General features: G+C 56.1%; 61 protein-coding genes (1 of these 61 only partly in view). 25 read left to right on the forward strand and 36 right to left on the reverse strand.

What is annotated here, in order from left to right; all coding sequences use genetic code 11:
• Positions 1–190, reverse strand: a 190-nt coding sequence (locus H4684_RS20660) for a hypothetical protein (RefSeq protein ID WP_225940434.1), incomplete at its 3' end; no start/stop codon positions are given.
• Positions 191–515: 325 nt separating this feature from the next.
• Between H4684_RS20660 and H4684_RS13395 the strand changes: the two genes are divergently transcribed.
• The 7 genes from H4684_RS13395 (at position 516) to H4684_RS13425 (ending at position 9,799) form a co-directional block, all read left to right on the forward strand.
• Positions 516–1,832: an IS5 family transposase gene (locus H4684_RS13395; protein WP_192624116.1), complete on the forward strand. Its 1,317-nt coding sequence runs from the start codon at positions 516–518 to the stop codon at positions 1,830–1,832.
• A gap of 209 nt (positions 1,833–2,041) precedes the next feature.
• On the forward strand, positions 2,042–3,571 hold the full coding sequence (locus H4684_RS13400) for a class I SAM-dependent methyltransferase (protein ID WP_192624117.1): 1,530 nt from the start codon (positions 2,042–2,044) through the stop codon (positions 3,569–3,571).
• Positions 3,572–3,612: 41 nt separating this feature from the next.
• Positions 3,613–5,442, forward strand: coding sequence for a glycosyltransferase (locus H4684_RS13405; protein ID WP_192624118.1), 1,830 nt, complete (start codon positions 3,613–3,615; stop codon positions 5,440–5,442).
• Between the two features lie 260 nt (positions 5,443–5,702).
• Positions 5,703–6,344 (forward strand): methyltransferase domain-containing protein, encoded by a 642-nt coding sequence (locus tag H4684_RS13410; protein ID WP_192624119.1) that lies wholly within the window; start codon positions 5,703–5,705, stop codon positions 6,342–6,344.
• A 5-nt stretch (positions 6,345–6,349) separates the two neighbouring features.
• On the forward strand, positions 6,350–7,615 hold the full coding sequence (locus H4684_RS13415) for a glycosyltransferase (protein WP_192624120.1): 1,266 nt from the start codon (positions 6,350–6,352) through the stop codon (positions 7,613–7,615).
• Between the two features lie 28 nt (positions 7,616–7,643).
• Complete coding sequence (locus H4684_RS13420) at positions 7,644–8,768, forward strand: glycosyltransferase (RefSeq protein ID WP_192624121.1); 1,125 nt, start codon at positions 7,644–7,646, stop codon at positions 8,766–8,768.
• The gene (locus H4684_RS13425; protein ID WP_192624122.1) at positions 8,765–9,799 is read left to right on the forward strand and encodes a glycosyltransferase family protein; all 1,035 of its coding nucleotides are present in this window, start codon (positions 8,765–8,767) and stop codon (positions 9,797–9,799) included. The genes H4684_RS13420 and H4684_RS13425 overlap by 4 nt, the downstream gene beginning before the upstream one ends.
• 14 nt (positions 9,800–9,813) lie before the next feature.
• Here H4684_RS13425 and H4684_RS13430 read toward each other — a convergent pair whose 3' ends face one another.
• The 11 genes from H4684_RS13430 to H4684_RS13480 all read right to left on the reverse strand — a co-directional run bounded on the left by H4684_RS13430 (position 9,814) and on the right by H4684_RS13480 (position 21,403).
• On the reverse strand, positions 9,814–11,037 hold the full coding sequence (locus H4684_RS13430; RefSeq protein WP_143077938.1) for a glycosyltransferase family 2 protein: 1,224 nt from the start codon (positions 11,035–11,037) through the stop codon (positions 9,814–9,816).
• Between the two features lie 11 nt (positions 11,038–11,048).
• Entirely contained in the window at positions 11,049–11,774 is a 726-nt protein-coding gene (locus H4684_RS13435) for a glycosyltransferase family protein (RefSeq protein ID WP_192624123.1), read from the reverse strand.
• Entirely contained in the window at positions 11,771–12,955 is a 1,185-nt protein-coding gene (locus H4684_RS13440) for a CgeB family protein (RefSeq protein WP_192624124.1), read from the reverse strand. Before H4684_RS13440 ends, H4684_RS13435 begins: the two co-directional genes overlap by 4 nt.
• Entirely contained in the window at positions 12,952–13,944 is a 993-nt protein-coding gene (locus H4684_RS13445; protein WP_225940435.1) for a glycosyltransferase, read from the reverse strand. The genes H4684_RS13440 and H4684_RS13445 overlap by 4 nt, the downstream gene beginning before the upstream one ends.
• A gap of 345 nt (positions 13,945–14,289) precedes the next feature.
• Entirely contained in the window at positions 14,290–15,471 is a 1,182-nt protein-coding gene (locus H4684_RS13450) for an ATP-binding protein (RefSeq protein ID WP_192624125.1), read from the reverse strand.
• Between the two features lie 144 nt (positions 15,472–15,615).
• Positions 15,616–17,256: an AMP-binding protein gene (locus H4684_RS13455; protein WP_192624126.1), complete on the reverse strand. Its 1,641-nt coding sequence runs from the start codon at positions 17,254–17,256 to the stop codon at positions 15,616–15,618.
• A gap of 69 nt (positions 17,257–17,325) precedes the next feature.
• Entirely contained in the window at positions 17,326–17,886 is a 561-nt protein-coding gene (locus H4684_RS13460) for a helix-turn-helix domain-containing protein (protein WP_092193791.1), read from the reverse strand.
• A gap of 110 nt (positions 17,887–17,996) precedes the next feature.
• On the reverse strand, positions 17,997–18,305 hold the full coding sequence (locus H4684_RS13465) for an isoamylase early set domain-containing protein (protein WP_192624127.1): 309 nt from the start codon (positions 18,303–18,305) through the stop codon (positions 17,997–17,999).
• A complete protein-coding gene (gene glgA, locus H4684_RS13470; protein ID WP_092193789.1) occupies positions 18,302–19,783 on the reverse strand; it encodes a glycogen synthase GlgA in 1,482 nt (493 codons plus the stop codon). The genes H4684_RS13465 and glgA overlap by 4 nt, the downstream gene beginning before the upstream one ends.
• Positions 19,780–20,244, reverse strand: a complete 465-nt coding sequence (locus H4684_RS13475) for an NUDIX domain-containing protein (protein ID WP_092193788.1) — start codon at positions 20,242–20,244, stop codon at positions 19,780–19,782. Before H4684_RS13475 ends, glgA begins: the two co-directional genes overlap by 4 nt.
• Positions 20,245–20,788: 544 nt before the next feature.
• Positions 20,789–21,403 (reverse strand): L-threonylcarbamoyladenylate synthase, encoded by a 615-nt coding sequence (locus H4684_RS13480; protein WP_192624128.1) that lies wholly within the window; start codon positions 21,401–21,403, stop codon positions 20,789–20,791.
• A 193-nt stretch (positions 21,404–21,596) separates the two neighbouring features.
• Here H4684_RS13480 and H4684_RS13485 point away from each other — a divergent pair, with 193 nt between their 5' ends.
• Positions 21,597–22,055 carry a hypothetical protein gene (locus H4684_RS13485; RefSeq protein ID WP_092193786.1) on the forward strand — a complete coding sequence of 153 codons (459 nt, stop codon included), beginning with the start codon at positions 21,597–21,599 and terminating at the stop codon, positions 22,053–22,055.
• Positions 22,056–22,121: 66 nt separating this feature from the next.
• Here the strand turns inward: H4684_RS13485 and H4684_RS13490 are convergent, their stop codons facing one another.
• Complete coding sequence (locus H4684_RS13490; RefSeq protein WP_092193785.1) at positions 22,122–22,592, reverse strand: CinA family protein; 471 nt, start codon at positions 22,590–22,592, stop codon at positions 22,122–22,124.
• 240 nt (positions 22,593–22,832) lie between these two features.
• Between H4684_RS13490 and H4684_RS13495 the strand changes: the two genes are divergently transcribed.
• Complete coding sequence (locus tag H4684_RS13495) at positions 22,833–23,075, forward strand: DUF1653 domain-containing protein (protein ID WP_192624129.1); 243 nt, start codon at positions 22,833–22,835, stop codon at positions 23,073–23,075.
• 425 nt (positions 23,076–23,500) lie between these two features.
• Here H4684_RS13495 and H4684_RS13500 read toward each other — a convergent pair whose 3' ends face one another.
• From H4684_RS13500 to H4684_RS13515, 4 genes are all read right to left on the reverse strand, one after another.
• Entirely contained in the window at positions 23,501–25,684 is a 2,184-nt protein-coding gene (locus tag H4684_RS13500) for a DNA translocase FtsK (protein WP_192624130.1), read from the reverse strand.
• Between the two features lie 87 nt (positions 25,685–25,771).
• Positions 25,772–26,329, reverse strand: a complete 558-nt coding sequence (gene efp / locus H4684_RS13505) for an elongation factor P (RefSeq protein ID WP_092193783.1) — start codon at positions 26,327–26,329, stop codon at positions 25,772–25,774.
• 45 nt (positions 26,330–26,374) lie between these two features.
• Complete coding sequence (locus H4684_RS13510; protein WP_092193782.1) at positions 26,375–26,827, reverse strand: type II 3-dehydroquinate dehydratase; 453 nt, start codon at positions 26,825–26,827, stop codon at positions 26,375–26,377.
• A 3-nt stretch (positions 26,828–26,830) separates the two neighbouring features.
• The gene (locus tag H4684_RS13515; protein WP_192624131.1) at positions 26,831–27,643 is read right to left on the reverse strand and encodes a hypothetical protein; all 813 of its coding nucleotides are present in this window, start codon (positions 27,641–27,643) and stop codon (positions 26,831–26,833) included.
• A 104-nt stretch (positions 27,644–27,747) separates the two neighbouring features.
• Here H4684_RS13515 and yihA point away from each other — a divergent pair, with 104 nt between their 5' ends.
• From yihA to H4684_RS13560, 9 genes are all read left to right on the forward strand, one after another.
• The gene (gene yihA, locus H4684_RS13520; protein WP_092193780.1) at positions 27,748–28,344 is read left to right on the forward strand and encodes a ribosome biogenesis GTP-binding protein YihA/YsxC; all 597 of its coding nucleotides are present in this window, start codon (positions 27,748–27,750) and stop codon (positions 28,342–28,344) included.
• 183 nt (positions 28,345–28,527) lie between these two features.
• Entirely contained in the window at positions 28,528–31,323 is a 2,796-nt protein-coding gene (locus H4684_RS13525; protein WP_192624132.1) for a monovalent cation/H+ antiporter subunit A, read from the forward strand.
• Positions 31,323–31,652, forward strand: coding sequence for a Na+/H+ antiporter subunit C (locus tag H4684_RS13530; protein ID WP_192624133.1), 330 nt, complete (start codon positions 31,323–31,325; stop codon positions 31,650–31,652). The genes H4684_RS13525 and H4684_RS13530 overlap by 1 nt, the downstream gene beginning before the upstream one ends.
• Positions 31,649–33,145 carry a monovalent cation/H+ antiporter subunit D gene (locus tag H4684_RS13535; protein ID WP_192624134.1) on the forward strand — a complete coding sequence of 499 codons (1,497 nt, stop codon included), beginning with the start codon at positions 31,649–31,651 and terminating at the stop codon, positions 33,143–33,145. The genes H4684_RS13530 and H4684_RS13535 overlap by 4 nt, the downstream gene beginning before the upstream one ends.
• Entirely contained in the window at positions 33,142–33,630 is a 489-nt protein-coding gene (locus H4684_RS13540; RefSeq protein WP_192624135.1) for a Na+/H+ antiporter subunit E, read from the forward strand. Before H4684_RS13535 ends, H4684_RS13540 begins: the two co-directional genes overlap by 4 nt.
• On the forward strand, positions 33,624–33,893 hold the full coding sequence (locus H4684_RS13545) for a K+/H+ antiporter subunit F (RefSeq protein WP_092193775.1): 270 nt from the start codon (positions 33,624–33,626) through the stop codon (positions 33,891–33,893). The genes H4684_RS13540 and H4684_RS13545 overlap by 7 nt, the downstream gene beginning before the upstream one ends.
• Positions 33,894–33,905: 12 nt before the next feature.
• Complete coding sequence (locus H4684_RS13550) at positions 33,906–34,217, forward strand: Na+/H+ antiporter subunit G (RefSeq protein ID WP_192624136.1); 312 nt, start codon at positions 33,906–33,908, stop codon at positions 34,215–34,217.
• Positions 34,218–34,413: 196 nt separating this feature from the next.
• Positions 34,414–35,040: a uracil phosphoribosyltransferase gene (upp, locus tag H4684_RS13555; protein WP_092193773.1), complete on the forward strand. Its 627-nt coding sequence runs from the start codon at positions 34,414–34,416 to the stop codon at positions 35,038–35,040.
• A gap of 9 nt (positions 35,041–35,049) precedes the next feature.
• Positions 35,050–35,259 (forward strand): hypothetical protein, encoded by a 210-nt coding sequence (locus tag H4684_RS13560; RefSeq protein WP_192624137.1) that lies wholly within the window; start codon positions 35,050–35,052, stop codon positions 35,257–35,259.
• Positions 35,260–35,336: 77 nt separating this feature from the next.
• Here H4684_RS13560 and hisA read toward each other — a convergent pair whose 3' ends face one another.
• From hisA to H4684_RS13655, 19 genes are all read right to left on the reverse strand, one after another.
• The gene (hisA, locus tag H4684_RS13565) at positions 35,337–36,068 is read right to left on the reverse strand and encodes a 1-(5-phosphoribosyl)-5-[(5-phosphoribosylamino)methylideneamino]imidazole-4-carboxamide isomerase (RefSeq protein ID WP_192624138.1); all 732 of its coding nucleotides are present in this window, start codon (positions 36,066–36,068) and stop codon (positions 35,337–35,339) included.
• Entirely contained in the window at positions 36,065–36,688 is a 624-nt protein-coding gene (locus H4684_RS13570; RefSeq protein WP_192624139.1) for a hypothetical protein, read from the reverse strand. The genes hisA and H4684_RS13570 overlap by 4 nt, the downstream gene beginning before the upstream one ends.
• Complete coding sequence (gene hisB, locus H4684_RS13575) at positions 36,685–37,275, reverse strand: imidazoleglycerol-phosphate dehydratase HisB (RefSeq protein WP_092193770.1); 591 nt, start codon at positions 37,273–37,275, stop codon at positions 36,685–36,687. The genes H4684_RS13570 and hisB overlap by 4 nt, the downstream gene beginning before the upstream one ends.
• A 51-nt stretch (positions 37,276–37,326) precedes the next feature.
• Positions 37,327–38,079, reverse strand: a complete 753-nt coding sequence (gene tatC / locus H4684_RS13580) for a twin-arginine translocase subunit TatC (RefSeq protein WP_092193825.1) — start codon at positions 38,077–38,079, stop codon at positions 37,327–37,329.
• A 368-nt stretch (positions 38,080–38,447) separates the two neighbouring features.
• Entirely contained in the window at positions 38,448–38,771 is a 324-nt protein-coding gene (gene tatB / locus H4684_RS13585; protein ID WP_092193769.1) for a Sec-independent protein translocase protein TatB, read from the reverse strand.
• A gap of 34 nt (positions 38,772–38,805) precedes the next feature.
• On the reverse strand, positions 38,806–40,353 hold the full coding sequence (guaA, locus tag H4684_RS13590; protein WP_092193768.1) for a glutamine-hydrolyzing GMP synthase: 1,548 nt from the start codon (positions 40,351–40,353) through the stop codon (positions 38,806–38,808).
• A gap of 45 nt (positions 40,354–40,398) precedes the next feature.
• Positions 40,399–41,856: an IMP dehydrogenase gene (gene guaB / locus H4684_RS13595; protein WP_092193767.1), complete on the reverse strand. Its 1,458-nt coding sequence runs from the start codon at positions 41,854–41,856 to the stop codon at positions 40,399–40,401.
• Between the two features lie 50 nt (positions 41,857–41,906).
• Positions 41,907–42,611: an ABC transporter ATP-binding protein gene (locus H4684_RS13600; RefSeq protein ID WP_092193766.1), complete on the reverse strand. Its 705-nt coding sequence runs from the start codon at positions 42,609–42,611 to the stop codon at positions 41,907–41,909.
• Entirely contained in the window at positions 42,604–43,392 is a 789-nt protein-coding gene (locus H4684_RS13605) for an ABC transporter ATP-binding protein (RefSeq protein WP_192624140.1), read from the reverse strand. The genes H4684_RS13600 and H4684_RS13605 overlap by 8 nt, the downstream gene beginning before the upstream one ends.
• Positions 43,393–44,616, reverse strand: coding sequence for an ABC transporter permease subunit (locus H4684_RS13610; protein ID WP_192624141.1), 1,224 nt, complete (start codon positions 44,614–44,616; stop codon positions 43,393–43,395).
• Between the two features lie 37 nt (positions 44,617–44,653).
• A complete protein-coding gene (locus H4684_RS13615; protein WP_192624142.1) occupies positions 44,654–45,562 on the reverse strand; it encodes a branched-chain amino acid ABC transporter permease in 909 nt (302 codons plus the stop codon).
• A gap of 110 nt (positions 45,563–45,672) precedes the next feature.
• Entirely contained in the window at positions 45,673–46,785 is a 1,113-nt protein-coding gene (locus H4684_RS13620; RefSeq protein ID WP_192624143.1) for a branched-chain amino acid ABC transporter substrate-binding protein, read from the reverse strand.
• Positions 46,786–46,910: 125 nt separating this feature from the next.
• Positions 46,911–47,498: a tetratricopeptide repeat protein gene (locus H4684_RS13625; RefSeq protein WP_192624144.1), complete on the reverse strand. Its 588-nt coding sequence runs from the start codon at positions 47,496–47,498 to the stop codon at positions 46,911–46,913.
• Positions 47,485–47,616, reverse strand: coding sequence for a CcmD family protein (locus tag H4684_RS13630; protein ID WP_092193761.1), 132 nt, complete (start codon positions 47,614–47,616; stop codon positions 47,485–47,487). Before H4684_RS13630 ends, H4684_RS13625 begins: the two co-directional genes overlap by 14 nt.
• An 11-nt stretch (positions 47,617–47,627) precedes the next feature.
• Complete coding sequence (ccsA, locus tag H4684_RS13635) at positions 47,628–48,323, reverse strand: cytochrome c biogenesis protein CcsA (RefSeq protein WP_192624145.1); 696 nt, start codon at positions 48,321–48,323, stop codon at positions 47,628–47,630.
• Between the two features lie 10 nt (positions 48,324–48,333).
• Positions 48,334–49,008 carry a heme exporter protein CcmB gene (locus H4684_RS13640; protein WP_192624146.1) on the reverse strand — a complete coding sequence of 225 codons (675 nt, stop codon included), beginning with the start codon at positions 49,006–49,008 and terminating at the stop codon, positions 48,334–48,336.
• Positions 49,005–49,664 (reverse strand): heme ABC exporter ATP-binding protein CcmA, encoded by a 660-nt coding sequence (gene ccmA, locus H4684_RS13645; RefSeq protein ID WP_192624147.1) that lies wholly within the window; start codon positions 49,662–49,664, stop codon positions 49,005–49,007. Before ccmA ends, H4684_RS13640 begins: the two co-directional genes overlap by 4 nt.
• Positions 49,661–51,544 (reverse strand): heme lyase CcmF/NrfE family subunit, encoded by a 1,884-nt coding sequence (locus H4684_RS13650; protein WP_192624148.1) that lies wholly within the window; start codon positions 51,542–51,544, stop codon positions 49,661–49,663. Before H4684_RS13650 ends, ccmA begins: the two co-directional genes overlap by 4 nt.
• 56 nt (positions 51,545–51,600) lie before the next feature.
• Positions 51,601–52,044 (reverse strand): cytochrome c maturation protein CcmE, encoded by a 444-nt coding sequence (locus tag H4684_RS13655; protein ID WP_192624149.1) that lies wholly within the window; start codon positions 52,042–52,044, stop codon positions 51,601–51,603.
• 247 nt (positions 52,045–52,291) lie between these two features.
• On the opposite strand from H4684_RS13655, the gene H4684_RS13660 reads away from it, so the two are divergent.
• The 7 genes from H4684_RS13660 to H4684_RS13690 all read left to right on the forward strand — a co-directional run.
• Complete coding sequence (locus H4684_RS13660) at positions 52,292–52,897, forward strand: D-glycero-alpha-D-manno-heptose-1,7-bisphosphate 7-phosphatase (RefSeq protein ID WP_225940437.1); 606 nt, start codon at positions 52,292–52,294, stop codon at positions 52,895–52,897.
• Positions 52,881–54,011 carry a glycosyltransferase family 4 protein gene (locus tag H4684_RS13665; protein ID WP_192624150.1) on the forward strand — a complete coding sequence of 377 codons (1,131 nt, stop codon included), beginning with the start codon at positions 52,881–52,883 and terminating at the stop codon, positions 54,009–54,011. The genes H4684_RS13660 and H4684_RS13665 overlap by 17 nt, the downstream gene beginning before the upstream one ends.
• Positions 54,012–54,024: 13 nt before the next feature.
• Positions 54,025–55,032 (forward strand): glycosyltransferase family 9 protein, encoded by a 1,008-nt coding sequence (locus H4684_RS13670; RefSeq protein WP_192624151.1) that lies wholly within the window; start codon positions 54,025–54,027, stop codon positions 55,030–55,032.
• Positions 55,033–55,109: 77 nt separating this feature from the next.
• A complete protein-coding gene (locus H4684_RS13675; RefSeq protein ID WP_092193752.1) occupies positions 55,110–55,523 on the forward strand; it encodes a Fur family transcriptional regulator in 414 nt (137 codons plus the stop codon).
• Positions 55,524–55,626: 103 nt separating this feature from the next.
• Positions 55,627–56,007: a desulfoferrodoxin gene (locus tag H4684_RS13680; protein ID WP_092193751.1), complete on the forward strand. Its 381-nt coding sequence runs from the start codon at positions 55,627–55,629 to the stop codon at positions 56,005–56,007.
• Positions 56,008–56,022: 15 nt separating this feature from the next.
• Entirely contained in the window at positions 56,023–56,184 is a 162-nt protein-coding gene (rd, locus tag H4684_RS13685; protein ID WP_092193750.1) for a rubredoxin, read from the forward strand.
• A 98-nt stretch (positions 56,185–56,282) separates the two neighbouring features.
• On the forward strand, positions 56,283–56,562 hold the 5' end (the start) of the coding sequence (locus H4684_RS13690) for an FprA family A-type flavoprotein (RefSeq protein WP_192624152.1). Its footprint extends 929 nt past the window's final position; only the first 280 of its 1,209 coding nucleotides appear in the window; its start codon is at positions 56,283–56,285; the stop codon falls past the right edge of the window.

A 56,562-nucleotide genomic window follows, 5' to 3' on the forward strand; every position in this document is an offset into this window, starting at 1 on the left:
TATTCTTTCCGATAAACGGAAGAACAAAGATGTTCAGAAGAATAGTCAAAGCAGAATATCCTCTAGCCTTCTTGATGCTTGAATTTCGCGCAATGCTCGCAATTCCGAACTGACTGAAAAACGAATCGATTCTGCTCTCACACTCGTTTTTAATGAGTTGCAAATCGATGACATTGTTTGTAGTTTGCATGTGGGAATCCTTGTTTTGTTGTTCAATTGCGTGGTAACAAAAGAACTACTACAGAATGAGGATCCCCTCAATCAAAATATCCAATTATTCTCGATAGATTTATGTTCCGGCGACTTTACTAACAACCCCGAAAGTCGAGTTAGTTATTAAACAAGTTCTGAAGAAAAAAATGCAAAAAAATGATCATATAAATAGTCAGCCCTGAAAAACAGGACAAAATGTCGAAATTAATTGAAATTTAATCGGAGATAATGTATTTCAAATAACCAGTAATGCAGTGAAAAATGCATTTTTTCTGGTCGAAATCACTCCGAGGTTACCAACGATGCAGCCCAAAAAATCGGACCGTCAGCGCAGCTTCCTCTGCCCAGATCTGATCGATCAACTCGATCCTCGAAACCACCTTCTGGGGTTGGCCAAGGCCATCCCGTGGCAGGTCTTTGAAGACAGTTTTCGTCCGCTTTATGCTACGTCTGGCCGCCCTGCCAAACCCGTCCGGTTGATGGTCGGGCTTCTCATCCTCAAGCAGCTTGAAAACCTCAGCGATGAGCGCGTCGTCGAGATTTGGGTCCAGAACCCCTATTTCCAAGCCTTTTGCGGCCAACAACGGTTCACCTGGAAGCTGCCGTGTGATCCGTCCGAGCTGACCTATTTTCGGCGTCGCATCGGTGAAGACGGTGTGCGCAAGATTTTCGAAGTCTCCGTGACCCTTCATGGCGACAAGGCCAAGGAAGAGGAAGTGGTCGTGGATTCCACCGTGCAGGAAAAAAACATCACCTTTCCCACGGACGCCAAGCTTCTGTCCAAGATCGTAACGCGTTGCCGCATCATGGCCAAACAGGAAGACGTCAAACTCCGGCGCAGCTACCAGCGTGAAGTCAAAAAACTGCTGCGTGTCATTCGCTTCAAATCAAAGGGCCGCAAACAGGGCGAGGCCCAGCGAGCGATCAAGCGTTTGCGGACTATTGCCGGAGTCCTGATCCGCGAAATGAAGCGGAAGCTTTCCTCGGAAGCACTTGAGGCCCACCAACAGTCTCTGGACCTCTACGACCGCGTTCAGCGCCAGCAGCGTTCCGATTCCAACAAAATTTACAGCCTCCATGAACCAGGCGTTTCCTGCATCAGCAAAGGCAAGGCCCACAAGAAATACGAGTTCGGAGCCAAGGCTTCTGTGACCGTGACCAAGACCAGCGGCATCATCGTTGGCGCCTTGTCCTTCCACGACAATCCTTTCGATGGTCATACCCTCCCTGCGGTGCTGACCCAGGTCGAGAGTATCGTAGGCCAAAGGCCAACCATGGCGATCTGCGACCGGGGATATCGCGGCAAGCGTCAAATCGGGCCAACCCGCATCGAAATTCCAGAATCAGGCAAAGGGCCAAAAACGAAACACGAGAAGCGCAAAGCCAGAGAACGCTTTCGCCGCAGGGCCGCCATCGAACCAATCATCGGTCATTTCAAGAGTGATCACAGGATGATGCGAAACTACCTCAAAGGGCGGATCGGCGATTCCGTGAACCTGTTCATGGCCTGCACTGCATTCAATTTCCGGAAGTTCATCCGGTTGTTGTATTTTTTGTGCCCCAAATTTTTGTGGCACATTTTTCGACCCAATGTTCGGCCGGTACGGGCTTGCGCCTGAAAGGCCGTTTTTAGAGTTTTTCAGGGCTGACTAATTAGTTGCTGCAAAAGACACCTTGAACTTTCTGTAACCATCATTGTAGACACAATTTTAATTTTTCAACTAGCACTCAAAACATTATATATGCCATGCTAAATAAAAATTAAAAAAAATATTATTACATTTTGACACCACTTATAAATAAAAATAATACAAATAGTGAAAAACAAATGAAAAAATACAGTAAAAACATAGACATAGAATACCTTGTTAATAACAACTTATGGAGCACAGATATACCATTAAAACTGCATTTAGGGTGTGGGAAAAAAATATTTAAAGGATATGTCAACATTGATTACCCTTCAGAAAAACATAATATTGTTAATGTAAAGCCTGACATTGAAATTGATATTTTAAAATTAAATTTCGGTGCAAACCAAATAGACGAAATCCGTCTTCATCATGTATTCGAACATTTTAACAGGGTAACGGCACTAGGATTATTGATTCGATGGACTGAATGGCTAAAGGATGGAGGAAAACTCATCATCGAAACTCCAGATCTTATTGGGTGCGCACAAACCCTAGTAAGCGACGCGCCTTATAAGATTAAGGCTGCGATATCCCGACATCTGGCAGGAGACCAAACGGCAGAATGGGGATACCATATTGATCATTGGTTCGCAGACAGATTTTACAAGACCCTTACACTTTTCGGCTATGAAAACGTTCAAATTAAACAAGACAAATGGGATCACCCGCCGTATCTTTCAAATGTAATAGTTGTAGCAAGGAAAAAAAACATAATACCTCGAAACCTTCTCGTCGAAGCAGCTAATATGCTTTTAAAGGACTCACTTGTTTCGCATACAGAAATAAAATCTTTTAAAATATGGACAAATCAACTTAATTCTTTTTTAGATGACGACAAACATGATTCAAAAAATGATTATATAGCAAATAAGTTTACGATACAATCTATAACTGAAGCACTTAAAAATGAATGTGGAAAAATACGCTATCAAGAATTATTTGAAATGCTGCACGAATTCTCGCTAGCAGGAATGAACATTGGATGCAGTTGCGAATCTTATACAAATGGAGAATATTATATATTAAAATATATTAGCGATAAATATATTGAAAAACCAATAGTATTTGATGTCGGAGCAAATACAGGAGAGTATACGATCAACGCAAACAAAGCATTTAAAAATAAAGCTACAATTTATGCTTTTGAACCGTCGAGAACAGCATATTCAATTCTATATAATAAATTTAGCGACAATCATGACATTTTAACTTACAATATCGGCTTCGGCGAAAAATGCGAAAATAAAACATTATACTCAACAAAAAATAATTCACGCCTATCTAGTTTATATAAAAGAAACCTTGAACATGCAAAAATTACGATGGACACTGCTGAAAATATTACTATTGATACAATAGACGAGTTTTGCACAAAAAATAAAATAGGAAAAATCACTTTGCTTAAATTAGACGTAGAAGGCCATGAACTTTTTGTCCTTCGTGGCGCAAAAAAAATGATCGAATCCAATAAAATTGATTACATCCAATTTGAATTTGGCGGGTGCAACATTGACTCACAAACTTTTTTTAAAGATATATTTTTATTGTTATCAGAAAAATACAAAATATTTAGAGTTCTTAAAGATGGATTAAGAGAAATTGAAAAATATAAAGAATGCCATGAAATATTCATTTACTCTAATTTTCTTGCCATCGCTAAATAGATTCAAACTTCATTAAATTTTAAATGCGGAAGCATATTAAATTGAAAAAGACAAAATTAATATCTGCAATAATATTCAGCAAAGATAGAGCACTTCAACTCGAGCTGTGTCTTCGAACACTACTTAATAACTGCATAGACTTCAACATAGCCAAAATACATGTTATTTACACATATAGCAATGATACAAACGCAAAACATTACGAATTACTCAAACAAGAATACAAAAAAATTCATTTTTGCAAAGAAACAAACTTTCATATAGACTTAATAAACTGCATCGGAGATGCGAAATTTATACTATTCATTGTCGATGACAACATTTTTATAAACAAATTTTCTATCACAACGACAACAGACATACTGAAAAATAATCACAACGCTATTGGATTTTCATTAAGACTTGGAAAAAATATAAAATATCACTACCCTTCAAACAGCGATCAAGTACAGCCAAAATTTACAAAAAAGGAAGAAAATATTTATTTTGCAAATTGGACACTGAACACTAAATATTTTGGATATCCTTTAGAAGTTTCTAGCTCTATATATAAATCAGACTTGATACTGCCGATTATTCTCTCTGACAAAACAATAAAAAACCCAAACTCTCTGGAGTCACAACTTCATTTTTTTCGAAACAATTTCTTGAATTATCCTTTGTTATTTTTTTATGGACAGTCTGTTGCGTTCTGCAACCCACTTAATATTGTCCAGACAGAATATTTGAACCGGCATTCCGGCGGATTACAAAATAGCGCTAAATATTTCGCAAATTGTTTTGAAAAAGGCGAACGACTTTTCCCGAATGGGCTAAATGATTTTATACCCGATTCGTGCCACCAAGAAGTAAAAGTTCAAACAAATAATGAATATTTTTACGAACCTTTTATTTCTATATGCATTCCAACATATAACAGAGACAAATATATTAAAGAATCAATAGAAAGCGCTCTTGCACAAAATTACGACAAATTCGAGATTGTTATCGTTGACGACGGCTCCACTGACAATACAGAAAATATCGTCAGATCCATTAAATCTGACAAAATTAGATACGTAAAAAAAGAGCATTCAAATGCACCAGATACGCGTAACATATGCATTCAAGAGGCCGAAGGCGAATTCATCCTCTGGCTGGACAGTGATGACCATCTTGCCATCGACTTGTTAACACGATTTCAAGAACTGTTAGCCGATTTCCCCGACATTGATGTCTGCTACGGAGATGTCCTGCCGTTTGGTAACACAGGAACCTTTGCCAACAAAACCATCCGTTACGCCGACTATTATAAAAAAAACAACGAACTGCTTGCCGAACTGGTCACCGGCAACAAAATCCCAAACCCGGGCACCTTTATCAGAAAGGATCTTTTCAATCGTGTGGGCGTGTACGACATTCAGTTCAAGCGAGCTCATGACTATGAGTTCTGGATTCGCTCGGCTCCGGTGGCCAAATTCAAACACATCGAGGGGATTTCGGTTCGATGGCGGTGGCACGAAAGCAACATGTCTGCAAGCAACAAAATACTGGACACATCTTACGAATCTTCAATTCTAAAAAAACTGGTCCAGCAACATCCTATTGAAATACTCTTTCCTCTTTATGATTGGAATAATCAAAAATTTTCTTCATTTCTTGCTCATGGAGAAATTGCAATGATGTTTTTGAAGTGGAAAAATATATTTCAGTACACATTGCACTTAAAAAAAGCTATAAAATCAATATATTTTAAAATTAAATTTCCAGACGATCATTCTTTACAACTTAAAATATTATCTAAATGTTACATTGAAATTTTTAATCAGACCAAAAATGTTTACTTTCAAGAGATGGCACGTATAGCGCTGAATGTGTCTAAAATAATTTAAAGTAAAATTTTTTCATTGTTATAAAATTTTACTTATTTATTATGAAGATAATGCGACCATCTCTAGATACGATATTCCGATATCTCCTCTCGAACCTCGTATCATGATTATTGAAAAGCTCTTGGATCAGCGACTAAGAGTCACCAGTACACAAATATTATGGCTTACGCATAATTTGACAACCGATGACAAATCCCGGCCAGCGCAGAATTGGAAACCACCGCACGGAGAACAAACATCAACCTCATGGATACACGAACTTGAAATACGAACATGAGTATGGATACTGGCTGAACCGCTTCAGACAGGAAAATGAAAACTTGAGCAATTCACACTTTGCTAGTCGTATGCTGCTTATGGCCGAAGAAGAAAATGATGAATTTCTTTGCGGAAAAATAGTCGCAGACTTCGGCTGCGGACCCAGAGGCAGCCTCTCCTGGACAAACGCTCCGTTACTACGCATCGGCATTGACGTACTTATACCTGATTATCTGACATCTTTCGGAAAGTGTATGCGTGAACACGGCATGACATACATCACCTGCACCGAAAAAATTATTCCAATCCAATCCTCGATAGTCGATGTCATGTTTACAATTAACGCACTGGACCATGTGGACGACTTTGAGCGCATGACCCACGAAATACTCCGCGTCCTCAAACCGGGAGGACTTTTCATTGGCAGCCTGAATCTCAATCAACCCGCAACTCCTTGCGAACCTCAAACCCTCACGGATATCAGCGTAAGAAAAAACCTGTTGAAATTTCTAAACTTATCCTCATATCGCTTAGCAAAAATCCACCCAAAGACACCTTATAAATTCATGATTGAAGACAAGCTATCAGACTCTTATGATAACGACGAGCAATACATTTTATGGGTTAAAGGAACAAAAAAGTAAACAATATGTGCGATACAAACGATAAAGCAAAAAAAAATATACTTTATGTAATACATGGCTACCCACCTCGCAACCATGCAGGAACAGAAAACTATTCTTATTCATTAGCGAAAGAAGTTTCAAAAAAAAAATTTAACGTTGCTTCTTTTTACCCCATCATATATAATAATCTAGCAAAATCTGAGCTAAATATAAAAAAAATTAACAACCACACCGCATTTGAAGTTAAAACAAAACCTTCAAATCACATCAATAATCTATTTAACATTGAAATAGAAAATATATTTTTACAAGTAATTAAAGCATTTAACCCTGATATAATTCACTTTCAACACACACATACAGTACTTCCATTCTCTCTTTTAACATTATCTATTTCTTTGAAAATTCCTACGTTAATTACATTGCACGACTTTTGGTACATATGCCCTAGAACTTATATGCTTAATAACGACGGAACGCTTTGCACCGGTCCAACAACTCCAGAAAAATGCACAAAATGTTTTTTAAAAAATGAATACTTGAGAGAAATTAATAACAAAAATATATTTTATTACTTAGTAGATCTTTTTACAAAAAGATTAGAGCTGTCTCGTTTAATATTTTTAAATGCAAACCTAGCGACAGCTCCATCCAAATATTTATTAGATAAATATAAAGAATACCTCACATTCGATAAAAGCGCACGCCTTCCACTTGGTCTTGACGTAACGATACAACATTTTGAAAAAAAAATTAATAGGCCGATAAGGTTTGGCTTCCTAGGCAATATTACTTTATTAAAAAATGTACACGGACTAATAGACTCTTTTTTGCGAACATCAGGAGAAGCCTTTCTTCATATTTATGGAAAAGTACACGATAATTACATTCTAGAAACTCTAAAAAATATATCTTTAACAGATTCTCGAATCATATTTCATGGATGTTACTCGCCCAGCGATTTGCCTAAAATATTTTCTCAAATCGATATTGGAGTTGTTCCTTCTTTCTTTGAAAATTACCCTCTTGTCGTTCGAGAATTTTTGAGCGTCAAGATACCTGTTATTGCATCACGCGTTGGCGGCATTCCAGAAATTATAGAACACAATAAAAACGGTCTTCTTTTTGATCCGTTGTCAAAAGACGATCTATTCAATATTTTACAAGACATTATTGATAACCCTGATCTAATTTCTAAACTTTCCTCTCAAATCAGCAACATAAAAACTATAGACCAAGATGCATCTGTTTGGTCTGAAATTTACAAATCTCTTGCGTTTAAGCCTTAAAAATGAACTAACATAAATTTTACAACTCATGAGCACATCAATAATAATACCCACACTTAACAATGCGAGCCTCATCTATTCTTGTATAAAATCAATACTTAAAGTTAACACCATTGCTGACACTGACATTATAGTTATAGACAACGCATCAACCGACGAAACAAAATTTCTTCTCCAAAATTTCACTAACTCAATCAAGCTAATCACAAATAATGCAAACCTCGGATTTTCAAAAGCATGTAATCAAGGGGCAAAGTCATCACGCGCTGATTTTTTAATTTTCCTCAACAATGACACAGAAGTTACAAGAGGATGGCTTGAAGGGCTTCTGCGCTGCTTGCATAGTAATTTTCCAAATAGTAATTTTCCAAATAGTAATTTTCCAACTGGTATCGTCGGTTGCAAACTTCTTTATCCTGACAGTACCGTTCAACATGCAGGAGTAGCTTTTAGCTCCATAAAAGTTCACCATATTTACAGAAACTTCGCCCCCTCTCATCCTGCTGTCAATAAACAACGTGAGTTCCAGGCTGTCACCGCTGCTTGCATGCTGGTTCCGCGAAAACTCTTTCTTTCCCTCGGAGGATTCGACGAATCCTTCATCAACGGATTCGAAGATCTCGATTTCTGTTTCCGAGCTAGAAGCAAGGGATACAAGGTGATGTACACACCTGAAAGCGTCGTCATCCACCACGAAAGCAAAACTCCCGGCCGCCACGATCACCATGCGCATAATGCCCGCCTTTTCGCCTCTCGTTGGTTGTCCAATGTTGATCACGATCTGGACAAAATCTATGCAGAAGACGGATTGCGGCGACATCTTGAGTACGAAGAAAAACTGGGCGGGAAATGGCTCGAAGATTCGAATCCAAACCACTTCTGGAACCAGGCCAGATCCTTGGTAATTTCTGGCGAATATGTTGAGGCCGAAAAATTTTTTGGCCAGGCATTGTCCTTCAATCCATACGACGTCCGCAGGCTCTCCATCGCTGAAGAGCTTTCCGACCTGTACATGAAGTGGGGTCGAGTATCGGACGCGGAGCAATGCCTTGACGCCGTCATCCAGGTAACGCCCTCGAAGCGCCTTCTCCAGAAAAAAGCTCGGATCGCAATGATGGCAACTCACCTTCCTTCGGATTTATCCCAAAAATGAACGCAAACCACTGCATCAAAATCGCCGTCTACTCCTTGGATCTCCCCCATTACGCCTGTGCTGATTTGCGAATTGTGACCCCTTTTCGAAGACTTCGAGAGCATCTGGATTTCAGATGGGCAGTTCAGGATTGCAACGGACAATCGCGAATTGACGCTGATCCTGTCGAATGGGCTGACCTCATTGTCGTTCAACGCTATTTTCCACTCAAGGAAACATCCCCGCTCCTGGACATCATTCTTGCCTCTGGCAAGCCCGTTGTATTCGAAATTGATGACTTTCTGCTCGATGTTCCACCGACGCACCCCCTTTACCACAATTTTCAAAAGACAGCTCCATTCATCCGTCAACTCATCCCCAAAGTGGATATCGTGACCGTGAGCACTGACGCCCTGCGTGATCGTATTCTCAAATTCAACCCGAACACGGTGACGCTTCCAAACTTCATTGACGAGGCGGCCGTCACGCCAGCCATTCCTGTAGCAGACCCTACGAAAACCGTCATCGCGTACATGGGCAGCCCGACGCATGACCAGGACCTCAAGCTCATCGAGGACGCACTCTTCCGGGTCAAAGAGAAATTCGGGGAAGCGACTGAATTTATTTTCTGGGGATGCGCGGGCACGCGACTAGCAAAACTGGGCAGGGTCATTCCATTCGACGACAGCTACGCATCGTTCCTTAAAACCCTTGGCAAAATCCATTTCGACATCGGGCTTGCGCCCCTGGCAGACAACCCATTCAACTGTTGCAAAAGCAATATCAAATGGTTGGAATACTCCGCTCACGCCCGGGCAGGAATTTTCTCGGATCTGGAGCCCTACCGCGAAAGCGTGGAGCATGGAAAAACGGGGATGCTGGTCGGAGACGACCCGAAAGAATGGTTTGAAGCGCTGGAATATCTAATCTCTAACCCCGACCAAAGAAAAGCCATGGGCCGAGCGGCCCGTAAGGACGCTTTTGCCCGTTTCGGACTTTCAAAGGGCGTGCACCGCTATCTGGAACTCTACAGGGGCTTGCTGAAGCGATAGCAATACACTTGAATTTATACACTTCTTCCCTGGTGATGAGCCGACCATCGTCTACAAACATCCTGCAACACTTCGTCACGCGTTTTCACTGCCCAGTGCTGAAGGGCCATAAATTTTCTTGGAATGTCCTTTGAAGCCGCTTCCTCACGCAATTTCTCAAAGGTGTTGCGACAATTTGTCAGCAATTCCGCATCACCCAGTCTGCTGGCTACCCGGGCTAAACCAGTGACCACTTTTTCCGTCGAAAAATAACTCTGCTGCAACTGGAGGACATCCAACGCAGCATCCCACATCCCTTGTTTAAAGAAAAAATCCAGCAGGCGTTCATACCCTGCCTCCCACAAAGGTTCCGCGAGAACTTCCGCCCAAAGGCGCTCCATCCCAAAACCTTTTGTTTCGCCTTCGGAACGAACGCACACGATGTTTGCTGTAAGGGTCGAGGTGAGCCGGAGTTCATAACCGTCCGCATGTGCAAACAGGTGCATGTCCGGATAAAACGCTCCTTGGCAACGACGGGCAAGCACCTGTGAATTGTGACTCTCCGCGTTAAACCGCCCTGGTGTCTGGCTGGTAAGATGGTAAATCCGGCTTGCCGGCTCGCAACGCAACGTCAGCCCCAGTGAACGAATCTTCCAGCACAAATCCAGATCTTCGTAACCGTTGCGGTACTCTTCCCAAAATCTTCCCGCTTGCCCGAAAACTCCGGCCGGGATCATGAGCGCGGCGCCCGTTATGGCCTGCAGATTCCGTTCGCGTTGAACAACCGGATGCGTGCTTGGAAAATTGTGATACAAATGAGTGACGTGATTGGTAGGTGTGAAAGTGACGCCCAGATGCTGGACACGATCCTGGTCCGGATAAAGCAAAAGCGGCCCCACTGCACCAAGCTCCGGCCTGACCTCGAACGCCCGCAACAGCGGCGGCAGCCACCCTGGGGTCAACAGCGTATCGTTATTCAGAAAAAACAAATAATCCGCGTTCGCCCGCCCTGCGCCCAGGTTGCAACCCGGTCCGAAATTGATGTTTTCATCCAGGCGCAAATGCTTAAAACGCTCCCCGAACAATTCTTGCCCGAGAACCCCGCATGACCCAGCAGTCTCGTCCGTGGAACCGTTGTCGACCACGATGACCTGCACATCCTCGTCCGGCGTGTGCTCACGCAGGCTGCGCAGGCAGTCCGCCGTAAGCGCCCACTGGTTGAACACGGGAATGATGATCGCAACTCTATACTGTCCCATAATGTTCTGCCTCAATCAATTTCCCGGAAATCTCCGGCCATCAGTTTCACATGTTCACGGTAATCCGAACCAAATCTACCCGCGAGATACCCCGCCTCCGCCTCGGCCGCCCGCGCCATGAACCCATTCACCTCGCGGGCGGTGGAATGGTATTTGTGCCGGATGACGACTTGATGATCTACAACGCAGGCAAATCCCGACTCCTGCGTCCGGCTTGAAAACCAGACATCCACACCGTAGCCGTACGGGTTGCCACCAAAATCAACGCCCCCTGCCCGCTTCCAGAATTCGACGCTGACCAGCGGCGCGATCCCGTCCACGTAACGCACCTGCCTGAACTGCCCCCCGGGCCGTTCCACCATCTGCGGGTGGTAGGGATTGGCCGTCACTGCCGGGGAATACACGCCCACCGGCCCGACCAGACGCTCTGCCCGGACCAGGCGCAGACACGCGCGCTCGATGAGCGGAGGCTTCGAGACAAAGGTCGCATCGTTGTTCAGAAACCAGACATGGGACGCGCCCTTGCTTGCCAGAATTCCCATTACCCGCTCCAGCGCACCGGCCCAGTAAAGATTTTCCTCGCCCCTCAGCCAGGCGTTTTCATACGGTTCGGGGCTGGCGTTGTCGAAAACCAGAATCCTGTCCCGCCGCGCGGGGTCGCTCTCCATCAATTGCCAGTGCAGCTGTTTCGTGCGCGCAGCAGGCCCATAGTGCAGGATCACGGTGTAAAGATTCATGCCGGAGTCCCGAACAGCCGCTTCATGTTCGCGCAGATCGTTGCCATGCGATGGCCGTAAGAGTGCTCCTTTTCGATGCGTTGCCGAGCGCGCAGGGCAATCCGTTCACGCGAGGACGAATTGGCCAGATAATGACGCACAAGATCGCCGATCTCTTCCACATCTCGGTAGCAGACAACTTCCTTGCCCAGCTCGAAAGCGGCGGCAAGCTGCTCGCGGTAATCCGTCAGCAGAAAGCCGCCACTGGCGGGCACGTCGAAGACGCGCTGGTTGAGGGCCCCTTTCATCTGCATGCTGGTGGTGTTGAAATTGATTCTGGTCGATCGGTAGAAACCTGGCAGGTCGGAATAATAATGCAATGGGCCCACGTAGGTCCACGAAGCATCCCCGAGCAGCGGCCGCCAGTGCTCGTCTCCGGCCACCACCGGTTCAAACGGAAGAAGCGCCTGCACGCATTTCAATCTGTGCAGCTGGGTCGCCCGCCAGTACACGAAGCTGTCCAGAGCGGCCCTTGGCGACGGCTCGCAGGCTTCGCGCAATCTCCCGGCTTCAGAATTTTCCCGGCCGACAAATTCGGACAGATCACGCGTATCGCTGGCGGTGAATTTCCCCGCCACATCCTCCCAAAACCCTCGCAATCTGTCCGACTGTGCTGAAAGCGCCCAGCATTTTTCCTGGGCTGCCTGCATGGAATTGCCCACGAACGCCACGTTGCGCAGGGGCAAGGCGTCCGGAACAAAGTGAATGCGGCTCAGATCGACGGCGAGGGGAAGATGAAAGGCCGCACCGTGCCCCGCATCTGCAAGGGGCTCAATAGCATCGGCATCCCAGACGGCGTAGGCGAGACAGGGGTTGTCCAGATTGCGGTACTGCGGAAGAAAAAGATCCGGGCGGTCCACGAACCAACTGAGCAGCGGCAGTTCGCGCTGACGGCAAAATTCGCTGACCAGCCCTTCGCGATCAAGGCCAAGGTGATTCATGGTCAACAGAAAATCGGGCGCGAACCGGTCCACTTCGACGCGCAACTTTTCTTCAAGCTCCGCGGCCGAAGAAATCCCGCCCAGAAAAAGATAGGCATGCTCAAGACCCCGGGCCTGACAGCCACAGATCAGTTCGGCCATGAGATAATGCTTTGCCGAGATAAGCAGTATTCTGGGCTGCTTGCGGGCAGATCGGTTCATAAGGCTGTACGCCCGCTTTTTGCGGACTCCGACAACGCGGCCACGATCTCGCATTTTTGAGCGTCACTGCCATAGGCGCCTGCCGTCTGAGCCGTTCGGGCGAGAATGTCCAGATTGCGGGGCAAGGCTTGCGCCGCCCGCTCAAGGCCCAGCGCCGCACCCAGCACGTCACCGTCCGCAAACCACCAGCCGTTGCCGCCCCACGGCACATCGCGAGGCACATACCCATGCGGCGCATATCCATCCGGCTCTATCTGCCGCATGTAATCCCACCCGCCAAAGCCGGTGAAGCCCACGCACATACAGCCGCAGGCCATGGCTTCAAGGGGCGGGAGCGGACAGCCCTCGGGGAATCCCGTGACCAGAAAAACATGGCAGGAACGCAGTGCCTCGGCCACGCCGGGGCGGTCCAGGCCGTGGATGGGCACCCATTCCACCTTTACGCGCGGGTTGCGCTCCTCGAAGATGCGCCGGATCTGCTCGGCCAGAGCCTTGTTCTTGCGGGGCATGAAGCCGATGCGTAGCGCTCCGCCGGGTTTTGACGCCGGAGGATGAAAAAGCTCCGTGTCCAGAGCGGGGCGGATGATCCGCGGCCTCTTGCCCAGCACCTGCTCCATGTGCCAAGCCACGGGACCTGATACGGCCAGAAAGTCCACGGGCAGATCCCGCCAGTGCACGCCCGCCTCCAGGCCATGAAAGAGATAGGACCAGTTCTGGCAGTAGACCAGGGTCCGGCAGCCGCGCTTCAGACCCGGCACCAGGGCATTGGGCCAGCCTTCGGGAACCACGTAGATGTCCCCGGCCGCCATGGCCGCCGTGCTGGCCCGCACCCAGGGCAACCCCGCGCACTCGGCCCCGCCCGGCGGCTCATCCCAATACAGAATCCCGCCCAGCCTGCCCAGGACGTGCAACTGCCGGGCGATCTGCAAAAGCACCATGCACCCTCCGGACATGGCCTTGAGCGGTGGATAGAAAATCCACGTTTTCATGGCCGCACCCGAAATCGTCCGGACTGAAATTTGACTGAAAATAACGCCATGGTGTTCCCTGAGCAAAATAAAGGCCATGCACCGAAATGGACCATCTCGGAGAGGGGCGCTGCAAAAAGTCGTCATCCCCTTGAAGAAGGGGATCCATGCTTTTTTAACTATCTGAAAAGAATGGATTCCCGCCTTCGCGGGAATGACACTCGGGTTCTTTTGCGACTTTTTGCAGTGTCGTCTGGAAAGACATGGGTTCCCTCCGTTACAGGAATGACGTCCAGGTTCTCTCGCGACTTTTTGCAATGAGACATTTAACTGACGTACGCCAGAGTACGTCTTCAGCATAGTCCTCTACAGCTTGTTCAGCCACTCAGAAAAGAACGGATCTACCACTCGCCAGACACCCTCTTCTGTTTTCTCGATCAGATCTTCGCGCAGCAAAATTTCACGGATATCCGAAATGGAAGAAGACGGCAGTTCCGCCTTGACCACAAATTCGGCGCTAGTGAGCTGAGCACTCGGATTGGCGGACAACGTCTTGAGCAATTTCAATTGCCGCGTGGTCAGCGGAGCGATCATGGTCTCGTACAAGCCGGATTCTGATTGAATCACCCTCATTTTTGCAAGCTCCACGTCTTCCAACGTCACGTCGCGGCCGCTGCGCTCATAAACCTCGCTGGCCAGGCGCTGTACGTAAAAGGGATATTGTCTGGCCGCCGCAACAAGAGCGGCGCTCACTTGCGGATCGATGTGCCTACCTTCCTGCGCAAAAAAAGAGGCTATGCATTGGGATGTATCCGAAATGGGCAGAGGAGGCAGGAACATCTTCACGGCGGAGAGCGTCAAAAAACGTTTCTGATCGCTGAACATGGCCAACAGAAGGCTTCGCCTGCTCCCGGAAAAAACGAACGAGGCCGGCAAGCCTTGGATGGTTTTTCGCACTATGCCTTCCACGGCTTGGGATTCGGCAAGCTTGGTCAAATCCTGAAATTCGTCCATGACTACGTGGCAAGGCCATTCCCGTGATTCTATGATTCGCGCCAAATCTTCGAGAGTCTGTTCCAGCAAAGTTCGGGGATCCTGGGTCTCATTGGCACGCGTCACGGATATGGCGGCCTCGCCGGAATGATCGAATGTCAAGACCGGACGAAACGCACTCAAGGCGTTCAACCAGCGTTTTCCCCTGGCCAACAGTGATTCCCGGGCGTGCAAGGTCTTGAACATGTCGCGGGCAAGACGGCGGGCGATCTCAGAGACGCCATCGACACCGGAAAAATCAAATGCAAAGCAAAGATATCCCTCATCGTGCAGAATCTTCTGCACCTTCCGGCACAAGGATGTCTTTCCGTACCTGCGCGGCGAGGCAAGCACCATATTCTGCGTGGCCCTGGCGCAACGCAGGAGTTGTTGCACTTCTTCCTGACGATCACAAAAAGGATCGCCCTCTCCAAGCACTTCAAGACGAAAAGGATTAGGCATAATTCCGGAACCTCCGTTACGGAAATGTCGTAACGGAAGATCCGTAAAAGTCAAGGCAGGCCCCCTTGAGCAACAGCCGCCACAAAAAAAGGCCACACATCACGCATGGCCTCAAAATCATTCCCCCCTACCCGGGTCAAGGGGCGCGCCCCTTGCGGGGTGCGGGGCAGGGCCCCGCTTTTCCCTTCTCCCCTTTCTTTATGCCTCGTCCCGTGCCCGGATCTCGGCGCGTTTGATCTTGCCGCTGATGGTCTTGGGCAGTTCCTTAACGTAGTCGATGATGCGCGGGTATTTGTAAGGCGCAGTCACTTTCTTGACGTGGTTCTGCAGTTCCTTGGTCAGTTCCGGCGAGGGCTCGTAGCCTGCGGCCAGGGTCACGGAGGCTTTGACGGCCTGACCACGGTCGGGGTCGGGCACGCCGGTCACGGCAGCTTCGACCACGGCGGGGTGGGTGATGAGCGCGCTTTCGACCTCGAAGGGGCCGATGCGGTAGCCCGAGCTCTTGATCAGGTCATCGATGCGCCCGAGGAACCAGAAGTAGCCGTCCTCGTCCATCCAGGCCTTGTCGCCGGTGCGATAGTAGCCTCCGTTCATGACGCTCGCGGTCTTGGCCTCGTCCTGCAGGTAGCAGGAGAAGAGGCCCACGGGCCGCGTGGGCTCGATGCCGATGCAGATTTCCCCTTCAACGCCGGGGGGGCAGGGCTCATCGTTTTCATCCAGGAGCCGGATGTCCCAGCCCGGGCAGGGCTTGCCGATGGAGCCGGCCTTGGGTTTCATGAACGGGAAGGTCGCGATCTGCAGAGTGGTCTCGGTCTGTCCGTAGCCTTCGTAGATGGGCATGCCCATTTTCTCCACCCAGGTCTCGAACACGCTGTCGTTCAGGAGTTCGCCCGCAGTGGTGCAATGGCGCAACGCGGAAAGATCGTAGGCGTCCAGATCCTCGCGGATCAGGAAGCGATAGACCGTGGGCGGCGCGCAAAAATTGGTGACCTTGTGGTCGGCGATGACCTGAAGCAGCCTCGCGGGCTCGAACTTGCCCCGAAAATCCCAGACGAAAACCACTCCTCCGGCCAGCCATTGCCCATAGAACTTGCCCCAGGTGGACTTGGCCCAGCCCGTGTCGGCCAGGGTCAGGTGCAGGTTTCCGGGCTCTATGTCGTGCCAGTAGGAGCCGGTCATAATGTGGCCGAAGGGGTAGTTGAAATTGTGCAGCACCATCTTCGGGTGCCCGGTGGTGCCGGAAGAAAAAAAGATGGTCGCCGGGTCTTCGCCGCAGGCCGCGTCGGCCGGACGGGAAAAGACTGGTGACGCGTCGTCGACGATCCGCGAGAAGCTGTGCCAATCGCCTTCGGGCTGCTCAAGTCCGGCCAGCACCTGCACGGTCAGCGTCGGGCAGTCGAGCTTGGCCGCTTCCACCGTGGCGCGCACGGATTCATCGACAATGGCGCCCTTGATGGAGGCAAAATTGACCCGGTAGGTGATGTCCTTGGCCGTCAGGAGCGCAGGCGACGGCACGCCCAACGCGCCGAGCTTGTGCAGGGCAAGCATGACGGTCCAGAATTCCACCCGGCGGTGCAGGATGATCATGACCTTGTCGCCGCGCCCGATGCCGAGGCTCTGCAGCGCACCCGCCAGACGGCTCGACTGTTCTGAAAAATAGCCGAAGGTGTATTCGCGGCGCACATCGGCGTCGTCCACGTGAACCATGGCCAGGCGTGCCGGGTCCGCAGCGGCGGTGGCATCGACCATGTCGAAGGCGAAATTGTACTTGTCCGGGATGGTCAGGGAAAAAGATGCCTGGAACTCTTCATAAGACGAAGGACGCAGTTTTGTATGCATGGGTACTCCGATGGTGTTGGATTGATTCGGGATGACTGCTTGCGGGGTACGAACCTTGTGGCCCGCCCCCTAGATAATCACATCCAGAAACTCGGCCGGTTGGCCGTCCAGGCCACGCAGGGCGTGGGGAGTACGCGAGGTGAAGTACAGGCTGTCTCCAGGTTCCATGACATGGACCGTGGAGCCGAGGGTGATTTCAAGCTTGCCGGAGAGGACATGGATGAATTCCTGCCCGGGGTGCTCGTTGAAGGTCAGGGAGTGTTTGTCCTTGGGTGGGACGGTGACGACGAAGGGCTCCATCTTGCGGCCGACGAAACGGTAAGCCAGGCTCTTGTAGTCGTAGTCCTTGCGCCGTTCCACGCTCATGCCCTTGCCCTTCTTGACTAGGGAGGCGGTGTGCAGATGCGCTTCCTTGCCGGACATGAGCACGGTCAGGTCGACCTGAAACGCCTGGGCCACGTTGAAAAGATAACTGACCGGGATCTCCTGCTCTCCGGACTCGTAACCGAGGACATCCGCAGCCGTGACGCCCAGCTGCGCGGCCATATCCTCTTCGCTCAAATCCATGGCGTCCCGCAGCCCCCGCAAACGGGGCGCAATATCCTTATAGGCGGGTTGTTGCGCATCCATAGTCTGCTCCTTGTACTGAAAATGTATGAAAACAGGGGCAGAAATTACGGGCTTCGCGTTCAAAAAGCAATGCGCAAGCGATAATCGAGTAAGGATTTCTACTGATCACCTTACACTTCGACAACGGAATTCTCGCAGTTTCCATACTCGCTGTAGCAGTAGGAATCGGCGCTCCAGTCATTCTCCCAGCGATCATCGTCGAGCAGGTAGCGAAACTGGTACGCATTCCCGATGGGCAGGTCGATGGTCAGCTTGAAGGATCCGTCCTTGAGCCTCTTCATGGGCAGCGAGTGCATGGCCCAATCATTGAATTCCCCGACCAGAAACGCCGTTGCCGCCCCGCCCGCGCCGCCGACCGGCAGATGGAAGGTGACCTTGCAGATGTTTTTCGTCTTCAGATATTTCTTTTCAATGCTCATATCATCCTCCATGTGTCTAAAAGATCTCCGTGCAGCGATGCATAGACATCCATGTACTTGCGTGCGGAATTTTCCCAGGAAAACCGTGTCTGCATGGCGTTCATCTGAACCTCTCTCCAGGCATCGCGATCCTCCCAGACCTGCACTGCCATGCGCACCGTGGCCAAAAGCGCCTCCGGTGTGGATTCGGAAAAAATGAACCCGTTGGCTCCGGGATCGGGATACGGAGTTATGGTGTCTCGCAGGCCGCCCACCGCGGTGGCCACGGGCGGAGTGCCGTAGCTCAGGCTGTACATCTGCGTCAGCCCGCACGGTTCGTAGCGTGACGGCATGAGAAAGATGTCCGCCCCGGCCTGGATGAGATGCGACATTTCCTCCGTGTACCCGATGACCCCCACGATCCTGCCCGGGTAATCCTCCATGACGCTCATCAGCATGGCCTCGAACTCGGCGCGCCCCTCGCCCAGAACCACCAGTCCCACGCCCAGTTCCATGAGTTCGGGGATGATTTCGAGCACGATGTCGATACCCTTCTGACCGCGCAGGCGTCCGACGAAACCCAGAAGCGGACGCTCGGTCAGTTCGGGAGACAATCCGAGCACGCCCATGAGATGCTTCTTGCAGTCCGCCTTGCCTTCAGGCTTTTCCGCCGAATAGGTGCACTCCAGAATCCGGTCGTTCTCGGGACTCCAGATGGAGTAGTCCGCGCCGTTCAAAATCCCGACCAGGTCGGCCGCGCGGCGGGTCAGGATGCCCTCCAGACCGCACCCGAATTCCGGGGTCATGATTTCCGCGGCATAGCTGGGGCTGACCGTGGTGATCTTGTCGGCGTATGCGATCCCGGCTTTCAGCAGGTTGAAGCTGTTGTAGAATTCCACGCCCTCCATGTTCCAGGCTTCCAGAGGCAGGCCTGACTGCGCGAAGAGGCGGTAGGAGAAACGACCCTGGTAGGCCAGGTTGTGGATGGACATGACCGTGCGCACGCCCGCCCAGAAGGGATCGGTGCGTCGCCAGAAGGCCAGATAGGCCATGGCCAGGCCCGCGTGCCAATCCTGGGCGTGAACGATGCGCGCCCCCATGTTCAGATGCCTGATGGCGGCCAGGGCAGCGCGGCAGAAAAAGATGAACCGCTCGCAATTGTCGAAATAATCGCCCTTGTGCGTGCAATAGTATTGACGGCGGTCGAAGTATTCGCCGCGTTCAATGAAATAGACGGGCAGCCCGTGATAATCGGCCAGATAGATGTCGGCGGTGGTGTCGGCCCAGGGGTACCCCACCGGGCAGTCCTCCTGAACCAGATGCACTGGGTATTGTCCCGTGGAAAGCCTGCCGTAGAAGGGCGTGATCACGGCCACACGCACCCCCATGCGGGACAGGGTCAGGGGCAGGATGCCCATGACGTCGGCCAACCCTCCGGACTTGGAGAAGGGATAAATTTCCGAAGTCAGGAAAACTATATCATGGGGCGGTGTGATCATGCGCTCCTGCTTACTTTCTTGGCAAAATCGGCAATGATTCTGCGGTGATCAAAGGCAATGTCGGCCGGCAATGCATCAAGGGGAAAGAAACGGGCATTCCTGGCGTCGTCTCCGGCGCACGGGATTGCGTCGTCATCGCATTCCACCGTGTAGGCCACGCTCAATGTATGAAAACGCGGGTCACGGTCCGGATCGGAATAGACTCCAAGAAGCCCGGTCAGTCGCACGGCCAGGCCGGTCTCTTCCAGGGCCTCGCGAACGGCAGCCTGCTCGGCGCTTTCCCCGCAATCGATGAAGCCTCCGGGCAACGCCCATCCATGTGGAGGGTTGCCACGCTCGATGAGCAGAATTCCCTGAGGGGCGCGATGGAGTACAATATCCACCGTGGGGAAAGGATTTCTCTGCGCAACCGCTGCACCGCACCGTGTACATGCGCAGCTGAATGACCGGGTTTTGTGCATGGCATCCTCGTAGCTTTCTTATGCCAATTCTCTTCAAACTTGCCTAGCACCATTTTTTCGGGACTTGAAGCCTTAAACTTGGCTACGCAAAATCGTTACAAAAGAACCCGAAACATCTGAAAATCATTAGCCGGATTAATGGTACGTTCAGTGCTCAAAAACGCAACCCCCAGCATTGACATGGGATTTCAGTTCCGAACGCATAGCCCTTTAAAAACCGGTACCAAAAATAATCGTGGAGCACGGCATGTGCTCTCTCGCGAGCATGGCTGCAGGCAATTTTTCGGAGATCAAACAAAATCGGCCCCCGAACCGTGAGGTTCGGGGGCCGATTTTGGCAAAAAGAGGAAGTTATTTTCTAATTAGCAAAGGTCGGGCCAAAACCAGTATTGCTTCAAATTTTATCAATAAAAATTTTAATACATTGAAATTAAAGTACTTTATTTTGAATTTACAAAGCCCCGATCGGCTCGATTAATTCAAATTTTTTAACCACGTTTTCTTTAAAGCCCGAAGCAGACCATTCGGTGAAAAAAATTTTGTACTAGGAGACCACCTCGACCCCTGCGGCAATTATCTCCCGGGCCGATATCGCTCCCGCTCGCAGGATGCGCACGGACTCTGCCCCCACGATTTTTACCAACGTGGAAGGCAATCCGCCACCGGGCCACGGAGTGGACGCGATGACTAGCGCCCCAGAATCTCTGACAAGCTCCGAGTCGAGCTCGTCTGGCCTGCACACGGGCGGCAGTCCGCTGCGGTTGGCGCTGGAAGACACCAGCGGCGCGCCCGCCTCATGGCAGAGACGCGCGGCAATGACGTGCGGGGACATGCGCACGGCCGAACGACCGGTGTGGTCCTTGGCAAGCGGACTCACTCGCGGATCGACCTCGGCCACGATGGAGAGCGGCCCCGGCCAGAATTTCCGGGCCAACTCCTCCTCGGCTTTGGTCAGACGCAAAAAGCGCTCCGCCATCTCCCAGTCGGAGACGATGAGCGGCAGCGGCTTGTCCGCAGGCCTTCCCTTGGCCGAAATAATTTTCTCCACGGCTTGGTGCATCGTGGCCAGACATCCAAGGGCGTAAAACGTTTCCGTCGGGTAGATGACCAGCCCGCCGCATGCAAGTTCAAGAACTTCAACCTCGTGCTGCCGACTCATGCGTCACCCCCTCCTTCGTGCATTGACCGGGGTCCGGCGAGACTGGTACACGCAAGGCACGGGCGCGCTTGGCGGCGCCCGGCAAACCTTTCCGCCCCTTGCAAATAAAATTCATGAATTTTCATATGTTGGAATCAAAGCTCGTCTTGGCAGGGACTTTGCTTGGTCTGATGAAAAAAGGAAGGAGATGGCCATGAAAATCACCCCGGATCAATTGGCTGCCCTGCAGCTCCAGCAAAAAAACACGGCCCGGAACACTCCAGGCGAAGGATTCGCAAAGGCCCTGGCCCAGGAACTTGGATCGGAATCCACCGCCCAGACCAGCAATGCCGCGCCTGCGACCGGTCCCATGGTTCGACTTGATCAGGCCTTGCAGGCCGCCATGCTGCAAAAACCAACAGAGCAGACGGTCATGGACAAGATGAATGCACTGCTTTCCAAGTGGGAAGATTATTCCCAAATCATCGGCTCGGAAAACGGCAATCTGCGAGAAGGCTACAATCTGCTCGCGGACATTCGCCAAAACATCCAGGAGGTCAAGGGCGATCTGGCCCAAACCTCCGGTCAGGGGCTCGCGGCCATGGTCGAAGAGCTGGACATCCTGACCACCACGGAAGAGTTCAAGTTTAACCGCGGCGACTACCTGAACTGACGCCCGGTTCCGGTGCCATTTCTCCCGTTTTTTTCGGCGCTTCACCTGAAGCGCCGTTTTTTATGATCAGAGCAGACCCAAAACAGCCTCGCGCACGCTAGCCTGCTTGATCTCCCGACGCGAGCCCTGAAACCTGAATTCGCGGCTCCAGATCCGATGATTGATCCGCCACGCCATCCAGACCAGCCCCACCGGCTTCTCCGGTGTTCCCCCGCCCGGCCCGGCAATGCCGGAGATGGCCAGGGCCACGGGGACCTTCATCAGCTCGCACACGCCCTTGACCATGCTCTCAACGCAAGCCTGACTGACCGCGCCATGACGGATCAATATCTCTTCGGGTACGCCGAGCAGACGCATCTTGACGCGGTTGTCATAGGCCACGACCCCACCCTCGAACCAGCGCGAGCTTCCCGCCACATCCGTCAGGGTGCTTGCGAGCAGCCCCCCGGTGCAGGACTCTGCCGTGGCCATATGGGCTCCCTGAAGAAGCAGGGATTCTCCAAGTCGGCCGACCATGGTTTCCACATCAAGTTCCATCAACCCTCCAGATCAGACGGGGAATAATTCTCCATGCCACGAACGTGGCAGTCCGGGCGTCCATGCCCAAGGCCGGCGACGATGTCCGGCTTCGCCAGGCATCATCCTGAAATTGATGGCATCTTCTACTCACGCACCTGGACCCAAGGCAAGCCTTGAATTCGCCCTTCCATGATGCCAAAGAAGAAATTCATTGAATGCCTGCATGATTTTTCAACCCCGAAACAAAGGAAAAAACCGATGTCCAGTTCCGGCGACAAGAATGAAACCCTGCTGCAGCCCGGCCGTTACCGGCATTTCAAGGGAAGAGAATACGAGGTCCTGGGCGTGGCCAGGCACAGCGAGGGCCTTGAGGACATGGTGGTGTACCGCCCACTCTACAACGACACGGGCCTGTGGGTGCGTCCGCTGTCCATGTTCACGGAACTCATCGAGCGGAACGGAAAAAAACAGCCACGTTTCACCTTCCTGGACAAAGCCTGACGTTTTTCTTCGGCAAAACCCTGCCCGTCGGAGGCGCCTATTTGCGTCGTATGCGAAAAACGCGAGTCGGCTCGATTAGGGCAAGGAGTTCCGGAGACATCCCTTTTGCGCCGGATGCGAAAAACGCGTGTCGGCTCGGTTCGGGCAAGGCCTGCCGGAACTCCTTTGCCGACCTCGTAATGCTTCCCGGCCTTGAGCTCTTGCCCTTTTTCTTGCCTCGTGTACGAAACGGCCGGGAAGCAAACGATGTCTGGCTCAGTCAGACAGCCGACAGGCCTTGCCCGAACCGAGCCGACACGCTTGAGCCGATGCGGGAAGTCCGTTGAAGATCACGGCAGCTTAAATCGAAGCAGAATTCGTCAACGACATTGCCCCCTTAATGGGGTGCAGGGGACGCGTCCCCTGCCCGCCGGAGGCATCTTTCTCTAATCCTTCTTGCGCACCAGCCGGGGCTTGCTGCCGTCCTGTGGTCCTATGATGCCGTCCATCTCCATCTGTTCGATGAAGCGGGCCGCACGGTTGAAACCGATGCGCAGACGGCGCTGGATCATGGAGATGGAGGCTCGGCCCTGGTCGGAGACGAAATCGATGGCCTCGGCGTACTTGGGGTCGTCGAGGACGTCGCTGGACCCGCCGTTGCCGTCCCCCCCGCTCTCGCCCGCCGTGTTCCACTCGGCAAAATCCAGCTCGAATCGTTGAGGGCGCTGTTTTTCCCAGTATTTGACCACGCGCGCGATCTCGTCATCGCCCACAAAAGCGCCGTGCACGCGCTGAATGTTACCGCCGCTGAGCTTGAAGAGCATGTCACCGTGGCCGAGGAGATATTCCGCGCCGATGCCGTCGAGGATGGTCCGCGAGTCGTGTTTGGAGCTGACCTGAAAGGCTATGCGCGAAGGAAAGTTGGCCTTGATGATGCCGGTCACCACGTCCACGGAAGGACGCTGAGTGGCCAGGATGAGATGAATGCCCGAAGCGCGTGCCAGCTGCGCCAGGCGCACGATGCTGCCTTCAACTTCCTTGGCCGCCGTCATCATCATGTCGGCCAGCTCGTCGACCACGATGATAAGATAGGGAAAGGGCTTGAGGTCGCGCATGTCCTCGGGGCGGTCGTCACCCATCTCGTCGAGCTTCTGGTTGTAGGTGGTGATGTGCCGCACGCCTGTTCTGGCCATGGCCTCGTAGCGCTGCTCCATTTCATAGACCGCCCATTCCAGGGCGTTCTTGGCCAGATGCATGTCCGTGACCACGGGGTGGACCAGATGCGGAAGAGTTCCGTAGACGGCCAGTTCGATGCGTTTGGGGTCGACCAGCAGCAGTTTCACGTGCTCCGGGTCGTGCTTGTAGACGATGCTCAGGAGCAGGCAGTTCAGGCATACGGACTTGCCCGCGCCCGTGGCGCCGGCCACCAGCATGTGCGGCATCTTGGCCAGGTCGGCGATCTTGGGCACGCCCTGGATGTCCATGCCCAGGGCCAGGGGCAGCTGGGCCTTGGTGTCGGCGAAGGCCGGGTCATCGAGGATTTCACGCAGATAGACGATCTGGCGTTGTTCGTTGGGAATCTCGATGCCCACCGTGTCGCGTCCGGGCAGCGGGGCCACGATGCGCACGGCCCGGGCTTTCAGGGCCAGGGCCAGATCATCGCTCATACCCGCGATGCGGCTGACCTTGACGCCCGGCGCGGGCTTAAACTCAAACATGGTGATGACCGGTCCGGGCTGCACGCCCTGCACCTCGCCCTGAATGCCGAAATCGGCGAAGCAGGCGGTCAGAGCCTGGGACTGACGATCCAGAACGGCCTTGGAGATCGAAATGCGCGAGGCCGGAACCGGGGCCAGAAGATCGATGGGAGGCAGGCTGCCCAGGGTAGTTTGCGGGCGGACGGGAGGCACGGGTTTTGCGGTCTTGGGCTGAGGCTTGGGAATGATCCGGGGTTCTTCCCTGCGCGTCTCCTCTGCGGATTTGCGCGGTTTGGCGGGGGCGCGCTGAGGCTGCGGGGTGGCTGGGGCGGGGACCTGCGTGAAGCGCTCGGCCCGCCAGGCCCGGAATCCTTGGAGCAGACGCCGCAACGGAGCCAGCCAGGCCGCGCACTTTTCCATCAGAGCGTGGTAGGACATGCCGAAAAGCAGTCTGCCCGCGATGAGGGTCAGACAGACGGCCACGAGGACGAAGCCGTAATTGCCGAAGACGCGCTGCAGCAGCGCATACAGCGTCCGCCCGACAAAACCTCCGCTGACCATGCCCGATCCGGGCAAGCCCAGGTGCAGGACCGCGAAATGCGCCCAGATAGGAATCAGGATCGCCAGCATGATGCCGCCGATCCAGCGCAGCCAGTGCGGCCGAAAATTCGGGAAAAAGAGCATCGCCGCGGCCAGGGCGAAGAAAACGGGCCACAGCCATGCCGCCATGCCGCAAAGATCGACCAGTCCTCCGGCCACGTATGCGCCCAGGGTGCCGACCAGATTCTGCGTCTTGTGTCCGGCCACGGCCTGATGGTTGAATCCGGGGTCGGCGGGGGAAAAGGAATACAGGGCCAGGGTCACAAGTGCCAGTGAACAGGCGAAGACCAGCGCACAAATTTCCCGTACGAGCTTGTTGCCGTCTTTAGTCATGCGTTTTTTTCCATGCTGGGACAGTTGCAAAAACAAAAGGCCACAGAGCGCTCTCCATGGCCTTTTGGATGCTGTCGATCAACCAATCTATTCGCGGCCGAGGTATTCGCCCGTTTCCGTATTGACCTTGATCTTGGTTCCAATCTCGACGAAAAGCGGGACGTTGACCACGATCCCCGTCTCCAGGGTCGCGGGTTTGGAGGCGCCGGTAACCGTGTCGCCTTTCATGCCGGGATCGGTCATGGTCACTTCCAGGACAACGGAGCCTGACATTTCCAGATCAAGCGGACGACCTTGATACAGCATGACCTTGTAGGCCTGTGCTTCTTTCAGGTAGCCGCCCTTTTCACCGATGAGATCGTGGGGAACGGAAGTCTGCTCGAAGGTTGTCATATCCATGAAGGCATAGCTGTCGCCTTCATTGTAGAGGTACTGCATTTCCCGGACTTCCAAGTCCGGCTTGGGAAATTTGATCCCGGAGCGGAAATTCTGCTCGACCACCGACCCGGTGAGCAGGTTGCGGTACTTGGTGCGCATGAACGCACCGCCCTTGCCCGGCTTGTAATGACTGCACTCCAGAATCTCGCACGGTGCGCCGTCAATCTCTATCTTCTTGCCTTTCTTGAAATCACTCGTAGCTAACATGCTTGCCTTGCTTCCTCCATAGATTTGTCCCTGCCGGCGGCAGCCTCAGGGCTGGACGGCCAGACGCTGCCAAAGCGCCTGGACTGCGAGCGCATAGCTCATAATGCCGAAACCGGCAATAGCCCCTATGCAGTGCCGCCCGATGAGACTTGTGTGCCGCATGGCGGACTGGCGGGCGTGCACGTTGCTCAGATGGACCTCGACGCAGGGAAGCCCGGTCCAGGCCAGGCAATCGGCCAAGGCGAGGCTGGTGTGGGTGTAGGCTCCGGCATTGAGGACGATTCCGTCGCTCTTGACCTTCCACGCCTCTTCCAGCCGATCGATGAGAGCGCCCTCGGAATTGGACTGGAACAGCGTCAGACGAATGCGTCCGGCGTCTTCTCCGAGCAATCTTTCAACCAGCCCCGGGAGCGCGTCCATGCCTTCGGTTCCGTATATTTCCGGCTGTCGCTGTCCCAGAAAGCCCAGATTGGGCCCGTTTATGACCACGAACTCCATGGATTATTTCTGCTCCGAAGGCTCGCTCACGGTATCGGAGTGCGGCGGCAGGACCACAACCGTGTCCGGCTCGTCCTGGGCGATGACGGCATCCGGGTCCAGGGCGGCGACATCGACGTTCATGAGAAAAATGCGATCTCCGGCCTCTACCTCGCGGTCGCTGACGATGATCTCAAGGTTGCACAACACGCCCGTAGCTCCGCCCTGCGCCTTGGGCAACGCCACGGTGTCCTGCATGAGTTGCTTGATTTCGGCCATGCCGATGATGCGGTAAAAGCTTGATCCAAGCTCCCCGACAGGTTCGGCGATGGTCACAAAGGACGGCAGGGATTCGGGCGTCGTCTGATAGAGCATGGCATAGAGCACATCATGCATGCCGGCGATATAGCGGTCCTCTTCCAGCGAGATGATCTGGCCTCCAAGGCTCAGGTCACCCACGAAACTGGCCGAGATCAGAAAGCTCTGAACCATGTCTCCGGTTTCCGGATCTCCCTGGGTGTTGAGCAGACCGCTCTGGGTGAAAGCACCGTCCATGCGCCCCAGCGGGGTCATCCCGGCCACGGGCACGATGACTATGTTCTTGTTCAGGATCTTGTTGAAGACCTTGACCAGACCTGCGTTCCTGGCCTCGGTCCAAACCCCGGTGTCGGCATCCACGTATTTGATCAGGTCCACTTCACTCAAACGCAATTCGACAGTGGCTTGTTCCTCGACCCGGATGGGTTCCTGGGCAGAATTGGCCGAAACCAACTTCACTTCCTTGGAACACCCTCCAAAGATAAAGACGGCGCTCAAGAGCACGAGCAACGCACGCATAGTATGCCTCCAATTAATTATTGATAACCAAGACAATTCTTTCTATCACTGCCTGATCAAAACGCATTTCGTCAAGAACCCTAGCCCCAGGAAATGGTAGTTTCATGCCCAGCACCGTAATTTTGGAAAAGACAATCTACACCATCGATCAATTGGGAGAAATGCCGCTTCCTCAACTCGCCCTTGCCGGACGATCCAATGTTGGAAAATCGTCCCTGCTGAACAAACTCACCGGCAGGAAAAATCTTGCGAAAATCAGTTCCACCCCCGGCAAAACCCGCAGCCTGAACTTTTACAGGGTCAGCCCGGAAGAATTCTATCTCGTTGATCTTCCGGGATACGGATATGCCCGTTGCTCCAAAACGGAACGTGAAAAATGGGCCACGCTCATCAACAGATACTTGAAAAACAACCCCCGCCTCTTTGGTGTAGTAGCCCTGCTTGATTCACGCCTCCCGCCCCAGGCCCTTGACATAGAGCTGATCACCTACATCAGGGCTCAAGGGATGGATGTATTCCCCGTGATGACCAAGGCCGACAAATGCAAGCAACCCGTACGGAGCGCAAATCAGACCGCATGGCAAAGACTCCTCGGAACGGAAAAGCCACCGCTGCTCATCTCCAGCCATTCCGGCATGAATATCGACAAACTCTGGCAATTCTTCCTTGATAAATTTTCCGCAGTGCAGCCTCACGAATAAGAATTTGTGCATGATTCAATACGAAATTATTTTGTGATTGAACAGTTTTTTATCCAACCCAACACCAAAAAAACATCTCGGAAAGACCTGCGCGCCATTTACCCGAAACAATGACGCAGGTTGACATGTTTTATTTCGCACTGTCCGGTTGACGCAGTCCGTTTTGAACATCTAAGCTCAGGCATGAACGTTCTCCTTCTCGTCCTGCTCCCCCTCCTGGGAGCCATGCTCCCGCCCCTGACCATTCGCTTCGGACGCGACGTCTGCACCTGGGCGGCCATGGCTGTCACCGCGTGCACCCTGATGCTGGCCGCGGTCCTGTTCATCCAGGCCCTTGAAGGCTCTCCCGCGTCCATGCATCTGCCCTGGCTGCACGGCATCGGGCTTGACCTGTCCCTGCGCATGGACGGCCTGGCCGCCCTGTTTGCATTGCTGGTGCCGGGCATCGGGCTGCTGGTCATCATCTATGCCCGCTACTATCTCTCGGAAAAGGATCCCATGGGTCGCCTCCATGGGCTGCTGCTCGTGTTCATGAGTTCCATGCTCGGCGTGGCGCTGTCCGACAACCTGATCCTGATGCTCATCTTCTGGGAGTCGACCTCGCTTTCCTCCTTTCTGCTCATTGGCTTCTGGCAACACCGCGCGGATGCCAGGCAGGGTGCGCGCATGGCCCTGATCGTCACAGGGGCGGGCGGCCTGGCCCTGCTGGCCGGGTTTCTGCTTCTGGGACAGATGGCCGGGACATTCCGAATTTCCGAGATTCTGGCACAAGGCGACCACATCCGCGCCCATTCGCTCTACGTCCCGACGCTCATGCTCATCCTGATCGGCGCTTTCACCAAGTCGGCGCAGTTTCCGTTCCATTTCTGGCTGCCAAAGGCCATGGCCGCGCCCACGCCCATCAGCGCCTATCTGCACTCCGCCACCATGGTCAAAGCCGGCGTCTTCCTACTGGCCAGACTCTACCCTGTCCTGTCAGGCACGGACCTCTGGTTCTTCACCGTGAGCGGCGTAGGTCTGACCACGCTGCTCATGGGCGCCTATGCCGCCATCTTCCAGCATGACCTGAAAGGACTCCTGGCCTACTCGACCATCAGCCACCTCGGCCTCATCGTGCTTCTCTTCGGACTGGACACGCCGCTGGCTGCCGTGGCCGGAGTGTTCCACATCATCAACCACGCTACCTTCAAGGCCTCCCTGTTCATGGCCGCAGGCATCATCGACCACGAAACCGGAACCCGCGACATGCGCCGCCTGAACGGGCTCTGGAAATACATGCCCCACACCGCGGCCCTGGCCATGATCGCGGCCGCCGCCATGGCCGGTGTTCCGCTCCTGAACGGCTTTCTGTCCAAGGAGATGTTTTTTGCCGAAACCCTGCACGTTCACCTGCTCGGCCCCGCTTGGATGCTCCTTCCGGCCGCCGCGACCCTGGCCGGAATCTTCGCCGTGGCCTATTCCGCCCGCTTCATTCACGACGTCTTCTTCAACGGGGCGCCCCGTGATCTACCCAGGTTTCCGCCGCACGAACCGCCGCGCTTCATGAAGATTCCGGTGGAGATCCTGGCCGGAGCGTGCCTGCTGGTGGGCATCCTGCCCGCCCTGACCGTGGGTCCGCTGCTGGATCTGGCCGCCACCAGCGTGACGGGTGAAACCTTGCCGCCCTACAGCCTGGCCATATGGCACGGCTTTAACACACCGCTGCTGATGAGCCTCGTCGCCCTTGGAGGCGGGTTTGCCGTCTACGCAATGCGGCGCAGGCTCTTCGCCCTGCACGAGCGCCTGCCCCTTGCTCCCGATGCTGCCGCTCTCTTCCATGCCGCCGAGGAAGCCCTGATCCGATGCGCACGCGCCTTCCTGCACGGCTTGGACAACGGCTCCCTGCAACGCTCGGCGGCCCTGCTCCTGGGCGTGGCGGCCCTGGTCATGATTCTGCCCCTCGCCGGTCCTGCCATCAGCGGCCCGCTCCCTCTCACCCCCATCGACGGCCCGTCTCTCATGGGCGCGCTGCTGCTCATTGCCGCCGGTCTGCTGACCGTGCTCTGGCACGAACACCGCCTGTCCGCGATCATGGCCCTAAGCGTTGTCGGCCTGCTCGTGGCCTTGGTCTTCGTGCGTTTCTCCGCTCCGGACCTGGCCCTGACCCAGCTCAGCGTCGAGGTGGTGACCATCATGCTTCTGCTGCTGGCCCTCTTTTTCATTCCCCGGCGTCACAAACCGCGATCCCGCCCATCCGGACGCTTCAGGGATATTGTCCTGTCCACGGGCATCGGGGCCGGATGCGGACTGCTGGCCTGGGGCATGCTGACCCGCCCCCTTGACTCCATCTCCACATTTTTCATGGAGCAGAGCATACCCGGCGGTGGCGGAGCCAATGTGGTCAACGTCATTCTGGTGGATTTTCGCGGCTTCGACACCCTGGGCGAAGTCACGGTCCTGGCCGTGGCCGCCGTCGGCATCTTCGCCATGCTCGACAATCTGCGTCTGCCGATCCCGGCGCACGACCAGGACGGCCGCCCCTGGGCCGCCGAGCCGCATCCACTCATCCTGTCGCAGACGACCCGTTTCCTGCTGCCACTTGCCCTTTTGGTCTCGGTCTTCCTGTTCCTGCGCGGGCACAATGCGCCCGGGGGCGGCTTCATCGCGGGCCTGGTCACGGCAGTGGCTCTCATTCTGCAATACATGGCCAACGGCACCGCCTGGACCCAGCGGCAGTGGCGGCTGCCCTTCCATCCGCTCATCGCCGTCGGCGTGCTCGTGGCCGCCGCCACCGGAGCCGCCAGCCTGCTTGCAGGCCATCCCTTCCTGACCTCCACCTTCGGCCATGTCAGCCTGCCCATTGTCGGAAAATTCGAGCTGGCCAGCGCCATGCTTTTCGACCTGGGCGTTTTTCTGACCGTCGTCGGGGTGATCATGCTCATCCTGGCCAATCTGGGCAAGCTGACCAGGCGCAAAATTCGCCCCGCAAGGATACGCTGATGGAAGCCCTCGCCGCCCTGATCATCGCCGTTCTCATCGGTTGCGGGACGTACCTGACGCTATGCGCCCGGACCTTCTCCGTGGTTCTCGGGCTCTCGCTCATGTCCTACGCGGTCAACCTCTTCCTCTTTTTCAGCGGCCGTCTGGTCACCGGTGCACCGCCTCTGGCCACAAACATCGGAGCCACGGCCGACCCCTTGCCCCAGGCGCTGGTCCTGACCGCCATCGTCATCGGTTTCGGCATGACCGCCTTCGTGGTCATCCTGGCCTTGCGCGCCCTTGGAGAGCTGGGCACCGACCAGGTCGACGGAGAGGACGAAAAACCATGAACCATCTGATCATGATCCCCCTGCTCCTGCCGCTGGCCGCCGGCATGACGAACCTTCTGCTGGTGCGCAAAGGCATCGGCCCACAGCGCCTTGTCTCCGTCCTGACGGCCTGCGGGCTGCTCGCGGCGACCCTGCTTTTACTGGTCAGGGCCGAAACCGGGCACATCGACACATACGAACTCGGCAACTGGCCCGCGCCCTTCGGCATAATCCTGGTGCTCGACAGGCTGAGCGCCCTCATGCTTGTCCTGACCGCCTTCCTGACCCTGCCTGTCCTGCTCCATGCCTGTAGCGGCGACGACAAGCTCGGACGTGATTTTCACGTCATCTTCCCGTTGCAGATCATGGGCTTAAACGGTGCGTTCCTGACCGGCGACCTCTTCAACCTTTTCGTCTTCTTCGAAATACTGCTCATTGCGTCCTATTGCCTGGCGCTGCACGGCCTGGGCCCCGAGCGCACGCGAAACGCCCTGCGCTACGTGGTCCTGAACCTCATCGGCTCAAGTCTTTTCCTCATCGCCCTCGGCACCCTCTATGGAGTCTGCGGCACCCTGAACATGGCCGACCTCGCGCTCAAGGTGGCCGGCAGCACTCCGGATCAGGCCCCGCTGCTGCGCGCCGCCGGCTTGCTTCTTCTGGCCGTGTTCGGGTTCAAGGCCGCCATCCTGCCCCTCTTCCTGTGGCTGCCCGGCCTTTACGCCGCCGTACTGCCCTCGGTGGCAGCACTTTTCGCCATCATGACCAAGGTTGGCGTCTATGCCATCCTGCGCACCCAGTCGCTCATCTTCACAAACCACGGTCCCGTTCCCGAAGCGGCAGGGCTGCTCTTTCCCGTGGCCCTTGCGACACTGGCCGCCGGATCGCTGTGCGTCCTCGGCAGCAGGCGCCTGCGGGTGCTTCTGGCCTGGCTGGTCATCGTTTCCGTCGGCACCCTGCTGGCAGGCATCGGCCTGTGGAACGTGGCCGGGATAAGCGCGAGCCTCTATTATCTGCCGCACTCAACCCTGGTCACCGCCGGACTCTTTTTGCTCGCCGATCATCTGGCGCGCCAGCGCGGACCGGCGGGGGACGTGCTTGAGTCAGGCCCTACCATGTCTCGCCCGAATCTGCTGGGATCGCTTTTTCTCCTTGGCGCCATGGCCATCGCCGGGCTACCCCCGCTGTCCGGATTCATCGGCAAACTGCTGCTCCTCAATGCCGCGCAGGCTCCTATTGCAGCCTGGCTCTGGCCTGTCGTCCTTGGCGGCAGTCTCATAGGAATCATCGCGCTGGGCCGATGCGGAAGCGTACTCTTCTGGAAGACCCAGGGCGATCCTCTATCCGGCCCCCCGGTGTCATGGCTGCGGCTCGCACCCGCCGCCACGCTGCTCCTGACCGCCGTGGCACTGTCGGTCATGGCGGGTCCCGTCACCACATACACCGACGCCGCGGCCGAACAGCTCCTTGCTCCGGACAGCTACATCAACGCCGTTCTCGGCAGGGGAACCCCATGAAAAGATGGCTGCCACAACCCATGTTCAGCCTGTTCCTGCTGCTGATCTGGCTTCTGCTCGTGAATTCGGCGGCTCCCGGGCAGATTGTCCTCGGAGCGCTGCTCGCCGTGACCATACCGCTGTTCACGATCAGGTTCTGGCCCGATCAACCGTGCATGCGCCGCCCGCTTACCCTCATCGTCTATCTGGCCGTTTTTTTCTGGGACATCGTCGTCGCCAACCTGACCGTGGCCCGCCTCATACTCGGCCCGACAGGGAGGCTGCGGCCAGCGTTCATCCGCCTGCCCCTGGACCTGAAAAACGATTTCGCCATCACCCTGCTGGCCCACACCATATCCCTCACTCCGGGCACCGTTTCCGCGCAAGTGGCGGAGGATCGGCGCAGCCTGCTCATTCACGTCCTGGACCTCGATGATGAAGCCCTGCTCGTGAACCGCATCAAACAGCGCTACGAAGCGCCCCTGAAGGAGATCTTCCCATGCTGACCACTGCCATCACGGTGGCCTTTTTCTGCATAGCCGCCGCCCTGACGCTCAATTTCTGGAGACTCTTTGCCGGGCCGACCCTTCCGGACCGCATCCTGGCCCTGGACACCATGGCCATCAACACCATCGCCCTTTTGATCCTGCTGGGCATCCATCAGAACCTGACCGAATATTTCGAGGCAGCCCTGCTCATCGCCATGATGGGCTTCATCGGAACCGTGGCCCTGTGCAAATACCTGTTGCGCGGCGACATCATCGAATAGGAGTTGCCAGACATGCTCAGTGAAGCGCTCATCTCCCTCTTTCTGCTCATCGGAGGAGCTTTCGCCCTGATCGGCTCCATCGGGTTGGCCCGCCTGCCCGACCTTTTCACCCGGCTGCACGGACCGACCAAGGCCACGACGCTGGGTGTCGGCGGCATCCTGATCGCATCGGTCCTGCACTTCAGCGGACAGGAGCATGCCTTGAGCCTGCACGAGCTGCTCATCACCCTCTTTCTTTTCGCCACCGCCCCGGTCAGCGCCTATCTCATTGCCCGATCGGCACTGCACCTGCGCGGCCCGGACGGGCCCAAGGACGACTCTTGAAATTTGGCGACAAGCAGGAATGTCCGAAATACGATTCCCAAGTTCAATGGAAATCGCCGTGCGGTGCTCAGGCATGGCTTGGTTTGAAGCTTCCAAACGTCGTCTTGACCGGACCGGAGGGGAAGAATAGGTAGAGGCACATTTTTCAAGCAGCCCAGCGCACCAATCTTTTCGACCATGGCAAGGAGAGACTCACATGGCAGTATTCGTGGCGGATCATCCACTCATCAAGCACAAGCTCGGACTCATGCGCAAGCATGATATCAGTACCAAGAATTTCCGGGAACTCGCTTCCGAAGTCGCCAGACTGCTGACATACGAGGCCACCAAGGACCTGGAGACAGAAAAAAAGACCGCGCAGGGATGGGCCGGGCCCGTCGAGGTGGACGTGATCAAGGGCAAGAAGATCACCGTCGTGCCGATCCTGCGCGCCGGACTCGGCATGCAGGACGGCGTGCTTGACCTGATCCCCGGCGCCAAGGTCAGCGTCGTCGGTTTCTACCGCAACGAGGAGACCCTCCAGCCCGTGGAATATTACGTGAAGCTGGCCAAGAACATAAGCAAGCGCATGGCCCTCATCCTTGACCCCATGCTCGCCACGGGCGGCACCCTGGACGCCACCATCCGCTGCCTGAAGAACGCAGGCTGCACCAGCATCCGCGGCCTCTTTCTGGTCGCGGCTCCCGAAGGGCTGAAGCGGATCACCGAAGCGCACCCCGATGTGGATATCTACGTCGCAGCCGTTGACGAACGCCTGAACGAAAACGGGTATATCCTGCCCGGCCTGGGCGACGCCGGGGACAAAATCTTTGGCACCAAATAGGAGGCTAACGTGATTTCCGACAAACTCATGGACGAACTGTCAGGGGAGATCGAGAGAACCCTCAAGGCCATGGCCAAGGCCAAGACCCCCGAGGAAAAGCTGACCTACAGCATGACCGTCAAGAACTTGTGTCAATCGATGGGCGTGTTCCTCCAGGCGGCCGCCGACTACATGGAATACGCAGACGGCAACGACGAGGATTTCGAAAGACCGTTCTGATCATCCCCGAGCACTTTGCAACAAAAAACGCCCGATCATCCGACCGGGCGTTTTTTGTCATCTGAAGGCTGAAAATGCTAGTTCTGGGCAGCGAGCCAGTCCAGGGCGGCTTTGAGATCAAGGCTCCCGGCATAGATCGCCTTGCCTGTGATGACTCCGGCCAGACCTTTCTCACGCAAGGGATGAACGGCCTGCACGTCTTCAAGAGTGGAGATGCCTCCGGCGATGAGCACGGGTCTGTCCGTCATGGCCAGCAGGGCTTCAAGGGCCGGGATGTTCACCCCGGACTGCATCCCGTCGCGGCTTATGTCGGTGTAGATGAAAAAAGCGGCGCCCGCTGCCTCAAGTTCGGGGACGACATCCGCCACGGTCTTGTCCGCATCCTCGACCCAGCCCTTGGTCTTGAGCCTGCCGTCGCGGGCGTCGAGGGAAACCCCGATGCGACCTGGGTAGACTTGGCAGAGTTCGCTGAACAATTCGGGATCTTCCAGCGCAACGGTGCCGATGATCAGGCGCGTCACCCCGGCTTCAAGATATTTGCCCGCGATCTCGACGCTTCGAATTCCACCGCCGAGCTGTACCGGGATGGAAACCGCCGAACACAACTCGCGAATCAGGTCCATGTTACGAGGAGTCCCACTGAATGCGCCATCAAGATCGATGACATGCAGCCATCTGGTACCCGCCTCCACCCACTGCCTGGCCATGGCCACCGGATCGTCGGAAAAAATCGTGACCTGATCCTCGACACCCTGCCGCAAGCGCACGCACTTGCCATCTTTTATGTCAACTGCCGGAAATATATTCATAAACCAAGAACCCTCGTCCCTTCTTCCAAAGCTTCGGCCGCTATTTCAAGCGGCGTGATCCAGCGTCCCTTGCGTTTGAAGAAACGCCCTCCCTTGAGCAGATTTTCGGCCAATCCCTGCTGCTCCTCTTCAAAATGATAGCGCCGCACTTCACTGGTGGCCATGTTGATCAGGAAAAGATCCAGGGTCACGCCGGCAGGACGGGTCACGCCCCATTCGCCGCCGTCGCGCTCCTGCCAGCGGGAAACAAAAGGCACGAGCAGAAAATCCGCCTTGATGCAGGTTCCCACATTCTTCCAGTAGTCAAGGGGCTCGAAACGCGGTCTTTCCTTGCCGGCCTGGACGATCTCCTCGCACTGCCTGACCGTGGCCGCGTGCATGACCGTGCGCGCCTCGCTTTTATCCAGAATGGCGGCCAGGTTGTCGTCCAGGGAATCCAATACCTCTTCAGAAATGACCGAAACCTCATCCGGCAGTACACCGGCCATGAGTTCCCAGTCATGCTGCGCATGGACAAAATGAGCCACGGCCAGGGTGGCCTTGGGCTCGACGGCGGGCCAGTGCGCGGTGCCCGCGCAGGCCGTACATAAAAATAGCAAAGCCGGAATGATGTATCTCATGAGTCAAGACCTCCTTTGGTGCTGAGCACGTCTTCGCGTTCCACGCGCACGGCCTGACGCAGGGCCAGGCCGAGTCCCTTGAATACCGATTCCAGCAGATGGTGCCCGTTTTGTCCGTAAAGCATGCGCACGTGCAGGTTCATGCCCGCCTTGGACGCCAGGGATTTCAGAAATTCACGCCACAGATCCTTTTCCTCTCCGGCGATAACGGCCGGCAGGACATTTTCCTCGTACACCAGATAGGACCGTCCCGAAAGGTCGAGACAGACCTCGGTCAGGGCTTCGTCCATGGGAACCTTCGCACATCCGACCCGGGCGATGCCCCGGCGCTCTCCAAGGGCCATGCTCAAGGCGTTGCCAAGGCACAAGCCGATGTCCTCCAGAGAGTGATGCGCGTCTATATGCAGATCGCCCTTGCAGGAAATCTCAAGATCGAAACCGGCCCAATGGCCCAAAAGATCAAGCATGTGGTCGGCGAATCCGAACCCTGTTTGCACCGAGCAGACGCCCTTTCCGTCGAGATTGACGACCACGGAAATCCGGGTTTCCCGGGTCTCCCGATCGATACGGCCTGTACGAGGATGCATAACGTCTCCTTGCAGTGAAAAAAGGCCGGGCTATGAAGCCCGGCCCTGGTTTTATCCCTTGGCTTCCGCCGTCGCGTCATCTTCCGCCGGGGACTCTTTTCGCTTCTTGCCGAACGCATAGGCCACCCAGATGCCTATCTCGTACAGAATGCACAGCGGCCCGGCCATCAGCGTTTGGGAGACAACGTCCGGCGGAGTGAGCACTGCGGCCACGACGAAACTCCCCAATATGGCGAATTTACGATATTTGCGCAGGGTCTGGTGCGTCACGATCCCAAGGATCGAAAGGAAGAACATGAAGAGTGGCAACTCGAAAATAAACCCGAACGCAAAAAGCATGCTGGTCGAAAAGCTGAAATACTCCCTGACCGAGGGCATGGGCTTGATGACATCCGAAGCATAACCCAGAAAAAACTGAAAACCAAACGGGAATACCACATAATACCCGAATAGAGCCCCGGACACAAAACAAAGGGCCGAACACAAGGCTATGGGGATCATGTATTTTCGCTCCCCTTCGTAGAGACCGGGAGCGATGAACATCCAGAGCTGATAGAAAATGTACGGACTGGCCACGAAAAGTCCGGCGATGGCCGCGACCTTGAGGTGGGTGAAGAAGGCCTCGGGCAGACCAGTGTAGATAAGCGAACCGCCGGAAGGTTCGAGCAGCGTGATAAGCGGCTGCATGAGCATCATGAAGAGCTGCTCGGCAAACGCATAACAGACCAGAAGGCCCACGAACGCCGCGATGATGCAGCGCACCAGACGCACCCGAAGCTCATTCAGGTGCTCGGTGAACGTCATCTCATGCACGGGCTCTTCTTCTTCGGGCTCGGCCTTGGCCTCGGCCTCGGCGACGCCCCCATCGCCCTTGGGCGCGATGTCGGAGGTGCTTTCAGCCGCGTCCCCGCTGTCCTGAGCCTCCGGCGAGAGAGGTTCGGGGTCGGCGGAATCTTCCGACGGCGAATCCTCCGTCGGCCGAGAAGCGCCATCCTCAGCTTCGTCCGAAGCCACGGCGTCCCCCAAGTCCAGACCGGGGGCGTGCCCTTTGTCGGAGGAATCGTTCAGAACGGGGTCTTCAGCCGTACCCTCGCCCTGATTCAGGGAAGACGTCCCTTCCGATTCAGCGCCGGCTTCGTCTTCGATCCTGTCCCGATCCGTGCGCTCCTCGCTCATGCCTTGTCCTTCTCGTTCTCCGTGGCCTTCACGGTGGGTTGCTCGGCAGGCTGATCGGGAGCAGGAGCCGCCGCGGCCTCTGGCTCGGCAGTGGCCGCGGTTTCAGGAAAAAGCTCCTTCTTGGCCTGTTCCGTCTTCACTTTCTGCTCGGACTGCTCGGCTTCCATTTCGATGGTCCGCTTCACATCGGTGCTGACTCGCCGGAATTCACCCAGGGCCTTGCCCAGGGACTTGGCCATTTCCGGCAGCTTGGCAGGCCCGATGACGATCAGGGCGACTATGAGAATAACTATAAGTTCCGTGGACCCAATTCCAAACATAGGTTCATCTCCGTGAGAGGTGTGTTTTGGACGGCTATTCCCACTCTATGGTGCTCGGCGGCTTGGACGAAATGTCGTACACCACGCGATTAACCCCTTTGACCTCGTTGATGATCCTGCTCGACATGCGCCCCAGGATCTCGGTCGGAATCCTGGACCAGTCGGCGGTCATGGCGTCGATGGAATCGACAATGCGCAGGGCGATGACGTGTTCGTAAGTACGTTCATCACCCATGACGCCGACCGTCTTCAACGGCAGCAGTACGGCAAATCCCTGCCAGACCTTGTAGTACCAGTTGGAAGCCATGAGCTCGTGCTGCACGATCTTGTCGGCCTGGCGCAGAATTTCAAGACGCTCGTCGGTGATCTCGCCGATGACGCGGATGGCAAGACCGGGGCCCGGGAACGGGTGGCGCCACACGATGAAATCGGGCAGCCCCAGTTCCTGGGCGACCTTGCGCACTTCGTCCTTGAACAACTCGCGCAGGGGTTCGACCAGGGCGAAATCCATCTTTTCAGGCAGCCCGCCGACGTTGTGATGGCTCTTGATCACGGCGGAAGGCCCCTTGAAGCTGATGGATTCGATGACGTCGGGATAGAGCGTGCCCTGGGCCAGATACTTGACCCCCGGAATCTTCTTGGCCTCTTCCTCGAATACCTCGATGAAGGTGTAGCCGATGATCTTGCGCTTCTGCTCGGGATCATCAAGCCCTTCAAGCCGTGACAGGAACTTGTCCTGCGCCTTGATGTAATGCAGGTTCAGGTCGAAATGCTGGCGCAGGTAGCCGATTACCTCGTCGCCCTCGCCCGCACGCAACAGGCCGTTGTCGACGAAGATGCAATGCAGGTTCTTGCCGATGGCCTTGTTCAGCAGCACCGCCACGACGGTGGAATCGATGCCGCCGGAGAGACCGCACACCACCTTGTCGTCGCCGATCTGCTCCGGCAGGGCCTGCAGCATGGAATCCACGAACGAAGACATGGTCCAGACGGATTTAAGATCTGCCACATGGAAAAGGAAATTGCGCAGGATTTCATCGCCCTGCTCGGTGTGCGCCACCTCGGGGTGGAACTGCAGCGCATACATCTTGCGGCTGACGTCGGCCATGGCCGCGATCTCGATGTTCTGGGTCTTGGCCGTAACCGAAAAACCCGGAGGAACGGCCAGGACATGGTCCCCGTGGGACATCCAGACCGTCAGCTTTTCAGCTTCGGAGACCGTATTCCACAAAGGGCACTGTCCTTCGAAATAAAGGTCGCTGCGGCCGTATTCGCGGTCAAGCGAAGGCGCGACCTTGCCGCCAAGCATGTGCGCCATGAGCTGCATGCCGTAGCAAATGCCAAGGATCGGAAGGCCCCACTCGAAGATGCAGGGATCGATGCCCGGAGAGTCGGGGCTGGACACGGAGGCCGGGCCACCGGAAAGGATAATGGCGCTGGGCTGCAGGGCCTTGAGCTCGTTTATTCCGATATTGCATGGATGAATCTCGGAATAGACGCCGGATTCACGGGTGCGCCGGGCGATGAGCTGGGTGTATTGGGATCCGAAATCCAGAATGATGACTTTTTCTTGTATATCCATTTTTACCTCCATCCGATTTCACGGATGGTTATGATCTCGAAAGTTTCAGTACGCGTCCACCCTGTAATTGGGCGCTTCCTTGGTGATGATCACGTCGTGGACGTGACTTTCGCGCAGACCGGCCGCGGAGATCTCCACGAACTGGGCCTTTTGCTGCATGGTTTCGATGTCCTTGGCGCCCAGATAGCCCATCCCGGAACGAACCCCGCCGACAAGCTGATCTATGGTCTCAAGCACCGATCCCTTGTAGGGAACGCGGCCGACAATGCCCTCGGGAACGAGCTTCTTCGAGCCTTCCTGAAAGTAACGGTCGCTGCTGCCATCCTTCATGGCGTCGATGGAACCCATGCCACGATAAATCTTGTAGGTACGGCCCTGGTACAGAATCTTTTCGCCCGGGCTCTCCTCGGTTCCCGCGAACATGGAACCCATCATGACCGTATCGGCCCCGGCGACCAGGGCCTTGACCACATCACCGGAAAACTTCACCCCGCCATCGGCGATGCAACAGCGGCCTTCTTCGCGACAGGCCCGCACGCATTCCATGATGGCCGTGATCTGCGGCACGCCTACACCGGCCACGATGCGCGTGGTGCAGATGGAACCGGGCCCGATCCCTACCTTTACCGCATCCGCGCCCGCCGCGATGAGGGCCTTGGCCCCCTCGTAGGTGGCCACGTTGCCAGCGATGATCTGGACATCCGGCCAATCGGTCTTGGTCGCGCGGACCGCGTCCAGAATATTCCGGGAATGGCCATGAGCCGAATCCAGGACGATCACGTCCGCTCCGGCCCTGACCAGCGCCTCGACGCGTTCGGCGCGTCCAGTGCCGACACCCACGGCCGCACCGACACGCAGACGTCCCATCTCGTCCTTGCAGGCGTTGGGATACTTGCGAACCTTGTCGATGTCCTTGATGGTCAGCAGCCCTTTGAGCTTGTTGCCTTCATCCACCACCAGAAGCTTTTCGATGCGGTTGTCATGCAGGTGCCGCTTGGCGTCCTCGAGGGAAATGCCCACCGGCACGGTGACAAGCCTCTTGCTGGTCATGACTTCGCTGACCTTGGCGGACATGTCGGTCACGAAACGCACGTCGCGGTTGGTGACGATGCCAACGAGCTGGTCGCCAAGCACCACCGGCAAACCGGAGATGCGGTAGTCGCGCATCAGCTCCAGCGCATGACCGACGGTGTCGTCGGGATCCACGGTTATCGGATCGACGATCATGCCCGATTCCGACTTCTTGACCTTCACGACCTCAAGGGCCTGCTGCTCGACGGTCATGTTCTTGTGCACGATGCCGATGCCCCCGGCCCGGGCCAGGGAAATGGCCATGCGCGATTCGGTGACCGTGTCCATGGCCGCGCTCAAGAAGGGGATGTTGAGCTCGATGGTCGGGGTCAGTCTGGTGTTCAAAATGACCTGATCCGGTGTCACTTCAGAGTACGCCGGAGCAAGCAGGACATCGTCGAAAGTCAACGCCTTGCCTAGAAATTTATCCATATTTCATCTCTCCCGATGCTGGGGATTGGGTTACAATTCAAGATTCGGGGCTAGATCCCCAGATAAGCCTTTTTGACATCCTCGTTGGAGAGCAGGGCCGCGCCCGAGTCTTCAAGCGTTATGCGGCCGTTTTCCATGACATAGGCCCTGTGAGCGATCTTGAGCGCCTGATTGGCGTTCTGTTCGACCAGAAAGACCGTGGTCCCCGATTCGTTGACCTTGCGAATGATGTCGAAAATTTGAGCGATGATGATCGGCGCGAGTCCAAGAGAGGGTTCGTCCAGCAGCAGCAGTCTGGGCCGGGCCATGAGCGCGCGGGAAATGGCCAGCATCTGCTGCTCGCCGCCGGACAGGGTGCCGCCGAGCTGCTTGCGTCGCTCGGCCAGAATGGGAAAGAGCGTGAAGACATATTCCAGATCCTGGGCGATGCCGACCTTGTCGTTGCGCAGGAAGGCCCCCAGGTCCAGGTTCTCCATGACCGTCATTTCCGGGAATATGAGCCGCCCTTCAGGCACCTGCGATATGCCCATGCGCACGATCCTGTCCGCCTTGACCTGATGGATGGGCTGGCCCTCGAACAGGATTTCGCCGCTTCGGGGCGGAACCCCGCCGCAGATGGACATGAGCGTGGTGCTCTTGCCCGCGCCGTTGGCACCGATCAGGGAAACGATCTCCCCCTTGTCGATGTGCATGGAAATCCCGTGCAGGGCCTGGATGTTTCCATAGAATGTGCAGACGTTCTTGAGTTCAAGCATGCGCTTCCTCCCCGAGGTAGGCTTTGATGACCCGAGGATCGCTGCTGATCTCGGACGGAGTGCCGCTGGCGATGAGACAGCCGTACTCCATGACGTAAATGCGATCCGAGAGGCTCATGACCATGCTCATGTCGTGCTCGATGAGCAGGATGGCCATATCCATCTCGTCCCGGATCTTGAAAACCAGATGCTTGAGCGTCTCGGTTTCCTGCGGATTCATGCCCGCGGCGGGTTCATCGAGCAGCAAAAGCGTCGGGTCGGTGGCCAGGGCACGGGCGATTTCAAGGCGGCGCTGGGCGCCATAGGGCAGATTGCATGCCAGTTCCTTGTAGAACTTGTGCAATCCCATATATTTGAGCAGCTCGTAGCTCCGATCCACGATCTCCTTTTCCTCGCGAAGCACTGCGGGTGAACGCAGAAGCGCTCCCCAGATGCCGGTCTTGGTCCGGCAGTGGCGGGCGATCATGACGTTTTCAAGCACGCTCATGTTCTTGAAAAGCCGGATGTTCTGGAAAGTCCGGGCCATGCCGAGTTCCGTGACCAGATTGGGCTTGAGGCCGTTCACCTTGGTCCGCGCCCCATTCCTGGGCGTGAACCAGACTTCGCCTTCGGTCGGTTCGTAGATGCTTGTGATGCAGTTGAAGAAGGTGGTCTTGCCCGCCCCGTTGGGGCCTATGAGCGCGACGATCTCTCCCGAATGAACCGCAAGCTGCACTTCGTTCAAAGCGCGCAGGCCTCCAAAATTCATGGACACAGCCGTGACGTCGAGTACCGGTTTCATCTAGATACGTCCTCCATTGGCCGCGTTCAATTCAGGATCGTCCACCGTGTAGGAGCGCCCCTTGGCCGGAATGAGGCCCTGAGGCCGAAAGACCATCATGAGCACCATGGCGGAGGCAAAAAGGATCATGCGGTATTCGGAAAAGGCGCGCAGATATTCCGGCAGAAGCACCAGAAAGGCGGAACCGAGAATGACCCCGAGGTTTGAACCCATCCCGCCCAGAACGACAATGGACAAAATGATGGCCGATTCGAAAAAGGTGAAACTCGCGGGGTTGATGAAGGTGGTCTTGGCCGCGAAGATGACACCCGCGAATCCGGCCCAGGCAGTGCCCAGGCCGAATGCCATGACCTTCACGCCGACGCGGTCGATGCCCATCGCTTCGCAGGCGATCTCGTCTTCACGCAGGGCCTGCAGGGCACGACCGATGCGCGAATCCTTGAGGCGGGTCACGGCAATGATGGTGATAATGGCAAGAACCAGTACAATATAGTAAATATAGATGTTTGCATCCGCAACAGAGAGCTTCACGTCAAAAAGGCCCGGACGCGGGATGTTCGAGACCCCCGAAGGGCCGCCTGTCAGATCGCTCCAGTTCTCAAGCACCAGGCGCACTATCTCGCCGAAACCGAGGGTGACGATGGCCAGATAGTCTCCGCGCAGTCGCAGCACCGGAAATGCCAATGCAATACCGGCCAGGGCCGCGATCACGCCGCCCAGAGGCAGGGCGACCCAGAAGCCAAGACCGAAATACTGATTCAGAAGTGCGTAGGAATAGGCGCCGATGGCGTAGAAGGCCGCATGGCCAAGAAACAGCAGGCCGGCCACGCCGACGATGATGTTCAGGCCGAGCCCGAGCACGACGTAAAGCAAAAAGGAGATGAGGATATTGGTCTGGTAGGTGGTCACAAGCCAGGGGGTAACCAGAAAGACGACCAGAAAAAAAGCTCGAAACGAATTGGTCAGTGCCGGGTTGTTGGCCAGCTCCGCCAATTTGCCGCTCTTCTTCTCTCCGGACGCGGCCACCGCGTCACCGGCCTCCTTGCGCCGGATGGCCCAGCGCCACACAAAGGACAGCACAAAGCTGCCGATGCCAATCAAGGCCATGTTCTCCCAGCGCCAGATCACCGTTTTTTCAATGGTATTGACGCGGATAACCATGAGGGGAAAGGTCAGGAACATGAACCACAGGCTGACCATGATGGATTTTTTCAACTCGTTCATTATCGTGTCCGCCCTTCGATACGTTTGCGTCCGCTGATCATACTTTCTCCACCTTGGCCTTGCCCATGATACCCGACGGCCGGAAGATCAGAAAGACCACCAGCAGGGTGAAGGCAAAGACGTCTTCGTAGTCGCTTGAAATATAGCCGGTGGCGAAACTCTCGGACAGACCCAGAAAGAGGCCGCCGAGCATGGCGCCGGGGATGGATCCGATGCCGCCCAGAACAGCGGCCGTGAAGGCCTTGATGCCTGCGAGAAATCCGATGGCGAAATTGACCATGCCCACATGCGAGGCGATGAGCACGCCGCCGAGGGCGGCAAGAGACGAACCGAGGATGAAGGTGATGGAGATGACCTTGTCCGAATCCACTCCGAGCAGCATGGCCATCTTGCGGTTCTGGGCCGTGGCGCGCATGGCCTTGCCCATCTTGGTGTACTTGATGAACGCCGTCAGACCGGCCATTGAAAACGCACTGGTGACAACGATGACGAAGTCCGAGGATCCGAAAACGTGGGCTATGGGCTCGATGAAATCAAAATCCGGGATCAGGCGCGGAAACGGCAGAAAGTCGGAAGTCTGAGCCAGGATGATGTAGTTCTGCAGGAACAGGGACATGCCGATGGCGGAAATGAGCGGAGAGAGACGACCGGCCCCGCGCAGGGGCTTGTAGGCGATCTTCTCCATGGTGTAGCCGTACCCCGCGCAGTAGATGATCGCCACCACTGCGGCGATGACCAGAATGGCGGGCGCGGGAAACCCCATGATCCCAAGCACTCCGGCGATGATCAGACCCACGAAGGCGCCGAGCATGTATACTTCGCCGTGGGCGAAGTTGATGAGCTCGATGATGCCGTAGACCATGGTGTAGCCGATGGCGATGAGAGCGTAGATGCTTCCCCTGGTCAATCCGCCCAAAAAAAGTTCCGTGAAATATTGCCAGTCCATAATTCCCCGTCTGCTCCGGCCCTGGACCATTCCTTGCCGGGCTGTTGAAAGAACCGAGGGACAGGCTTTATCGCCCGTCCCTCGGTTAAAGCTGCATTGTAAGAGGGAGCCTACTTCAATTCCACGTAAGCGCCGCCCTGTACCTGATACATGGAGAAGCCAACGCCTTCGGCATCGCCGCGGGCGTCAAACTTGATCGTACCGACGGTGGTGTCCACGGTCTCGGTGCGAAGCTTTTCCATGATCTTGTCGGCGTCGGTGGAGTCGGCCTTGTCGATGGCGTTGACCAGGGCCTGCATGGCCGCATAGGCGGCATCAAAGAACGCGCCGGGCTCGGAGCCGAATTCTGCCATGTGGGCAGCCTTGGCGGCCTTGTTCATTTCCAGGCCGCTGACGTCCTGGGGACCGGAAGCGTAAACGCCTTCGGCGTCGGCGCCCGCGACCTTGATGAAGGTGTCATCCTTGACGCCGTCGTCGGAGATGAACTTCACGTTGACGCGCTTCTTCTTCAGCTGGGAAACAATCTTGGAGGCTTCAGGATGGTAGCCGCCGAACATGACGGTGTCCGCGCCGGCCTGACGAACCTTCTGGACAACGGCGGAGTAATCCACCGCGCCGGGGGTCACGCCTTCGAACAGGACGACTTCGGCCTTGCCGCCTTCCTGGATGAACTTCTGTGCGTACTCGGCATAACCCTTGCCGTAATCGCCCTTGTCATGCAGGACGGCGATCTTCTTGGCGCCCAGCTTGTCGATGGCGAAGTTGACGCCGAGCATGGCCTGGGCGTCATCGGAAGCGATGGTGCGGAAGAAAGTGGGGTACTGGCCGCTCTGGGTCAACTCAGGATTGGTGGCCGAGGGGGACATGGTCACGATCTTGGCTTCGGTGTAGATGGGCAGGGCAGCCTTGGTGGCACCGGAACAGATGTGCCCAAGCACGACTACAGCACCGTCGGAAACGAGCTTGGTGGCCGCGTTGGTCGCCTTTTCAGGCTTGCACTCTTCGTCCTGGATCAAAAGTTCGATCTGCTTGCCGTCGATGCCGCCCTTGGCGTTGATGTCCTTTGCCACGAGCTTGGCGGCATTGACCGTCGGCAGGCCATAGGAGGCCAGATCGCCGGTGTGGGCTCCCGCCACGCCGATCTTCACGGTATCGGCACCAAATGCCGTACTGGTCAGCAAAGTCAGGCACGCCGCGATCACGAGACCAGAAAAACGTTTCATCAGTTCCTCCACAATGTTCAAGTTTAGGATATGATTCATGGCCCGCCATGGCGGGCCACTAAAGCTTGCGGAATCGAGGGCTATTACCATTAGCCCCTTGGAGGTGTCAAACAGGAGCAAGAGGATTACTTGCTTTCGAGTTCCCGCTTGGCGTTTTCGATCAGAGCGGGATCATCGGGGGCGGCGTCGATGACGGCCTGAAAATGGACGGCGGCCTTGTCGGGTTCCGACAAGTAATGTTTGTAGATGACGCCCAGATTGTAGTGGGCGTGAAAATTCTTCTGCTCGATGGTCAGCATGCGCTCGAAAAGTTCCGCGGCCTCGGCGTATTTTTCCAGCTCGAACAAGCAGAAGCCCTTCTGGTTGAGGGCCATGACGTCATTCCCGTCCCGCTCAAGGAGCATGTCCCAGAAAGACATCGCCTTGTCCCAGGCCTGCATGTCCATGAAAGACATGCCAAGGGCGCGCATGGCTTGGACGTCTTCCGGGTTTTCCTGCAGTTTCTTCATCATGGAGGAAACAGCGGCCATGTCTCCACCCATCTGCTCCATGCCCCCGCCGCCGGGCATCCCCCGGGGTTCTTCATGCTGCACGATGGAAGGGTTTTCCACCCTGAAGCTCACCGCCGCGAAGAGCATTACGCCAAGGCAAGCCAGCAGGAAGAAAAGCGCCCGGCGCCGGGCAGTCTGGGGAAAAGCGTTATTCGTTTCCATCAATGATCTCCAGTTGCCGTACGCGGCGTTCCAAAACACTGTGCTGCCGGGCCAGGAACAGGACGTAACCGCCCACGCCCAGCCAGATGCACACATTGGCGATAAAAAGGTAATTCATGCCTATTCCCCTTATTGCAAGGTCTTTTCCTGAATGCCGATCAGGGCCGCCTCGACGCGCCGCTTCAGACCGGCGCCGTGATAGCGCGCCAGGACAAGAGTCCCGAACATCGCTCCCCAGGCCAGGACATTGATCCACACGGCCGTCCACATCTCCGGCTCAAGTCCACCGCCCCTGGAGGCGAGCACGGCCGGATGAATGGACCGCCAAAGCCTGGCGGACAAAAAAACCAGCGGAACATCCAAAAAGGCCACGATCCCGAGCACCGCCCGCACCTTCGCGCCCTTGGTCCCTCCCACGTCGGCGGAACGAAGAACCAGATAACCGGCGTACACGAACCACATCACCAGCGTCGTCGAGAGACGCGGATCCCAGGTCCACCAGGTATTCCAGGCCGCTCTGCCCCAGAGGGAGCCGGTGACCAGGGCCAAGCCGCTGAAAAGCACCCCGATCTCGGCCAGCACTCCGGCCAGAACGTCCCATTGCTCCCGTCCGGTCCACAGCACCATGACGCTTGCGGCGCACACACCGAAAAAGGCCACAAACGACCACCACGCCAGGGGCAAATGAAAATAGAAGATCTTCTGCACCAGCCCCATGGTCAGTTCCTCGGGGGCATGGAACCAGATGGCGTATTGTCCAACCGCCATCAGCGCCATGCTAACGCAGGCAAAAATCGTGAGTATTTTTGGATAGATGCGAAACATGTTCGTCCCTTTATTCCCCTCTGAAGACATGAGGGAACAGAAAAAGTGCCGCGCCCGCAAAAACTGCGTCGAACGCCAAGACAAGTCCGAACCAATCCGAGACTCCGGCCATTGACGCGCCTTGCATCAGCCCGACCCCGATACGGATTCCGCCGAGCAGCAGCGGCACCTGCAACGGAAAAACGATGATGGTCAAAAGCGCGTCCTTGGCTCCCTGCCCCTGCCCCATGGCCCCGATGAGCCCGCCAAGCACGCACAGGCCGACGTCCACGGCCAGCACCATGAGTATGAGCCCGGGCAGGTTTTCGCCGGGGTCAAGGCCCAAAAAGACGAGAGCCGCCGGAAAAAAGAACACCTGACACAACAAAAGCAAAAGAAGCCCCGCCAGGGTCTTGCCCAACCACAGTCCCTGCACTGGCAGAGGGGAAAGGAGCAGGGCCGTGGCCGTGTCGTTCTCTTCCTCGAAACGAAAAAGCAGGGAAAAAATCAGGACCACCCCGAAGGAACTGCACAGCCAGAAGATGGCCATGGCCTGCTGGGCGGAAAAACGGTCGCCCGGGGCGGCCGAAAGGCTGAAGATGAATACCAGCAGGAGTCCGAGCAGCACCGCCTGCACCGGCCCCTGCCCCCCGGCGAAGGCCAGGCGCAGATCCTTGCGCGCGATGGCCAGTGAAGATGCGATCACGGTCCCTCCGGGACGAACCCGTGCACCGGGCCGAAATAGCTCATGCCGCGACCGCCAAGCGAGAGGACCGTATCCGCGCGGCCAAGATCCCGGTCCAGGTCGTGGGATATCCAGACTATTCCTGCGCCCCGGGTCCTTGCGGCCTCCAACTCGGCATGCAGCAACGCCTGGGAAGCCGTATCAAGGCCGGTTGAAGGCTCATCCAGAAACACAATCGCAGGCTCGACAAGAAGGACTCGCGCCAGGGACAGGCGCTGGGCCATGCCCCTGGAAAACGTGCCCGCCGACTCCAGGGCGAAGCCCTTGAGGCCGACCCGGTCCAAAAGAGCGAGCAGGGCCGCGTCGCCAAGTCCGCGCCCGTAGACGCTGTTCCAGAATTCGAGATTGCCCAGGGCAGTGAGCGCCGGATAGACAAAGGTCTGATGCCCCATGAAGGCCATGGCCCGATCCTTGACCTTGCGCTCCACCGTGCCCGCACGGGGCGGGGTCAGACCGGCCATGATCTTCAGGAGGGTGGTTTTGCCCGCGCCGTTGGGTCCGGCCACGAGCATTATGCTGCCCGGCGCCAGTTCGCAGGACACCCCCTTGAAGATCAGCCGGGAGCCAAAGAAATGGCTGACGCCGCGCAAGGTTAGCAGGGAACCTGAACTCATCATCGGCGCTCGATCTTTCTCCAGCACAGAAACGCGATCAGGCAGGACAGGGTGCCGCCGATCCAGATCCAGTTGACCAGCGGGTTGACGCTCACCTTCAGGCTGACCGCGCCCTCTTCGTTGAAACCGAGCAGCGTGGCATATATTTCCTCGCCAAGAGACGGGATGACCGAGACCTCGGCGAAGGTCGACTGTTCGAAGTTGCGGTACAGCCGTTTCTCAGGTGCCAGGCTCCCCACATCCTTGCCGCCCCGGGTCACGGTCAACAGGGCCGCGTGGGTATCCATGGCCGGATTGTCGTGATCGTGGGTCAGTTCATGAAACATGACCTCGTACGAGCCCACGGTCATGGACTGTCCCTTGGTCAGTACGGCCTCCGCCTCCACCTTGTAGGGCCCGGAAAAGGCCACGCCCACGACCATCAGCGCCACGCCAAGGTGCACGCCGTACGCGCCCAAGGACGGCAGGAAGGCCCGCGCGCCCTTGTTGCGGACAAAATACAGGGCAATGGAGACGATCATCATGAATCCCGAAGCGGCCGAAAAAAGAGCCAGCGGCTGCGAGTAGCCCATGACGAACATGATCACCGCCGATCCTGCACCGGCACCCAGAACCAGCCCCAGGGCCGCCTTGTCACTGATCCCGCTTTTTTGCGAAAACCATGGACAGATGGACATGATAAAGGCCAGCACGGCAAACAGCGGCAGACAGACCTTGTTGTAAAAGCCCGCATCAAGACCCACCGGATTTGCGCTCCACATGCTGCTCAGAACCGGCCAGAGCACGCCCAGGAAGACGATGCCGCCCAGGCACAAAAACAGCCAGGAAGCCAGGAAGAGCATGCCCGGACGACTGGCGAAGTCATCGATGTGCGCGGAGTCGTCCTTGCGCTGGACCAGACAGACATAGAAGGTCAGCACCAGCGTGGCGACCATGAATACCAGAAGCGGGATGCCCATGCGACTGCCGCCGAAGGCGTGCAGGGAATCGATCATGCCGCTGCGAACCACGAAAGTGGCGAAAAAGCAGAGCAGGAAGGTCAGGGCGACCATGAACACGTTGGTCCGCAGCAGCGATTTGCGCGTGCGGCCGACAATGGCGGTGTGGATGAAGGCGGTTCCGGCCAGCCAGGGGATGAGCGACGCGTTCTCGACCGGATCCCAGGCCCAGTAGCCGCCCCAGCCAAGCTCCATGTAGGACCACCAGGCTCCGAGGATGATGCCCGAGGTCAGGAATATCCAGGCCACGATGTTCCAGTTGCGGCACAATTCAAGCCACTCGCGGCTATTGCCCGAGAGGCGGGAGGCCAGGGCCAGGCAAAATGGGATGGTGTAGCCGGCGTAGCCCAGGAAAAGAAGCGGGGGATGAAAGATCATGCCCGGATTCTGCAAAAGAGGGTTGAGACCCCGGCCTTCAGCCGGAACGGGATCAAGCTTCATGAAGGGGTTGCTCGGGCCGGTCAGGGCGTAAAGGAAAAAGATCTCGACCAGGAAAAAGAGAATCCAGAAGAAAACCTTGGTCCTGTTGTCCAGCCGGGAATATCCGGGGGTGTAGATCATGCACCAACCCATGACGGCCACGCACAGGTACCAGAACAGGAAGGATCCGTTCTGACCGGCCCAGAATGCCGTTACGGCGTAGAAAAGGGGCAGAAAGGTGTCCGTGTAATCCCGGACATAGACATATGAGAAATCACGGACCACCAAGGCCTGCACCAGGACGGCGGAAACCGCCAAAACCACGATGGTCAGCAGGATCTGCCCCTTTTCAAGCAGGGCTACGGTGTCGAAATCGTCTTTGAGGGCCTTCATCCCGGCCGTCGCGGTCAAGCCCACGGCGGCCAGCATGCTCAAGAGTAGTGCGGTGAAACTGATGGCGTGCATGAAGCGGGGTATCCTCGTGGAGGTTCTGGTTGCAAAAGATACTGAATGAACCGGGACTAGCCTGCAAATCCGGGGGGACGCATCTGGCCCTTTTCATTCTTTTCGTATTTGGAAGGACATTTGGTCAGCAGCGTGGTGGCCTCGAACACCCGGGTGTCGGCCGTGAACGATCCTTCGAGGATAACCTCGACGCCGGGTTTAAACGTATCGGGCACGGCCCCCTGGTAGTGGACGCGAATGGCCTTGCTCGGATCATCCTTGTCCAGGGCGAAAAAGGACACGCCCATGGCCGAAGGGTCATGATCCACGCCCTTCTCTGCCACCGTACCGAAAAGCCTCGCCTGGGACAGCTTTTCGGCAGGCATGGCCAGGGCCTCGGAAACATTCAGGAAATAGACGGAATTCTGGGACAGGCCACTGAAGAGAAGATAGCCCACCCCGGCCCCGACGAGCAGGACGGCGGCGAGGTAGACCCATTTCTGATTTTTTGCGGTACTCATAAAGTCTCCGGTTTCATTGTGGCCCGGCTCCTAGCACGAACCGCCGCCACCTGTCACGACGCCTTGCGTGCCGTTTCGCACGCGCATATCCACAACCAGACCAGTTTCGTCAACAATTTCGTCGGACAAAATTTTTACCTCCAACGCTCCGGGAACCGGCGGTCCGAACCGATTCATTTCCTTTCTTGACCTTGCTGCGCTTACCGATCAAAAAAGCCCATCTTCGGCAAGGACAAATATGACAGACATGGACACCATACTCCTCGACCGCGACGGAACCCTGATTGAAGAGCGCCACTACCTGAGCGATCCCGCCCTGGTCGCGCTCATTCCGGGCGTGGCCGCCCCCATGCGCAGGCTGGCAGGGCTCGGCTGCCGCTTCTACCTGGCCAGCAACCAGAGCGGCATCGGGCGCGGGCTGTTCAGCGAAGACGACTACCGCCGGGTGCACGCGCGCCTGGTGGAACTGCTGCTGGCCGAAGGGATCGTCCTTGGCGGCGCCGCCCACTGCCCCCACTCTCCGGAAGACGAATGCGGATGCCGCAAGCCGCGCACCGGACTCTGGCGGGAACTGGCGGCGAACTTCAGCCTGTCTCCCGAAAAAACGGTCATGATCGGAGACAAGGTTGCCGACATCCGCTTCGGGCAGGCCATCGGCTGCGCCGAAACGGTGCTGGTCCTGACCGGACATGGCCTTGACGCCGCCCGGAAGCTTGGCCTCGATGCACCCGGAGCCCCGCTGCAGCGCTGCGTCACCGGACCGGACCGGCCGACTTGGCTGGCGCGCGACCTTGGCTGCTATCTGGAGCATCTTGTGCAAAAAAAGGAACATGTGCATGCACATCGGATTTGACGCCAAGCGCTTCTTTCACAACCCCACCGGGCTCGGCAACTACGCCCGCAGCACCATCTTCGGGCTGGCGGAGCATTTTCCAGAGCATCGCTATACATTATATACGCAGCGCCTCTCCGGACCATTTTGCACATTGCCCGCCTGTCACGGCCTGCATGTGCAGGAAGCATGCCCGCTTGGGCGCATGTTCCCCGCCCTGTGGCGCAGCCTGGGCATTCCCCGCGCGGCGCGCGGCCATGAGCTGGACATCTACCACGGGCTGTCCCACGAGCTCCCGCTGACCTCTTTCGGACCACGCACGCGCACCGTGGTCAGCATGCATGACCTGCTCTTCCTGACCCACCCGCACCTCTATCCCTGGATCGACCGCCAGCTCTACGCTTTCAAATACAGAAAAAGCTGCCAGCGCGCGGACATGATCGTGGCCATCAGCCAAAAGACCGCCGACGACGTGCACGAAATTTTCAATATCCCCCGGGAACGCATCCGTGTCGCCTATCAGAGCTGCTCCCCGGCCTTCTCTGTCGTCAGGGGCAGGGACGAGGCGGCCAGGCTGCGTGGGATTCACGGCCTGCCCGAACGCTACGTCCTGTTCGTCGGCTCCCTCATCCCCCGCAAGGGCGCCCAGACGCTCATCTCCGCCCTGGCGAGCCTGCCACGGTCCGACCGGCCGGACCTGGTCATCGTCGGCAAGGGACCCATGGAAACCGCGCTTCGCGACCAGGCGCTGGCCTCGGGCCTTGGCGGCCAGGTTCATTTCCTGGGACAGGTCGCGGATGCGGACCTGCCCGGCCTGTACCAGCTGGCCGAGGCATTTGCCTATCCTTCGGTAGGCGAAGGCTTCGGCATTCCCATCCTTGAGGCCCTGAACAGCAAGGTGCCGGTCATCACTTCCTCCGGTTCCTGCTTTGCCGAACCTGGCGGCGACGCCGCCCTGTACACCACCCCGGGCGACGTGCCGGAACTGGCCCTGGCCCTGACCAGGATCCTGCAGGACAGCGCCCTGCGCCAGGACATGATCGCCAGGGGTGAGCGCCACGCCCGGAATTTTCACATCTCGCGCACCTCGGCAGCCCTCATGCAGGTCTACGCCGACCTCTGCGCCCAAAGATAGGAGCCTCTCCCCCATGTCCCTGCCCTTCAGCAACCAGGAATGCCTGACCGTACGCCTGAGCGCCCTTGGCGACGCCATTCTGACCACGGGAGTGCTCGCATACTGGCATGATCAGGCCGGGTTGACCTTTCGGGTGCTGACCAAACCGGCCCTGACTCCCGTCTTCGACAACCACCCGGCCGTGACCGGAATCATCGGCGTCCGCGAAGAAGACCTGCACGGCGCAAGCTGGATCAGGTTCTGCCGTGAGCTGGCCAGGGAATTTGGCCGGTTGCCGCTCATCGACCTGCACGTCAACCTGCGCACCCTGCTACTGCGCTCGCTCTGGCCCGGACCCACGCGCTCCTACCGCAAATTTTCACTGACCAGACGATTGTTTCTGGCCACTCGGCACCCCGTGTTCGCCGCCAGACTCCGCCGCCTCAATGTCCCCCAGCGCTACTGCATGGCTCTGGATCCACAGGTCGTGGATGCGAACGCGCTGAAACCCCGCATCTTTCTTGCCGGGAACGAGAAGGCTGCGGCCCGTGAAACGCTTTCACGCCTGGGACTGACCCGCCCCGTCGCCATCCATCCCTACGCCACCCACCCGGCCAAGACCCCGAGCCCCGAAGTCTGGCGAAACCTGATCAGAAGCCTGGAAGCCCAGGGAGAGCAGGTGCTCATCCTCGGTCGCCATGACCAGCCGCTCCTTCCACAGACTCCGCATGACCTGACCAACACCACGGATCTGCGCGCCACCTCGGCCCTGCTGTCCCTGTGCCGAGTTCTGATCACCGGAGACTCCGGCCCCATGCACCTGGCCACGGCCGTGGATACGCCGGTCATCGCCCTGTTCGGACCGACCACAAAGGAATGGGGGTTCTACCCTTCAGGTCCGCATGACGTTGTCCATCAAAGCCCCTGCCCCAAGGCCCCCTGCTCCCTGCACGGCCAGGATGCATGCGCGCTCGGCAACGCCTGCATGAAAGACGTCTCGGAGAAACTGATCCTGGATCTGCTTTCTACCATCCCGGCCTGATCCAACCCCGCCTTTTTGTTGACGCCGGTCCTTATTTTTAATAGGAACAATTATCAAAGTTTGACAGAGGTACCGACATGAAAGAACTATTGGGCAAAGACATGCGCCTGACCAATCAACGCAGGATCATCCTGGAAGAGCTCAAATCAGTGACCACCCACCCCACTGCCGACGAGATCTACGGCATGGTGCGCCAGAAGATGCCTCGCATCAGCCTGGGCACCGTGTACCGCAATCTCGAAGTGCTCAGTTCGCTCGGCCTGGTGCGTAAGCTGGAAAACGCGGCCGGACAGAAGCGCTTTGACGGCGACGTCTCCCCCCACCACCATATCCGCTGCGAAGTATGCGGAAAGGTGGGGGACATCTTCGACGCTCCGGACATCACGGGAATTGAGCAGGGACTTGGCACGGACTTCCAGATCACCGGCGTAAGCCTGGAATTTTCGGGGATCTGCCCCCAGTGCCAGGCTGGAAAAAAGCTGGCGCAATAGTCCATTAGCGGCGAACATGTCCCAATTATCAAAATCACTGGAACACTCAGCCGTTCCATGGTATGTGTTCGGGTAAATTCACACCACGAACACGGAGGAAGAAATGGCGCAAAGACTCGAAGTTTACAAATGTGACCTGTGCGGCAATATCGTTGAAGTGATGCATGGCGGCGAAGGAGCCTTGGTCTGCTGCGGCGAGGACATGAAGCTTCAGGTAGAAGGAACAGTGGACGCGGCCCGGGAAAAACATGTTCCCGTGATCCACAAAACCGCCACCGGCTACAAGGTCGTGGTCGGCGAAGTCGCCCACCCCATGATCGACGCTCATTATATTGAATGGATCGAGCTTGTCGCCGACGGCAAGGTCTACCGCCAGTACCTGAGCCCCGGCCAGGCCCCTGAAGCCGAGTTCTGCATCGAGGCGGAAAAGGTCACGGCCCGCGAATATTGCAACCTGCACGGACACTGGAAAATCGAAAACTAAAAGGAGATACCCAGCATGGATAAATACGTTTGCACGCTCTGCGGTTATGTTTACGACCCGGCCACCGGCGACCCGGACAACGGAGTCGCCCCCGGAACCAAGTTTGAAGACGTTCCGGAAGATTGGACCTGTCCTGTCTGCGGAGCCGGCAAGGAAGATTTCGCCAAGGAAGATTGATTTACCAGGCCAGCCCGCACGATCCGGGCTGGCCTGGTTTTTTCTAAGCTCAACTCCCCGCCCCGGGCGGGGTCATCACGTTGTAAGGACAATTCCCAATGCCTGTTACCGAAATCAAGAAAGACATCTACTGGGTCGGAGTCGTGGACTGGAACATCCATGATTTCCACGGATACTCCAAATCTCCCCAGGGAACGACATATAACGCGTATCTGGTCATCGACGACAAGATCACCCTTTTCGACTCGGTTCCCGCCAAATTTCAGATGGACCTATATCACCAGATCCGGTCCATCATTCCGCTGGAAAAGATCGACTACATCGTCTGCAACCACATCGAGCCCGACCACTCCGGAGCCATGCCCTTCCTGATGGAGA

Source organism: Desulfomicrobium macestii (genome assembly GCF_014873765.1).
GTDB lineage: Bacteria > Desulfobacterota > Desulfovibrionia > Desulfovibrionales > Desulfomicrobiaceae > Desulfomicrobium > Desulfomicrobium macestii.

Bases quoted from the DNA above. Each gene is read 5' to 3' on its own strand.
- H4684_RS13395 (WP_192624116.1), top strand. From the start codon at position 516: ATGCAGCCCAAAAAATCGGACCGTCAGCGCAGCTTCCTCTGCCCAGAT.
- H4684_RS13400 (WP_192624117.1), top strand. From the start codon at position 2,042: ATGAAAAAATACAGTAAAAACATAGACATAGAATACCTTGTTAATAAC.
- H4684_RS13415 (WP_192624120.1), top strand. From the start codon at position 6,350: ATGTGCGATACAAACGATAAAGCAAAAAAAAATATACTTTATGTAATA.
- H4684_RS13420 (WP_192624121.1), top strand. From the start codon at position 7,644: ATGAGCACATCAATAATAATACCCACACTTAACAATGCGAGCCTCATC.
- H4684_RS13425 (WP_192624122.1), top strand. From the start codon at position 8,765: ATGAACGCAAACCACTGCATCAAAATCGCCGTCTACTCCTTGGATCTC.
- H4684_RS13430 (WP_143077938.1), bottom strand. From the start codon at position 11,037: ATGGGACAGTATAGAGTTGCGATCATCATTCCCGTGTTCAACCAGTGG.
- H4684_RS13435 (WP_192624123.1), bottom strand. From the start codon at position 11,774: ATGAATCTTTACACCGTGATCCTGCACTATGGGCCTGCTGCGCGCACG.
- H4684_RS13440 (WP_192624124.1), bottom strand. From the start codon at position 12,955: ATGAACCGATCTGCCCGCAAGCAGCCCAGAATACTGCTTATCTCGGCA.
- H4684_RS13445 (WP_225940435.1), bottom strand. From the start codon at position 13,944: ATGAAAACGTGGATTTTCTATCCACCGCTCAAGGCCATGTCCGGAGGG.
- H4684_RS13455 (WP_192624126.1), bottom strand. From the start codon at position 17,256: ATGCATACAAAACTGCGTCCTTCGTCTTATGAAGAGTTCCAGGCATCT.
- H4684_RS13460 (WP_092193791.1), bottom strand. From the start codon at position 17,886: ATGGATGCGCAACAACCCGCCTATAAGGATATTGCGCCCCGTTTGCGG.
- H4684_RS13465 (WP_192624127.1), bottom strand. From the start codon at position 18,305: ATGAGCATTGAAAAGAAATATCTGAAGACGAAAAACATCTGCAAGGTC.
- glgA (WP_092193789.1), bottom strand. From the start codon at position 19,783: ATGATCACACCGCCCCATGATATAGTTTTCCTGACTTCGGAAATTTAT.
- H4684_RS13475 (WP_092193788.1), bottom strand. From the start codon at position 20,244: ATGCACAAAACCCGGTCATTCAGCTGCGCATGTACACGGTGCGGTGCA.
- H4684_RS13480 (WP_192624128.1), bottom strand. From the start codon at position 21,403: ATGAGTCGGCAGCACGAGGTTGAAGTTCTTGAACTTGCATGCGGCGGG.
- H4684_RS13485 (WP_092193786.1), top strand. From the start codon at position 21,597: ATGAAAATCACCCCGGATCAATTGGCTGCCCTGCAGCTCCAGCAAAAA.
- H4684_RS13490 (WP_092193785.1), bottom strand. From the start codon at position 22,592: ATGGAACTTGATGTGGAAACCATGGTCGGCCGACTTGGAGAATCCCTG.
- H4684_RS13495 (WP_192624129.1), top strand. From the start codon at position 22,833: ATGTCCAGTTCCGGCGACAAGAATGAAACCCTGCTGCAGCCCGGCCGT.
- H4684_RS13500 (WP_192624130.1), bottom strand. From the start codon at position 25,684: ATGACTAAAGACGGCAACAAGCTCGTACGGGAAATTTGTGCGCTGGTC.
- efp (WP_092193783.1), bottom strand. From the start codon at position 26,329: ATGTTAGCTACGAGTGATTTCAAGAAAGGCAAGAAGATAGAGATTGAC.
- H4684_RS13510 (WP_092193782.1), bottom strand. From the start codon at position 26,827: ATGGAGTTCGTGGTCATAAACGGGCCCAATCTGGGCTTTCTGGGACAG.
- H4684_RS13515 (WP_192624131.1), bottom strand. From the start codon at position 27,643: ATGCGTGCGTTGCTCGTGCTCTTGAGCGCCGTCTTTATCTTTGGAGGG.
- yihA (WP_092193780.1), top strand. From the start codon at position 27,748: ATGCCCAGCACCGTAATTTTGGAAAAGACAATCTACACCATCGATCAA.
- H4684_RS13525 (WP_192624132.1), top strand. From the start codon at position 28,528: ATGAACGTTCTCCTTCTCGTCCTGCTCCCCCTCCTGGGAGCCATGCTC.
- H4684_RS13530 (WP_192624133.1), top strand. From the start codon at position 31,323: ATGGAAGCCCTCGCCGCCCTGATCATCGCCGTTCTCATCGGTTGCGGG.
- H4684_RS13535 (WP_192624134.1), top strand. From the start codon at position 31,649: ATGAACCATCTGATCATGATCCCCCTGCTCCTGCCGCTGGCCGCCGGC.
- H4684_RS13540 (WP_192624135.1), top strand. From the start codon at position 33,142: ATGAAAAGATGGCTGCCACAACCCATGTTCAGCCTGTTCCTGCTGCTG.
- H4684_RS13545 (WP_092193775.1), top strand. From the start codon at position 33,624: ATGCTGACCACTGCCATCACGGTGGCCTTTTTCTGCATAGCCGCCGCC.
- H4684_RS13550 (WP_192624136.1), top strand. From the start codon at position 33,906: ATGCTCAGTGAAGCGCTCATCTCCCTCTTTCTGCTCATCGGAGGAGCT.
- upp (WP_092193773.1), top strand. From the start codon at position 34,414: ATGGCAGTATTCGTGGCGGATCATCCACTCATCAAGCACAAGCTCGGA.
- hisA (WP_192624138.1), bottom strand. From the start codon at position 36,068: ATGAATATATTTCCGGCAGTTGACATAAAAGATGGCAAGTGCGTGCGC.
- H4684_RS13570 (WP_192624139.1), bottom strand. From the start codon at position 36,688: ATGAGATACATCATTCCGGCTTTGCTATTTTTATGTACGGCCTGCGCG.
- hisB (WP_092193770.1), bottom strand. From the start codon at position 37,275: ATGCATCCTCGTACAGGCCGTATCGATCGGGAGACCCGGGAAACCCGG.
- tatC (WP_092193825.1), bottom strand. From the start codon at position 38,079: ATGACGTTCACCGAGCACCTGAATGAGCTTCGGGTGCGTCTGGTGCGC.
- tatB (WP_092193769.1), bottom strand. From the start codon at position 38,771: ATGTTTGGAATTGGGTCCACGGAACTTATAGTTATTCTCATAGTCGCC.
- guaA (WP_092193768.1), bottom strand. From the start codon at position 40,353: ATGGATATACAAGAAAAAGTCATCATTCTGGATTTCGGATCCCAATAC.
- guaB (WP_092193767.1), bottom strand. From the start codon at position 41,856: ATGGATAAATTTCTAGGCAAGGCGTTGACTTTCGACGATGTCCTGCTT.
- H4684_RS13600 (WP_092193766.1), bottom strand. From the start codon at position 42,611: ATGCTTGAACTCAAGAACGTCTGCACATTCTATGGAAACATCCAGGCC.
- H4684_RS13605 (WP_192624140.1), bottom strand. From the start codon at position 43,392: ATGAAACCGGTACTCGACGTCACGGCTGTGTCCATGAATTTTGGAGGC.
- H4684_RS13610 (WP_192624141.1), bottom strand. From the start codon at position 44,616: ATGAACGAGTTGAAAAAATCCATCATGGTCAGCCTGTGGTTCATGTTC.
- H4684_RS13615 (WP_192624142.1), bottom strand. From the start codon at position 45,562: ATGGACTGGCAATATTTCACGGAACTTTTTTTGGGCGGATTGACCAGG.
- H4684_RS13620 (WP_192624143.1), bottom strand. From the start codon at position 46,785: ATGAAACGTTTTTCTGGTCTCGTGATCGCGGCGTGCCTGACTTTGCTG.
- H4684_RS13625 (WP_192624144.1), bottom strand. From the start codon at position 47,498: ATGGAAACGAATAACGCTTTTCCCCAGACTGCCCGGCGCCGGGCGCTT.
- H4684_RS13630 (WP_092193761.1), bottom strand. From the start codon at position 47,616: ATGAATTACCTTTTTATCGCCAATGTGTGCATCTGGCTGGGCGTGGGC.
- ccsA (WP_192624145.1), bottom strand. From the start codon at position 48,323: ATGTTTCGCATCTATCCAAAAATACTCACGATTTTTGCCTGCGTTAGC.
- ccmA (WP_192624147.1), bottom strand. From the start codon at position 49,664: ATGATGAGTTCAGGTTCCCTGCTAACCTTGCGCGGCGTCAGCCATTTC.
- H4684_RS13650 (WP_192624148.1), bottom strand. From the start codon at position 51,544: ATGCACGCCATCAGTTTCACCGCACTACTCTTGAGCATGCTGGCCGCC.
- H4684_RS13655 (WP_192624149.1), bottom strand. From the start codon at position 52,044: ATGAGTACCGCAAAAAATCAGAAATGGGTCTACCTCGCCGCCGTCCTG.
- H4684_RS13660 (WP_225940437.1), top strand. From the start codon at position 52,292: ATGGACACCATACTCCTCGACCGCGACGGAACCCTGATTGAAGAGCGC.
- H4684_RS13665 (WP_192624150.1), top strand. From the start codon at position 52,881: ATGCACATCGGATTTGACGCCAAGCGCTTCTTTCACAACCCCACCGGG.
- H4684_RS13670 (WP_192624151.1), top strand. From the start codon at position 54,025: ATGTCCCTGCCCTTCAGCAACCAGGAATGCCTGACCGTACGCCTGAGC.
- H4684_RS13675 (WP_092193752.1), top strand. From the start codon at position 55,110: ATGAAAGAACTATTGGGCAAAGACATGCGCCTGACCAATCAACGCAGG.
- H4684_RS13680 (WP_092193751.1), top strand. From the start codon at position 55,627: ATGGCGCAAAGACTCGAAGTTTACAAATGTGACCTGTGCGGCAATATC.
- rd (WP_092193750.1), top strand. From the start codon at position 56,023: ATGGATAAATACGTTTGCACGCTCTGCGGTTATGTTTACGACCCGGCC.